47 protein-coding genes and 2 tRNA genes (2 of these 49 cut by a window edge) are annotated in these 57,671 nt (G+C 64.5%); 21 read left to right on the forward strand and 28 right to left on the reverse strand.

Features of this window, described 5'->3' with window-relative positions:
• Positions 1-1,640, reverse strand: the 5' end (the start) of a protein-coding gene (locus RDU24_RS00520; protein WP_308733764.1) for a PocR ligand-binding domain-containing protein. The gene continues 1,753 nt to the left of window position 1, outside the view; only the first 1,640 of its 3,393 coding nucleotides appear in the window; the start codon lies at positions 1,638-1,640; its stop codon lies off the left edge, out of view.
• A 48-nt stretch (positions 1,641-1,688) separates the two neighbouring features.
• Positions 1,689-4,427 (reverse strand): PAS domain S-box protein, encoded by a 2,739-nt coding sequence (locus RDU24_RS00525; protein WP_308733765.1) that lies wholly within the window; start codon positions 4,425-4,427, stop codon positions 1,689-1,691.
• Between the two features lie 317 nt (positions 4,428-4,744).
• Here RDU24_RS00525 and RDU24_RS00530 point away from each other — a divergent pair, with 317 nt between their 5' ends.
• From RDU24_RS00530 to RDU24_RS00540, 3 genes are all read left to right on the forward strand, one after another.
• Positions 4,745-5,218 (forward strand): hypothetical protein, encoded by a 474-nt coding sequence (locus RDU24_RS00530; RefSeq protein WP_308733766.1) that lies wholly within the window; start codon positions 4,745-4,747, stop codon positions 5,216-5,218.
• Between the two features lie 99 nt (positions 5,219-5,317).
• The gene (locus RDU24_RS00535) at positions 5,318-5,542 is read left to right on the forward strand and encodes a TraR/DksA C4-type zinc finger protein (protein WP_308733767.1); all 225 of its coding nucleotides are present in this window, start codon (positions 5,318-5,320) and stop codon (positions 5,540-5,542) included.
• Positions 5,543-6,101: 559 nt separating this feature from the next.
• The gene (locus RDU24_RS00540; RefSeq protein WP_308733768.1) at positions 6,102-11,180 is read left to right on the forward strand and encodes a FecR domain-containing protein; all 5,079 of its coding nucleotides are present in this window, start codon (positions 6,102-6,104) and stop codon (positions 11,178-11,180) included.
• Between the two features lie 121 nt (positions 11,181-11,301).
• Here RDU24_RS00540 and RDU24_RS00545 read toward each other — a convergent pair whose 3' ends face one another.
• From RDU24_RS00545 to RDU24_RS00605, 13 genes are all read right to left on the reverse strand, one after another.
• A complete protein-coding gene (locus RDU24_RS00545; protein WP_308733769.1) occupies positions 11,302-13,467 on the reverse strand; it encodes a malate synthase G in 2,166 nt (721 codons plus the stop codon).
• A 127-nt stretch (positions 13,468-13,594) separates the two neighbouring features.
• On the reverse strand, positions 13,595-14,524 hold the full coding sequence (gene garR / locus RDU24_RS00550) for a 2-hydroxy-3-oxopropionate reductase (protein WP_374989733.1): 930 nt from the start codon (positions 14,522-14,524) through the stop codon (positions 13,595-13,597).
• Positions 14,525-14,537: 13 nt separating this feature from the next.
• Complete coding sequence (hyi, locus tag RDU24_RS00555) at positions 14,538-15,323, reverse strand: hydroxypyruvate isomerase (RefSeq protein WP_308733771.1); 786 nt, start codon at positions 15,321-15,323, stop codon at positions 14,538-14,540.
• A 16-nt stretch (positions 15,324-15,339) separates the two neighbouring features.
• The gene (locus tag RDU24_RS00560) at positions 15,340-16,044 is read right to left on the reverse strand and encodes a GntR family transcriptional regulator (RefSeq protein ID WP_308733772.1); all 705 of its coding nucleotides are present in this window, start codon (positions 16,042-16,044) and stop codon (positions 15,340-15,342) included.
• Between the two features lie 321 nt (positions 16,045-16,365).
• Positions 16,366-16,459, reverse strand: a tRNA-Ser gene (locus tag RDU24_RS00565).
• A 73-nt stretch (positions 16,460-16,532) separates the two neighbouring features.
• Positions 16,533-18,041 carry a ribosome biogenesis GTPase Der gene (der, locus tag RDU24_RS00570; protein ID WP_308733773.1) on the reverse strand — a complete coding sequence of 503 codons (1,509 nt, stop codon included), beginning with the start codon at positions 18,039-18,041 and terminating at the stop codon, positions 16,533-16,535.
• A gap of 77 nt (positions 18,042-18,118) precedes the next feature.
• Positions 18,119-18,904, reverse strand: coding sequence for a sulfide-dependent adenosine diphosphate thiazole synthase (locus tag RDU24_RS00575; protein ID WP_308733774.1), 786 nt, complete (start codon positions 18,902-18,904; stop codon positions 18,119-18,121).
• 209 nt (positions 18,905-19,113) lie between these two features.
• Positions 19,114-20,148, reverse strand: coding sequence for an S-methyl-5-thioribose-1-phosphate isomerase (gene mtnA, locus RDU24_RS00580; RefSeq protein ID WP_308733775.1), 1,035 nt, complete (start codon positions 20,146-20,148; stop codon positions 19,114-19,116).
• A gap of 44 nt (positions 20,149-20,192) precedes the next feature.
• Positions 20,193-21,623 (reverse strand): Asp-tRNA(Asn)/Glu-tRNA(Gln) amidotransferase subunit GatB, encoded by a 1,431-nt coding sequence (gatB, locus tag RDU24_RS00585; protein ID WP_308733776.1) that lies wholly within the window; start codon positions 21,621-21,623, stop codon positions 20,193-20,195.
• Between the two features lie 19 nt (positions 21,624-21,642).
• Positions 21,643-22,299, reverse strand: coding sequence for a DUF4254 domain-containing protein (locus RDU24_RS00590; RefSeq protein WP_308733777.1), 657 nt, complete (start codon positions 22,297-22,299; stop codon positions 21,643-21,645).
• A 14-nt stretch (positions 22,300-22,313) separates the two neighbouring features.
• The gene (locus RDU24_RS00595; protein WP_308733778.1) at positions 22,314-23,588 is read right to left on the reverse strand and encodes an MltA domain-containing protein; all 1,275 of its coding nucleotides are present in this window, start codon (positions 23,586-23,588) and stop codon (positions 22,314-22,316) included.
• Positions 23,589-23,611: 23 nt separating this feature from the next.
• Positions 23,612-25,363: an ARMT1-like domain-containing protein gene (locus tag RDU24_RS00600; RefSeq protein WP_308733779.1), complete on the reverse strand. Its 1,752-nt coding sequence runs from the start codon at positions 25,361-25,363 to the stop codon at positions 23,612-23,614.
• Between the two features lie 3 nt (positions 25,364-25,366).
• Positions 25,367-26,218 carry an NAD(+)/NADH kinase gene (locus RDU24_RS00605; protein WP_308733780.1) on the reverse strand — a complete coding sequence of 284 codons (852 nt, stop codon included), beginning with the start codon at positions 26,216-26,218 and terminating at the stop codon, positions 25,367-25,369.
• Positions 26,219-26,361: 143 nt separating this feature from the next.
• Here RDU24_RS00605 and RDU24_RS00610 point away from each other — a divergent pair, with 143 nt between their 5' ends.
• Together RDU24_RS00610 and flgM are read left to right on the forward strand one after the other, a co-directional pair.
• Positions 26,362-26,778 carry a DVU0524 family FlgM-associated protein gene (locus RDU24_RS00610; protein ID WP_308733781.1) on the forward strand — a complete coding sequence of 139 codons (417 nt, stop codon included), beginning with the start codon at positions 26,362-26,364 and terminating at the stop codon, positions 26,776-26,778.
• Positions 26,779-26,806: 28 nt separating this feature from the next.
• Positions 26,807-27,124: a flagellar biosynthesis anti-sigma factor FlgM gene (gene flgM, locus RDU24_RS00615; protein ID WP_308733782.1), complete on the forward strand. Its 318-nt coding sequence runs from the start codon at positions 26,807-26,809 to the stop codon at positions 27,122-27,124.
• Between the two features lie 111 nt (positions 27,125-27,235).
• Here the strand turns inward: flgM and fliW are convergent, their stop codons facing one another.
• The 11 genes from fliW to flgF form a co-directional block, all read right to left on the reverse strand.
• Positions 27,236-27,712: a flagellar assembly protein FliW gene (fliW, locus tag RDU24_RS00620; RefSeq protein WP_308733783.1), complete on the reverse strand. Its 477-nt coding sequence runs from the start codon at positions 27,710-27,712 to the stop codon at positions 27,236-27,238.
• Positions 27,688-27,927, reverse strand: coding sequence for a carbon storage regulator CsrA (gene csrA, locus RDU24_RS00625; RefSeq protein ID WP_308733784.1), 240 nt, complete (start codon positions 27,925-27,927; stop codon positions 27,688-27,690). Before csrA ends, fliW begins: the two co-directional genes overlap by 25 nt.
• A 105-nt stretch (positions 27,928-28,032) precedes the next feature.
• Positions 28,033-29,685: a flagellar hook-associated protein FlgL gene (gene flgL / locus RDU24_RS00630; RefSeq protein ID WP_308733785.1), complete on the reverse strand. Its 1,653-nt coding sequence runs from the start codon at positions 29,683-29,685 to the stop codon at positions 28,033-28,035.
• A gap of 14 nt (positions 29,686-29,699) precedes the next feature.
• Positions 29,700-31,829, reverse strand: a complete 2,130-nt coding sequence (gene flgK, locus RDU24_RS00635; protein WP_308733786.1) for a flagellar hook-associated protein FlgK — start codon at positions 31,827-31,829, stop codon at positions 29,700-29,702.
• On the reverse strand, positions 31,830-32,312 hold the full coding sequence (gene flgN, locus RDU24_RS00640) for a flagellar export chaperone FlgN (RefSeq protein ID WP_308733787.1): 483 nt from the start codon (positions 32,310-32,312) through the stop codon (positions 31,830-31,832). It abuts the gene before it with no gap.
• 87 nt (positions 32,313-32,399) lie between these two features.
• Positions 32,400-33,056, reverse strand: coding sequence for a rod-binding protein (locus RDU24_RS00645; RefSeq protein WP_308733788.1), 657 nt, complete (start codon positions 33,054-33,056; stop codon positions 32,400-32,402).
• Between the two features lies 1 nt (position 33,057).
• A complete protein-coding gene (locus tag RDU24_RS00650; RefSeq protein ID WP_308733789.1) occupies positions 33,058-34,203 on the reverse strand; it encodes a flagellar basal body P-ring protein FlgI in 1,146 nt (381 codons plus the stop codon).
• Positions 34,204-34,227: 24 nt separating this feature from the next.
• Complete coding sequence (locus tag RDU24_RS00655; RefSeq protein ID WP_308733790.1) at positions 34,228-34,923, reverse strand: flagellar basal body L-ring protein FlgH; 696 nt, start codon at positions 34,921-34,923, stop codon at positions 34,228-34,230.
• Positions 34,924-34,954: 31 nt separating this feature from the next.
• Positions 34,955-35,986 carry a flagellar basal body P-ring formation chaperone FlgA gene (gene flgA / locus RDU24_RS00660; RefSeq protein ID WP_308733791.1) on the reverse strand — a complete coding sequence of 344 codons (1,032 nt, stop codon included), beginning with the start codon at positions 35,984-35,986 and terminating at the stop codon, positions 34,955-34,957.
• 23 nt (positions 35,987-36,009) lie between these two features.
• Positions 36,010-36,792: a flagellar basal-body rod protein FlgG gene (flgG, locus tag RDU24_RS00665; RefSeq protein ID WP_308733792.1), complete on the reverse strand. Its 783-nt coding sequence runs from the start codon at positions 36,790-36,792 to the stop codon at positions 36,010-36,012.
• Positions 36,793-36,821: 29 nt separating this feature from the next.
• On the reverse strand, positions 36,822-37,601 hold the full coding sequence (flgF, locus tag RDU24_RS00670) for a flagellar basal-body rod protein FlgF (protein ID WP_308733793.1): 780 nt from the start codon (positions 37,599-37,601) through the stop codon (positions 36,822-36,824).
• Positions 37,602-37,792: 191 nt separating this feature from the next.
• Here flgF and RDU24_RS00675 point away from each other — a divergent pair.
• From RDU24_RS00675 to pnp, 11 genes are all read left to right on the forward strand, one after another.
• Positions 37,793-37,867 (forward strand) — tRNA-Gly (locus tag RDU24_RS00675).
• 105 nt (positions 37,868-37,972) lie between these two features.
• The gene (gene rimP / locus RDU24_RS00680) at positions 37,973-38,527 is read left to right on the forward strand and encodes a ribosome maturation factor RimP (protein WP_308733794.1); all 555 of its coding nucleotides are present in this window, start codon (positions 37,973-37,975) and stop codon (positions 38,525-38,527) included.
• A 148-nt stretch (positions 38,528-38,675) separates the two neighbouring features.
• Entirely contained in the window at positions 38,676-39,950 is a 1,275-nt protein-coding gene (nusA, locus tag RDU24_RS00685; RefSeq protein WP_308733795.1) for a transcription termination factor NusA, read from the forward strand.
• Positions 39,951-40,004: 54 nt separating this feature from the next.
• Positions 40,005-40,211 (forward strand): YlxR family protein, encoded by a 207-nt coding sequence (locus RDU24_RS00690; protein WP_308733939.1) that lies wholly within the window; start codon positions 40,005-40,007, stop codon positions 40,209-40,211.
• Between the two features lie 14 nt (positions 40,212-40,225).
• Positions 40,226-43,459: a translation initiation factor IF-2 gene (gene infB / locus RDU24_RS00695; RefSeq protein ID WP_308733796.1), complete on the forward strand. Its 3,234-nt coding sequence runs from the start codon at positions 40,226-40,228 to the stop codon at positions 43,457-43,459.
• Positions 43,460-43,495: 36 nt separating this feature from the next.
• Positions 43,496-43,795: a DUF503 domain-containing protein gene (locus RDU24_RS00700; protein WP_308733797.1), complete on the forward strand. Its 300-nt coding sequence runs from the start codon at positions 43,496-43,498 to the stop codon at positions 43,793-43,795.
• Positions 43,796-44,140, forward strand: a complete 345-nt coding sequence (gene rbfA, locus RDU24_RS00705; protein ID WP_308733798.1) for a 30S ribosome-binding factor RbfA — start codon at positions 43,796-43,798, stop codon at positions 44,138-44,140.
• Positions 44,112-45,080, forward strand: a complete 969-nt coding sequence (locus RDU24_RS00710; protein WP_308733799.1) for a DHH family phosphoesterase — start codon at positions 44,112-44,114, stop codon at positions 45,078-45,080. Before rbfA ends, RDU24_RS00710 begins: the two co-directional genes overlap by 29 nt.
• Before the next feature lie 3 nt (positions 45,081-45,083).
• Positions 45,084-46,037, forward strand: a complete 954-nt coding sequence (truB, locus tag RDU24_RS00715) for a tRNA pseudouridine(55) synthase TruB (protein WP_308733800.1) — start codon at positions 45,084-45,086, stop codon at positions 46,035-46,037.
• Positions 46,038-46,103: 66 nt separating this feature from the next.
• A complete protein-coding gene (gene rpsO / locus RDU24_RS00720) occupies positions 46,104-46,373 on the forward strand; it encodes a 30S ribosomal protein S15 (RefSeq protein WP_308733801.1) in 270 nt (89 codons plus the stop codon).
• Positions 46,374-46,634: 261 nt separating this feature from the next.
• Positions 46,635-48,878, forward strand: a complete 2,244-nt coding sequence (pnp, locus tag RDU24_RS00725) for a polyribonucleotide nucleotidyltransferase (RefSeq protein ID WP_308733802.1) — start codon at positions 46,635-46,637, stop codon at positions 48,876-48,878.
• Between the two features lie 108 nt (positions 48,879-48,986).
• Here pnp and RDU24_RS00730 read toward each other — a convergent pair whose 3' ends face one another.
• A complete protein-coding gene (locus tag RDU24_RS00730; protein ID WP_308733803.1) occupies positions 48,987-49,424 on the reverse strand; it encodes a winged helix-turn-helix domain-containing protein in 438 nt (145 codons plus the stop codon).
• A 172-nt stretch (positions 49,425-49,596) separates the two neighbouring features.
• Here RDU24_RS00730 and RDU24_RS00735 point away from each other — a divergent pair, with 172 nt between their 5' ends.
• From RDU24_RS00735 to RDU24_RS00750, 4 genes are read left to right on the forward strand one after another with little or no spacing between them, the layout of a single operon-like run.
• Positions 49,597-50,973: an MATE family efflux transporter gene (locus RDU24_RS00735; protein WP_308733804.1), complete on the forward strand. Its 1,377-nt coding sequence runs from the start codon at positions 49,597-49,599 to the stop codon at positions 50,971-50,973.
• Entirely contained in the window at positions 50,970-51,848 is an 879-nt protein-coding gene (locus RDU24_RS00740) for a DUF2156 domain-containing protein (RefSeq protein ID WP_308733805.1), read from the forward strand. Before RDU24_RS00735 ends, RDU24_RS00740 begins: the two co-directional genes overlap by 4 nt.
• Positions 51,849-51,896: 48 nt before the next feature.
• Positions 51,897-53,204 (forward strand): alkaline phosphatase family protein, encoded by a 1,308-nt coding sequence (locus RDU24_RS00745; RefSeq protein WP_308733806.1) that lies wholly within the window; start codon positions 51,897-51,899, stop codon positions 53,202-53,204.
• Complete coding sequence (locus RDU24_RS00750) at positions 53,201-55,432, forward strand: ATP-dependent helicase (protein WP_308733807.1); 2,232 nt, start codon at positions 53,201-53,203, stop codon at positions 55,430-55,432. Before RDU24_RS00745 ends, RDU24_RS00750 begins: the two co-directional genes overlap by 4 nt.
• 12 nt (positions 55,433-55,444) lie before the next feature.
• Here RDU24_RS00750 and RDU24_RS00755 read toward each other — a convergent pair whose 3' ends face one another.
• The gene (locus tag RDU24_RS00755) at positions 55,445-57,181 is read right to left on the reverse strand and encodes an HD domain-containing phosphohydrolase (RefSeq protein ID WP_308733808.1); all 1,737 of its coding nucleotides are present in this window, start codon (positions 57,179-57,181) and stop codon (positions 55,445-55,447) included.
• A 172-nt stretch (positions 57,182-57,353) separates the two neighbouring features.
• On the opposite strand from RDU24_RS00755, the gene RDU24_RS00760 reads away from it, so the two are divergent.
• Positions 57,354-57,671, forward strand: partial view of a phosphatidate cytidylyltransferase gene (locus tag RDU24_RS00760; protein WP_308733809.1) — the 5' portion only. It continues 507 nt past the right edge of the window; only the first 318 of its 825 coding nucleotides appear in the window; the start codon lies at positions 57,354-57,356; its stop codon lies beyond the right edge, outside the window.

Here is a 57,671-nt window from a genome sequence, read left to right on the forward strand (position 1 = left end):
AAAGTGCGCTTGCCATCCGTGGTGGTGACGTTCTCCTCGTATGTGCGCACCACCCCGCCCTCCATGACCGCCCGATCCTGGGCCATGACCAGCCGCGCCTCCTCCTCGGGGAACAGGGCGGTGTCATCGCGGCCCAGAATCTTGTCGACACTCAGGCCCGTGGTGCGGGCCACCTCGGCATTGGCCCGCAGGTAGCGGCCCTCAAGATTCTTCAGGTACACGGCGTCGCTTGTGCCCTCGATAAGGTTTGTAAGCATTCGGCGCTCGTTGGCCAGGGCCTGCTCCGACCGCTTGCGCACGGCGATGTCTATGCCGACGCCCGTGAAGTAGGTCCGCCCGTCGATCTCAAGGCGCACCGCCGTGAAATAGAAAGGGATCCTCTCGCCATGCTTGGTCTGGAGCTCGGCCTCGACAGCGGCGTAGCCATCACGCCAGACTTGCTCAATGGCCTGGCTGATGCGTTTCAGGCTCTCCGGGTCACCCTTGTACCAGTCAAGCAGGCGCATCCTGGAAAGCTCTTCGGCGCTGTAGCCGGTGATGGCCTCATGCCGCTTGTTCCATCGGATGAGCCGCCCGTTGTCATCATAAAGGTAAAGCAGGCCCGGCACGCTGTCGATGACGGCGTCGGTGAACCGGCGCTCCCGCGCCACGGCCTCTTCCGCATTGCGGCGCTGGGTGATGTCCTCGTAAATGCCCATGACGCCGACGATGCGCCCGTCGTCATCGCTCATGGGCAGCTTGCTTGTCTCAACCCAGCGTTGCTTGCCGTCGCTCTGCAACTGCGTTTCCAAGTAGCGGTGCTTGCCCCGGCCACTGGCTATGATGAGCTTGTCGTCCGCACGATAGGATTCGGACTCTTTCCGTTGCCAAGGCAGGTCGAAGTCGGTCTTGCCCACGATCATGGCGGTGTCGCTCAAGCCCGCAGCCGTGGCGAAGGCCTTGTTGCAGCCCTGGTAAACGCTCTCCGTGTCCTTCCAGAAGATGGACTGCGGCACGGTGTTCATGACGGATTCAAGGACGCGGCGGTTCTTGGCCAAGGCGAGCACAGCCTCCTCCCGCTCGCGGACGGTCTTGACCAGTTGCTGATTCTGGTAAGCCTTCTCGGATATTTCATTGGCCAGAACAAAGAGCGCCTCGGCCACGTTCTGGAACTGCTCCGCGCTCATGAAAGGCACCTCGGACAGGGCCTGCATGAACTCGTCCTTGTCCGCGCCGATTTCCTCGGCGTAGGCGAGCATGCGGGCATCGTCCTGGCGCTCGTTGCGCACCTGGCCGATGAGCCAGTTGGCGATGTGGCGGCCACCAACGGTGATGCTGGCTCCGGCATCCCAGAGCCCGCCGGAGAGACAGGGCTGGATGGTGGGGCCGGCGGGGTTGTATCTCCCAAGCGAGGCGTCGGACTTGTAGCAGTTCTGGCGACCAGTTTCCGTGTTGCGGATGACCTCAATGCACAGGCGGCAGAAATTGCTCGGGCGGGTCAGCGGGGTGCCATCCGTACGCGTGATGATGGACGCAACGCCAGTTGCCTTGGCAAAGGCATCTTGAATTGTCTGGATGTATTCCAGGTCGAAGATGTCCCGGAAGTCAACCACAGCGTCAACCGCAGCGTCCGTTCCGGCATCATGTTCGTGCTTCTGCACTTGCTGCTCCTCATTTCAGACGGCCACACGGTCTACCCGCAGGCCAACTCACACTGCTTTCAGACTCTTGGTGCCGATCAAATGCAAAATCTTCTTCAACTGTTCCAGTTCCACAGGCTTGGGCACATGCCCGTCAAGCCCAGCGGCCAGGAACTTTTCGCGATCGCCACTCATGGCATACGCCGTGATCGCTATGATCGGGATGTGCGCCTTGTGCGAAAGCACGGGCAATGTCCGGATGAGGCGCGTGGCTTCCACGCCGTCCATGTCAGGCATCTGGATGTCCATGAGGATGCAGTCGAAGTCCTCCGCCTGCAAGGCAGCCACCGCCTGGCGCCCTGTTTCCACAGTGTCGACGTGATGCCCCATTTTCCCCAGCATGACCCGCATGGCCAACTGGCTGGTGATGTCATCCTCGGCCAACAGGATGCGTAAAGGCAGTATCTGCTCGTCCTGGGAATCGCTTGCGGCGGGTTGCGCCGACTCGGGCTGTTGGCGCATTGTATCCAGCAGCACATGCAGGTGCATGGTGGTGCCGTGGCCCACCTCGCTTTCAACGGAAATCCCTCCCTGCATGAGCGTTACGATGCGCTTGACGATGGCCAGACCCAGCCCGGCGCCCTCATATTCTCGCGTGAATGTTCCGTCATTCTGGGTGAACCTGCCGAAAACATACGATATCTTGTCGTCCGGGATGCCGATCCCGCTGTCGGTCACAGACAGGTAGAGCCGCACTTTCCCTGGCCCGTGCTTCAGGCTTGGCTTGGTCCAAGCCTCCACCCGAACGCTACCGGAGTTGGTGAACTTTACGGCGTTGCCGACGAGATTGAACAGGATCTGCCGCAACCGCGCTTCGTCGCCAACGAGAGTGGACGGAACGCCGGGGTGCAGAACGCAGGACAAAACCAGCCTTTTGGCCGCGCAAGAGGCGTGGAAGATGGACGTGACGGAATCAAACAGCTCGGACATGCTGAAAGGCGCCGAGCGCAGCGAAACATGGCCAGCGTTCATTCTGGAAAAGTCGAGCACGTCGTTCAGCAGCGACAGCAGCCGGTGCCCTGCCCGCACGGCCATGGTGACATAGTTGTTGTCATCCTTGCCGCCGATCTCAAGTTGCAGCAGCTGAAGCATGCCGAGCATTCCGTTCAGTGGGGTGCGGATCTCGTGGCTCATATTGGCCAGGAACTCGCTCTTGGCCTTGTCGGCTGCCTCTGCGCGGCTCAAGGCCTGCACAAGGTCCTCTTCCATCTTCTTGCGCTCGGTGATGTCCGAGAACAGGCCCACAGCGCCCGAGCAGCTGCCGTCCTCCTCGAAAAGGGGCGTATCGTTCATGATGACCCAGCAACGGGTGCCGTCTGGGCGGGTCAAGTGCACGTCTCGCGAGGATCTGCGCGGTCCATCGGGCGACTGACAGGCACCCGCGATGGTCGAAGGGATGTCGAACTCCTCTGTGCCGTGCCCCACTACCCGTTCTTGCGGCAGCCCCAACAGCTCGCACATGCGCGCGTTGACGAAGGAGATTCGCCCCTCTGCGTCCACCAGCATGACCCCCTCGGAAGCGGTCTCAACCAGCATGCGCAGGCGGTTCTCGCCAGCCCGGCGTGCCTGCTCGGCGCGCTTGAGCTCCGTGATGTCCTTGGTGGAGGAGTAAAGAAGCTCGCGCCCGCCGATGACGAGCCTGCGCCCGGAGAGAAGGCAATGCCGCAGGGAGCCATCCTTTCGCCTCACGGTCAGGGCGTAGTTGTGCACCGCGCCATGCGCCGACATCAACTCTCGCATTTCGTTTCGATTGCCGAGGTCGGTCCACAAGCCAAGCTGCGTTGCGTTCTTGCCGAGGATTTCCTCGCGAGGGTAGCCGGTCAGCTCAACGAAGGCGTCGTTGACTTCCACAAATGTTCCATTCAGCTCGGCCAGGCCCACCGGATCCACGCCATCATGCATCAGGGTGCGGAAGAACTCCTCGCTCCTGCGCAAGGCGTCCTCAACCTCCATGAGCTTGCTGATGTCCTTGGTGACGGTGAGCACCATGGCCACGCCGCCGACGATGGTGATGCGCGCGGAAAGCATGCAACGGCGAACACGCCCGTTGCGATCGACCATGTCGGCCTCAAAGGCGCGCACCGCCCCGTGCACCGACAGTACGCCCATGAAGGAGTCGCGTTGATGGCCGTAGAGCCACAGGCCCAGGTCATGGGCCGTTCGGCCCAGCGCTTCGTCGCGGCTGAAGCCGCTCTGCTCGCAGAAGGCCTCGTTGACCTCCACGAACTCGCCATCGGTCTTGGAAAGCGTGATGGGATCGAGGCTCGCCTGGAAGGCGCCGCGCAGCAACTCTTCGCTTTTGCGCAGCGCTTCCTGGGCGGCGGACATCTCGCTGACGTTGCGGATTGAGCTCAGGACCAGGATTTCGCCATCAACCGCTATGAGGGAAGCCGAGACGATCGCGGCGAATTCACCAAGTTTTCGCGTGCGCAAACGCACCTCGAACTCGCGTACCTGCCCGTGCTCCTTCAGCTGGGCGAAGAGTTGGTCGCGCTGGCGGATGTCGACATAGAAATTGAAGTCACGAATGTTCCGCCCGACAAGCTCTTCTCGAGCATATCCAGATTCCTCACAATAACAACGGCTTACAGCGCGAATAACGCCACTGGGGTCGGTGATCTGCATTGGCTCGGGGCAGTCGTCGAGAAAGACTTGATAGGCTGCGATGGTCTTGGACGCAGATGCCGAGGAGGAGGAGCAGCCATCCACCGCGTGCAAGTCCTCAAGGTCTAGCCGTGAAGGAGCCATCACTTCCTCGCCAATTCAGACCATTTATGACCACAATAGACCATTGGAGTATACTTTCTCAATTACACCATCCATAACGAAGATGTCCAGATGCAAACGATGTTTTTAGGCCTGAATGGAAAGATCAAATCCATAAGGAGCTCTAGCGTTCGCCCACCGGTGGCGCAAACAGGTCCGGCTCAGCGATGCCACAGCTGGCCAGAGGTCCAACAGACGGTATACGGTCACGGCCTTCGCCCCCAGGACGCATTGACATGCTGGCCGAGGCGTGGCTACTAAACCCGCGCATAGAAACCTGTACCGGAGCTCGCCCGACCATGCGCACCATCGTCTTACTGCTCGCAGTCTGCCTGCTGCTCTCCACCCTGCCCGCCCAGGCTGCCGAGTCCGCCTCCGGGCCACAGCTTTCTGCCGCCACGACCGACGCGCCGGAGCACATGGACAGAGAACTGGCCCGCGAGCACCAGCGTTTCACCCAGTTCGCCCGCCAGCAGGTGGAGCGCATGAACGCCAACATCATCGGCGGCAAGCACAGCATGCAGATCCGCAAGGCCTCCGACGGCCTGTACCACGCCAGTTACAAGGCCATCGACCTGGGCGAGGTCGTCTTCCGGGTGCACCGCGCCAAGCACGATCCCCGCTATTTCGTGGGCGACATCGTGTACAAGGAGCTTGTCATGGAAAGCGTGGGCCAAAGCGCCGAAGCCTGCCGCAAAGGCTCCTTCGAGCCCGTGGCCGAGAAGTCCAATCGCATCATCTACTCCTCCAAACGCGGCGGCGGCTGGAAATAGCAGCTGCCCGAAGCTGCCACATTGCGCGCCTGACGCCAGGCTCCGCGCCCGCGGTGGAATCCTCCTGCGCGTCCACACACAATGCACCGAGGTTTGGCCATGAGCGATGCCATCGATGAAGCACAGCGGCTCCAGGCCGCTTTTCTGGAGAATTCCCTGGCCAACTGGCAGGACGCCGGACCGGAAGAGCCCCAACTGGTCATTGACGGGGTCGTGCACTGCGTGGACTGCGAGGAACCCATAGCCCCCGCGAGGCTGGACAAGCTCCCGAAGGCGACGCGCTGCGTCGGATGCCAGGAAGAAGCCGACGTACAGCCCAACTAGCCTGCTTTTTTTTGATATTCTAGGCCATCCGCAGCGTCTGCCGACGCCTCTCAAGCGACACGTTCCACCCCACGCCAGGGGACCTGGGACGCTCCGTCGGCTCCTCTCCCGCCTCGCAGCAACCCACATGCCCGCAATCTTTGGCATCGCCCATAATCCGCCATTATTCCGACCAACATCGCGCTCGCTGACATATCAAGACAAAATTAAACCTGAAGCTCCTGTATCTACAAAAGAAAATTATTTCAAAAATCCTTGCATAACCTGTACGAGGTGATTATATACTTAAGACAACTCTACTCGGCATGTAAAAGTACATTGGCTGAGGTGGAGTGTTCATGGTTTTAGTTACTTTTAACAATAGGACAGGCGCCTAGAAACAACAATATGGCTGTCCCTGAATTTATTGCTAGTTTCACCAGGTGGGTCCTCACGCTCGTCCTCGACCTGAATCTCTTCGCCGCTCCACTCGCCCCACTCCTCGCTCCCTCGCACCGCACGCTCTGATCTTCGCCCCCCGCCTTACCCCCATGTGCCAAGCATGTGAGGAGGTTGCGAGATGGCTCAAGAGATCGGCATCGCAAAGGTCGTTCAAGGGCATATGACCGCCACCGGGGCCGAGGGAAGCCGCGGCCTGCATCAGGGAAGCCCTGTGTTCAAGGGCGACACGGTGGTCACGGCCAAGGGCTCTGCAGGGTCCATCCAGTTTCAGGACAACACCGTCCTGAATGTCGGCGAGGGCTCTAAGGTCAACCTTGACCAGTATGTCTTTGATGCCGGGAAGGGCACCGGGCATGCGCTGTTCAAGATGGCTCAGGGAACATTCCGTGCGGTCACCGGCGAAATCGTCAAGCACAGCCCCGAGAGCTTCAAGATTCAAAGCCCGCTTGCCACGATCGGCATCCGCGGCACCGAAACCGCGCACTCCATCCCGCCGCAGGGCCAGGGCCAGGAGAACCACCTGGTCATGGTCTTCGACGGCAAGCCCGTCGTTGTGCAGCCTTTGGGAGGCGGTGCGTTCCAGGTCATCAGCCAGTCCGGCATGAAGGTCGAGGTCTCGGCGAGCGGAGTCGGCCCCGTCCTGCTCATGACTCCTCAAGAATACAAGTACTTCCAAGCTCTTACGGAAGCAGGCCTGCAACAGGGCGTCCCCACGGATACCATCACCACGGGACAGAATGCCGTTCAGAGCCAGTCCAATGACGCCCAGGCCGCTGCAACGGCTGCGCAAGCCAACGCCAAGGCCGCTGCCGAGGCGGCCGCCAAGGCCGCGGCCGAGGCAGCCAACTCCGGCGACCCTGCCGCCAAGGCCGCTGCCGAAGCAGCCGCCGAACTGGCCGCCAAGGCCGCGCTGGAAGCCAAGGCCGCTGCCGAGGCAGCCGTGAAGGCCGCCGCAGAAGCCGCCGCCGCGCTCCAGGCCCAGGCCTTGGCCCAGGCGGCCGCCGACATGGCCGCACAGCAGGCCCAGCAAGGATTGAAGGGAACCCATCTCATCCTCTCCGAAGGCCAGGTCTTCACCCTGAGCGACCTCGCACGTGCTTCCGGTCAGGAGATGAACTCCGGCAACATCAGCCAAAGCACGGCGCTTTTGTATTCCCAGGGCGTTGCGGAGTCCTTCCTCTCCGCCGTGTCGACGACCACGACCCTCAATGACACCCTGGTCACCACGCCCTTGCCCTCGGTGCTCCCCACCCTGGACTATTCCGCCAGCGCCTCGCCGCAGTCCATCATCGTGCCCATCGGCATTTCGACGCTGATGCTGAGCAACTTCGGCGATACCGTCTCCGTGCCCGTGGCTGCCATGAGCGTGTCCATTACCGGCGGCGCGGGCGACGACACCATGATCTACGCCGCGCCCAGCGGCAGCACGCCGACGGTAGTCACCGGCAGCATCGACGGCGGCGACGGGGAAAACAACAGCCTCGTCCTCGCGGGGAATATCGACTTCACCAGCTCCCCGAGCATCACCAACATCCAGACCGTCTCCCTTGGGGCCGGAACCACGGCGGCCTTCAACGCCAACCAGATCGACGGCGATGCCCGCATGCCCGGGCACGCCCTTGTGGAGCACATCTACGGCCACGCCGAAAGCGGCACCACCGAGACCATCAACGTCCACCCCTACATCGCCCCGGGCTATGGCTACTGGCACTATGACTTCTCCGGCATCCAGTTCCTCGACTGGAACCTTGGCGAAGACATCCTGAACATCACCGGCAGCAACTCTGACGACTGGTTCATCATGGGCGTGAACATGAACAGCTCGGTGCACATCGACGCCAAGGGCGGCACCGTCGAGTTCATGCCGAACAGCGACGACCCCACGCCGCTTGAGAATGTCGTCAACGCGGGCGCGGTGGTGCTCGACGACCCCACCACCAACGTGAGCCTGACCCTGCCCACCGACCTCGCCAGCGGCTCCACCCTTGGCTTTGACGCCAGCGCCCTGACCCACGGCCTAACGCTGGACGCCAGCGCCCTTGCAGCGGGCATCGACTTCACAGCCGGTTCGGGCAGCGACGCCATCACCGGCACGGAGCAGGACGACACCTTCCGCTACGGGCAGAACCTGAACGGCGACACCATCACCGGCGGCGGCGGCGCCGACACCCTGCACTACACCGACAGCAGCGAGGTCGGGAACCAGCTCGCCAACGTGGCCGACGTCGCCAACATCATTTTCGACAACACCGACTCCAACGTCTATGAGCGGGTAGACGCCGCCCTGTTCCCGTCCGCCGGGCTGCATGTCGACGCCTCCGCCTTGGACGCCAGCCACACCCTGACCTTCGACGCCAGCGGCGTGGGGCACCAGTACCTGTACCTCAACCTCGACATCACGGGCGGCGATGGCGCGGACACCATCCTTGGCGGTGGCGGCCATGACACCATCATCGGCGGCGCGGGCGACGACAGCCTCACCGGCGGCGAGGGCAACGACGCCTTCTACGGCGGCCTGGGCAACGACACCTTCGTCTTCAACCCGGGCGATGTCACCGGCGTGGAAATCGTCAACGACACCGGCGGCGACACCATCATCAAGACCACCGGGAGCATGGACCTCTCCTCGGTCGACTTCAGCGGCATCACGACGGGCGAGCTGTCCGGCAATCTCACCCTCGAGCTCTCGCCCTGGGCCAACGTCACCATGCCCGGCAGCGTCCTCAGCCTGGCGAGCAGCCTCGTCGATGCAGGTAATCAGGTGCTCCTCGTCGGCAGTGACCAATCTGCGGAGACCCTAACCCTCAACGGCACCGAGGGCGCGGACACGCTGGATGCCAGCTTCCTGACGCTCAGCACGGGTTGGGGCGATGAAGGTGACTCCATCGTCCTGAACGGCCTGGCCGGCAATGACACCCTCATCGGCGGCAGCGGCAACGACTCTCTGTACGGCGGCGACGGTGACGACAGCCTCAACCCCGGCCTCGGCAATGACAGCATCGAGGGCGGCGGCGGCACGGACACCCTGGACTACTCCTTCCTGGCCGTGGATGAGCCGTTGCAGCTCGTCGGCGATGAGGACGGCGCGGGCACCGTCTCGTACGTGGACAGCCAGGACACCTCCTACAGTGCGGAATTCAGCGGCATCGAGGCCATCAAGGCCGGTGCCGGTGACGACAGCATCCAGCTGACCGGCTGGACCAGCGGGGCCGAGATCTTCGGCCTTGGCGGCGGCGACACCATCGAGGGCGGGGCCGGAGCAGACCACATCAGCGGCGGTGATGGCAACGACTACATCCTGGGTGGCACGGGCGACGACACCCTCGACGGCGGTGACGGCGATGACACCGTCGAGGGCGGCGGCGGCAGCGACGTCCTGACCGGCGGAGACGGCTTCGACACCGTGTCCTTCGCGCACGCGGCCTCGGCCATCACGGCCAGCCTTGCCGACGGCGTTTCCAGCGGCGGCGATGGAACCGACACCTTCTCGGGCTTTGAGGGCATCCTGGGCAGCGGCTACAGCGACACCCTGACCGGCGACGCGGCAGCCAACGCCATCGACGGCGGCCTGGGCAACGACTCCATCCAGGGCGGGCTTGGCAACGACTCCATCCAGGGCGGCGTAGGCAACGACTCCATCGACGGCGGCGCGGGCAACGACGTCCTCACGGGCGGCGCAGGCGACGACATCCTCTTTGGCGGCGCAGGCGCTGACAACCTGACCGGCGGCGACAGCGCAGACTACTTCGCCTTCCGGACCGTGTCCGAGGCGGCCGACGCCATCACCGACTTCACCAGCGGCGTTGACAAGCTGGCCTTCTTCGCCACGTCGGCAGGCGGCGATTTCGGGTACGAAAACACCGAGGACGCGCAGGAACACTTCTTCGCCACCCTGGATGACTTCAACGCGTCCGCCGGGGAGGCCGCCAGCTGGTACCTGGACACCGACAGCCACACCCTCATGTACGACTCCGACGGCACCCTCGACGGCGACCTGGGTACCGCCATCGCCACCGGCATCAACGCGCTGAGCGCGACTGACCTCATCGTCATCGACGCCAACAGCCAGATCGTCAGCGATGGCGAGAGCGGCGGAGGCACAACCTTCACCGGAACCGCTGGCGCAGACACCTTCATCGGCACCGACGGCGACGACACCTTCAACATGGGCGTGTATCTCACCAGCGCCGACCACCTGGACGGCGGCGCAGGCATCGACACCCTGACCTTTGCACCCGCCGTCGGCACACCCGGCGCCATGGACAACGTCACAAACATCGAAACGGTGGTCCTTGAGAACCCCACCGCAGCCATCAGCCTGATCCTGCCCGAGAACATCCTGGGCGACGCCGACACCCTGACCGTCGACGCCAGCCTGCTGACCCAGGACCTGAGCCTTGACGCTTCGGCCCTGAACGGCGCCCTGGACTTCACGGCAGGGACCGGCCGGGACAGCATCACCGGCTCCGCCCAGGACGACACCTTCCGCTTCGGCGCGAACCTGACCGGCACTGACAATGTCGAAGGCGGCGATGGTTCGGACGTGCTGCAGCTGACCGACATCAACCAGAACCCCACCAACCTGAACGGGGTCAGCGGGATTGAGACCATCGAACTGTTCGGTTCGGCCCTCAACATCTCCGTCACCTCGTCCACCGCGGAATCCCTGTTCAGCGGCATTGACAACCTCACCATCGATGGCTCGGCCCTCAGCACCGGCCTCACCTTCAACGCCTCGCACGTGTCCTCCGACTACTCCTTCAACATCATCGGTGGCGCGGGCAACGACACTCTCGCTGGCGGCGCTGGCAGCGACACCCTGACCGGCGGCAGCGGAGCCGACCGTCTCAGCGGCGGCCGCGGCGATGACATCTTCATCTACCAGCATGTGGCCGATGGCGGCGACACCATCACCGACTTCAACGCGGGAGATGACACCATCGCCTTCTTGAGTACAAGGGCTGGCGGCGACTTCGATTGGTTCGACACGGATGCCGCGCAGGCGCGCTTCTTCGACAGCCAGGAGGATGTCGTCGGAACCACCGCCGCCCTGTATGTCGCGGGCACCTCGCTGTACTACGACAGCAACGGCGTTGATGCCGGTGGCGCCACGCTCATCGCGCAGAACGTCGACAACGTCAACGCGGGCAACATCAGCGTGATCGGCGCGCAGCAGCTGGACAACGGCGTGTTTTAGACTTGAGACACAGACGAAGGTTGCTGCACCCGGCATGCAACACGCACGATCTGAAACGGATGATCCCGACCCTCACACGAGAGCCGGGATCATCTGCTTGAACGGGCATGCCAGGCCGGGGCTACCCCCTGGCTTTCGCCTTGCGCCGGTAGGCGTGCAGAATGGGCTCCGTGTAGCCGCTCGGCTGGACACGGCCCAGGAAGATCAGGTCCTTCGCCGCGGCAAAGGCAAGGCTCTGGTCGAACGCCGGGGCCATGGGCCGGTAGTCTGCGTCACCCGCGTTCTGCCGGTCCACCACGGCGGCCATGCGCTTCAGCGTCTCCAGCACCTGCTCACTGCCCACAAGCCCATGGCACAGCCAGTTGGCGATGTGCTGGCTTGAGATGCGCAACGTCGCCCGATCCTCCATGAGCCCCACGTCGGTGATGTCCGGCACCTTGGAGCAGCCTATCCCGGCGTCCACCCAGCGCACCACGTAACCCAGGATGCTCTGGATGTTGTTGTCCAATTCCTGCTGGATGTCCGCGTCCGCCGGGCGGTTCTTGAGCAGGCCCACGGTGAGCAGGTCCTCCAACCGGGCCTTGCGCTGGCCCGCCAGCTCCCTCTGCCGCGCGAACACGTCCACCTGGTGGTAGTGCATGGCGTGCAGCGTTGCCGCCGTGGGCGATGGCACCCAGGCGCAGTTGGCTCCGGCCAGTGGGTGGCCGCCCTTGACCTCCACCATCTCGGCCAGGCAGTCCGGCTTAGCCCACATGCCCTTGCCGATCTGGGCCTTGCCCGAGAGGCCGCAGGCCAGCCCCACCTCCACGTTCCAGTCCTCATAAGCCGCGATCCAGGGCTCGGCCTTCATGGCGTTCTTACGCACCATGGACCCTGCCTCCATGTTGGTGTGGATCTCGTCGCCGGTGCGGTCCAGGAAGCCGGTGTTGATGAAGACCACGCGCTCGCTCGCCGCGCGGATGCACTCCTTCAGGTTCACCGTGGTCCGGCGCTCCTCGTCCATGATGCCGATCTTGATGGTGTTCCTGGCAAGGCCGAGGGCATCCTCCACGCGGCCGAACAGTTCGCAGCTGAAAGCCACTTCCTCCGGCCCGTGCATCTTGGGCTTGACGATGTAGATGCTGCCCGCGCGGCTGTTGGCGGATTTATTCGCGCCTTTCAACTCGTGCAGACCAATAAAGCCCGTGGCCAGGGCGTCGAGCATGCCCTCGGGGATCTCGCGGCCCTGGGCGTCCAGCACAGCGTCCGTGGTCATGAGCAGGCCCACGTTGCGGATGAACAGCAGGCTGCGCCCCGGCAGGACGAGCGGCTTGCCGTCCGGGGCGGTGTAGGCGCGGTCTGCGGCCAGGCGACGGGTAAGCTGCTTGCCGCCCTTTTCAAAGGTCTCGGTGAGGTCGCCCTTCATGAGCCCCAGCCAGTTGCGGTAGGCGAGAGCCTTGTCCTCGGCGTCCACTGTCGCCACCGAGTCCTCACAGTCCTGGATGGTGGTGAGCGCCGCCTCAAGGATCAGATCCTTGACCCCGGCCGGGTGCTCCTTGCCGATGGGGTGAGCGCGGTCGATGGCGATTTCCAGATGCAGGCCGTGGTTCTTGAGCAGCACAGCGGAAAGCTCGGGCGAGCCAGTGGAGCCTGCGAACTGCGCGGGATCCTTCAGCCCGGTGGAGGTTCCGTCCGTCAGCTCGACAACCAGCGAGCTGCCCTTCAGAAAATAACGCTTGGCCTGGGCGTGACTTCCGCTGGCCAACGGAGCGGCCTGGTCCAGAAAGGCGGCGGCATAGGCCACGACCTTGGCCCCGCGCACCGGGTTGTAGCCCCGGCCGCGCTCCGCCCCGTCGGTCTCGGGCAGCACATTGCTGCCGTAGAGCGCGTCATAGAGGCTGCCCCAGCGGGCATTGGCCGCGTTCAGGGCGTAGCGGGCGTTGGTCAGGGGCACCACCAGCTGCGGCCCGGCCACCAGCGCGATCTCCGGGTCGACATTGTCGGTGGTGATGGAAAAGTCCGGGCCTTCCGGCAGCAGGTACCCGATGCTTGTGAGGTACTCGCGGGTGGCCGTCGGATCCTGCGGTTTGCCCGAACGCTCAAGCCACCAGGCGTCGATGTCGTCCTGAAAGTCCTGACGCCGAGCCAGCAAGGCGGCGTTCCTCGGCCCCAGATCGGCCACGAGGGACTCCAGGGCGGTCCAGAAGACTGCGGGAGCCAGGCCGGTGCCCGGGGCCGCCTCGCCCTCGATGAAGTCGTAAAGCGCCTTGTCCACGGACAGGGTGCCGCTCTTGACGCGTTCGCTCATGGGATTCTCCTTTCCGTTCTGCCGCGACATGAAACACTTGAGGTAAAAGAGGGGGCACGGCTGGCGTATGTTCGAGCTAAGTTCTTATCCCCTTCGCTTTCCCACCTGCAAGCCTTGACCGAGTGACCTAGCGCCTGACCTCGACCTTGGCCAGCTTCTCCCAGTGGCGGACCAGCGCGCCGTGGTCGGCGTCGCCCAAGCCATCAGCCTTGAGGGCCTGCATGATCTCCATCACTTGAGCCGTGAGCGGCAGGCTCACGTTAAGCTCATGCGAGGTCTCAAGCACATTGGCCAAGTCCTTTGCGTGCAGGTTGATGCGGAAGCCCGGCGTGAATTTGCCGTCCATGATCAACGGCGCCTTGGCATCGAGAACAGTGCTGCCGGCCAGCCCGCCCCGTATGGCCTGGTAGACGAGGTCCGGCTCGACGCCTGCCTTGGTTGCCAGCACCAGGGCCTCGGAGACTGCGCAGATATTGAGGGCCACAACGACCTGGTTGGCCAGCTTGGCGACATTTCCGGCGCCGATCTCGCCCACGCGCACCACAGAGGCCGCCATGGCCTTGAACACGGGCAGGCAGTCGTCAAAGTCGCCTTGGGCGCCGCCCACCATCACGGAGAGGGTGCCGTCAATGGCCTTGGGCTCTCCGCCGCTGACCGGGGCGTCCAGCATGCGAATGCCTTTGGCGGCCAGTTCCGTGGCGATTTCCCTGCTCGCCAGCGGAGCGATGGAGCTCATGTCTGCGTAGAGGAGCCCCGGCCTGCCGCCCTCGGCCACACCATTTTCGCCCAGAACCACCGAGCGCACTTCCGGCGAATTCGGCAGCATGGTGATGACCATGTCCGCCTGCTCCGCCACGGCCTTGGGCGAGTCCGCGGCCTTGGCCCCGGCGGCGACGATGGGGGCGACATTGGCCGCCGAGCGGCTCATGACGGTCAGCTCGAATCCGGTCTTGAGAAGATTGATGCACATGGGCTTGCCCATGACGCCGAGCCCGATGAATCCGATGCGCTTCATTGCGTTCTCCTTTTCCCGTTGTGCTGATGCTGTGGGAGCCATTCTTTCCGTGGCGCTAGGGCTTCAGCCCGAACTGCCCCATCCAGGCCAGGGAGGCGCGGGTGTCCGGGGTCGGCACGTATTCCAGGCCGATGTGCCCCTGATAGCCCAGGCGGTCGATTTCGCTGAACACGAACGGGAAGTTGATCTCGCCGGTTCCCGGCTGGTGGCGTCCCGGGTTGTCGGCAATCTGGATATGCCCGATGCGCGAGATGTTTGTCCGCAGGGTGGCCACCAGTTCGCCTTCGCTGCGCTGGGCGTGGTACACGTCGTACTGCATCGCAATATTCGGAGCGCCGATGGTGTCGAGGAGCCGCAAGGTCTGCCTGGTCCCGTGCAGGAAGAAACCCGGGATGTCGTAAAGGTTGATGAACTCCACCAACAAGACGCGGTTCGCCCGCGCAAGCTCACCCGCCGCATAGCCCAGATTGCTCTTGAGCGTGTCCCAGGCGTCCTTCTCCCGCACGTTCTCGGGGCGCTTGCCCGCAAGGCAGTTCAGGCGGGGGATGTTCAGCTTCTTTGCGTAGGCGATGGCCTTGGCCACACCCGCCTTGAACTCGCCCACGCGGGCTGGATCGCAGGCGATGCCCCGGTCACCAGCGGCCCAGTCGCCTGCGGGCAGGTTGCAGAGCACCTGCTCCAGCCCGTTCTCATCGAGCAGGCTCTTCAGCGTCGCCGCGTCGTAGTCGTAGGGAAAGAGATACTCAACGGCGGAGAAGCCCGCCTCCCTGGCAGCGGCGAAGCGCTCCAAAAACGGCAGCTCCGTAAAGAGCATGCTCAGGTTGGCTGAGAATTTCGGCATGGCAAACCTCTTCGCATTATTTGGATGGCGCCAAGCGGTGCTGCCCGGCTTCAACTCGCAACATTTCAAGCGAATTCGAGATGTGACGACGCATGGCCGCGCCGCTTTCGACCGGATCGTTGCGGGACAACGCTTCGATTATCGCCAGATGATCGGGCACAGTCTCTTCCCAGGGCCGTGGATTGCCTTGAAGATACAAGGATGCCAGCATGTTGACCGGGGCCAGGGCGGCCTGGAGGTAGGGGTTTGCCCCCAGTTCGGCCAGCCGCCAGTGGAAGCGCCGGTCCATCTCGATGAACTGCGCGTGGGCTTCCGGGGTGTCCGCCAGATCGCTCATGGCCAGCCACTTGGTGCGCATTTGGGCCGCCTCGTTCGGATCGATGCGAGAAGCCGCCAGCTCCGCCGCCATGGGTTCAAGTCGCTCGCGCAATTCGTACAAGTGAACGAGCTCTTCTGGATCAAGGGACCGCACATAGATGCCCCTTCTGGGCACCCATTCGAGCAGACCTTCCTGCGCCAAGCGCTTGAGGGCGTTGACCAGCGGCGTGCGACTGATGCCCAGCATTTCGGCCAGGTCTTCCTGAATGACGCGCTGGCCCGGCATGAGCGTGCCCTTGGCGATCATGTCCCGGATGCGCAGGCAGACCTTGTCGTCGAGGTTGCTGTGCTGGATCATGTCCGCGCTTGCCTGCGCCAACTTCGCTTTGGAGGTGTTGCTCATGTTCATGTCCAGACTGTAATGAATTTTGAATTCAAAATCCACATCATAATCATGATTGCATTTAAACATGTTATTACAATGAAATAAGGAATGCTTTCGCCCTAAACACTCGCGCGTCATGACCATTCAATGAGACATGGCATCGGCCTACTCACTCGAACAATGACGCTGCTGACAATCCTTACGCGGGGGCTTCGAAGAGAGTAACCATGCCTTCCCTGCACAGCGCAACGTCGCTCGCACGAAAAGGAAGTAACGGGCGGAGCGGGTCGCGGAAACGAAAAATCCCGGCCCCATTGCTGGGACCGGGAAGTACCGTTCTGGCGGAGAGGGAGGGATTTGAACCCTCGATGGGCTTTTAAGGCCCATACCCGCTTAGCAGGCGAGCGCCTTCGGCCGACTCGGCCACCTCTCCTTGAGAGCGCGCCATATTGGCGCGGATGAACCCTCTACCCCCTGGCGGCCTCTGCTGTCAAGGTGTTTACGCTTCAGCCTTTCTTGCGCGATGCGGAGGCCTTGCCAGACTTCGCGCCGGGCTTGTCGCCGGGCTTGGAGGGCGTGTCGACCCAGTGCTTCTTGCCTTGGGCGGTCTTGGCGTCCATGGCCTTGCGCGACTTGCCCAGCCTGGGGGCGCGGGTCTTGAGCACGCGCTCGGGCTCCTTCTTCTCGTGGCTGGAGCGGAACACGGCCTGCAACGGCGCCATGCGGATGCCCAGGAGCTTGCGCAGCTGGCTCTCCAGGTAGCGTGCGTAGGCAGGCTTCACCAGCTCCGCGTCGTTGACGAAGAACACGAAGGTGGGCGGCGTGTCGTCGGCCTGGGTCATGTAGAAGAACTTGGCGCGGCGGCGGTTGATGACCGGGGGCATGTGCCTTGTGGTGGCCTCGGTCATGGCCCGGTTGAGCTGGCCCGTGCCGATGCGGATGGTGCATTCGGCGCGGATGTCCTCGGCCAGGGGCAGGACCTTCTGCAGGTTCGAGCCCGTCAGGGCCGAGACATACAGCGTGGGCACGTACGGGGCGATGCGCAAGGCGTTCTCGTAGGTCTCGCGCAGGGCCTTCAGGTGCTCTTTCGGCACCAGGTCGATCTTGTTCACGGCCACGAAGAACGGAGTGCGCTGGAGCGCCAGGTAGTCGATGAGCCGCTTGTCCTGGCGGGAGAGTCCCTCCATGGCGTCGAGCACGAGGATGGTCACGTCGGCGCGCTTGCTGCTGGTGAGCGCACGGTATACGGAGAGTTTCTCCAGGTGATCCTGGATGTTGGCCTTGCGGCGCACCCCGGCGGTATCCACAAAGACGTAGCGCTTGCCGCCGATGTCGTAGGTGATCTGCACGGAGTCGCGCGTGGTGCCCGCCACTTCGCTGACGATCTGGCGGCCCTGGCCCACAAGGGCGTTGACCATGGACGACTTGCCCGCGTTGGGGCGGCCGAGCATGCAGATCTTGAGCCCGCGCTCAGGCGCGTCTTCGTCATCCGCCGCCTGCTCGATGAACGGCTGCGCCAGCTCGGCGATGCGCGCGCGCAGGGTGTTCAGGCCGAAGCCGTGGGCCGCGGAAACCGGCGCGATCTCAAGCCCAAGGGAGTGAAAGTCGGCAGTGGCCTTGGCCTCCTGCTCCGGCCCGTCGATCTTGTTGACCACAAGCAGGATGGGCTTGCCCGAGGCGCGAACCTTCTCGCTCACGGCTTCGTCAAGCCCGGTGATGCCCTCGCGCCCGTCCACCACGAAGAGCAGCACGTCAGCTTCTTCCATGGCCTCGGTAGCCTGCTCGAAGACGCTCTTGTCGATGCCGTAGTTGTCGTCATCGAGAGAGTCCGGCAGCATGCCGCCGGTGTCGACCACCGCAAGGCGCACACCGTCCTCGTCCATCTCGCCGTAGATGCGGTCGCGGGTGACGCCGGGCATGTCATGGGTGATGGCCTGGTTCTTGCGGATCAGGCGATTGAACAGACTGCTCTTGCCAACGTTGGGGCGGCCTAGGAGTGCGATGATGGGCAACATGTCGTTTTCCAGATGCCTGGCCGACCCCCTTAAGGGATCATGGGAGCCGACCAGGCGTGTTTTATCTCTCTACAGGGTTATAAACGGGCGAGAATGTCCTCCGCGACCTTGACGCCGGAGAGGAGCATGCCGCCGAAAATCGGCCCCATGCGGTAGGAGCCGTAGGTGGCGTTGGCGGCCATGCCGGCCACCCAAACGCCGGGGAACACCTCGCGGGTGTGGCGCACGGTGTTGGCCTCGGCAACGTCAGCCCACATGGACTGCTCGCCCTCGATGCCGCCGGACGGCGTGTTCAGCTTCACACCGTTCTTGCGCACCAGGGTCTTCAGCATTTCCACATCGTGTCCTGTGCATTCTATGGCATGTTTGCAGTGAAGCACAAGCGGGTCGACATGCAACCGCGCAATCTCCACAGGGCTTGAGTTCACCACCAGGCCCATGACGCGCTTGACGCCGTCCACCTCGCGCAGCACGACGTCTTCCACGCTCATGCAGTTGAACACGTTGGCGCCGGCCTTGGTGGCCTGGTAGGCCAGCGCGGCGGTGGCCGCCACGGAGTCGGCCAGGAAGTAGCCGGGCTTGTACTCGCTCATGGCGCAGCCAGCTTCCTCCAGAATGCCCTTGGCCTCCTCCTGCACCACGATGTAGTTCCAGGTCATGCCGCCGCCCCACATGCCGCCGCCCACCGAGAGCTTGCGCTCGAAAAGGGCGACCTTGCGGCCCGCCTTCGCCAGCTTCCAGGCGGCGGTCAGGCCGGAAGGCCCGCCACCCACGATGGCCACGTCGAGGTCCAGGCAGTTCTTGAACTTCTCAAAGTAGGCGCTGGCAATGGCCTCGGTCACGATCCTTTCGTCAATGATCATCTCATCCTCCTGCAACGTTAGCGGTTTTCCATAAACTCGCCTCAAACGAAAAGCCGTCCCAAGAAGGGACGGCACCTCGTTGTGTTGCAGTTTCCCTTCGTCGGCATTACCCGGACAGGTTCAACGGTCAACCCCACAGCCAATGGCAAGGGGTCCTCTCAGCCCGGTTTTTCCGAGCTCCCGCAGGACGGCTTGTTCCTAAAACGGAACTATTTAAAGAGCTTTGCGATGGCCTCCGTGTACGGAGCGGTCAAAACCCCGCGCTCGGTGATGATGCCATGAATGAGCCGGTTCGGGGTCACATCGAAGGCGTAGTTGAACACGCCCACGCCGTCCGGCGTGATCTGGGTGCTGCCCACGTGGGTCACCTCGCGCGGGGTGCGGTCCTCGATGGGGATCAGCGAGCCGTCGGCGGTCTCGGGGTCGATGGTGGACACCGGGGCGGCCACGTAAAACGGAATGCCGAACTCCTTGGCCAGGAGCGCCACGCCGAAGGTGCCGATCTTGTTGGCCGCGTCGCCGTTGGCGGCGATGCGGTCCGCGCCGACGATGACCTTCTGCACCAGCCCGCGCTGCATCAGGAGCGCGCAGGCGTTGTCGCAGGCGACCTTCACCGGGATGCCGTCCTTGTGCAGCTCGTAGGCCGTCAGCCGCGCACCCTGCAGGAAGGGGCGGGTCTCGTTGGCGATGACAGTGATCTTCTTGCCCTGCGCAACAGCCGCGCGGATGGGCGCCAGCGCCGTGCCGTAGCCCGCCGTGGCCAGCGCGCCCGCGTTGCAGTGGGTCATGACCGTGTCGCCGTCGGCCAGCAGACCAGCGCCGGAAGCGCCGATGGCCTTGCAGGTCTCAATGTCCTCGGCGTGAACGATCTTGGCCTTGGCCAGCCAGAAGGCCGAGAGCTCGTCGAGGCTGAACTCGGGATGCTTGGACCACTCGGCCTGCATGAGGCGCACGGCCCAGCGCAGGTTCACCGCCGTGGGCCGGGCCGAGGCGATCTGCTCCAGCTTGGCGGCCAGCGCGGGCTTCCAGTCGGCTACGCCTGCCACCTCACGGGCGGCAAGATAGCAGCCATAGGCCGCGGTGACGCCGATGGCGGGCGCGCCGCGCACCACCATGACCACCAAGGCCTCGCAAATGTCATTGACGGTCTTGCAGACGTACCATTCCTCGCGGGTGGGGAGGTAGCGCTGGTCAAGGAGGACGAGGGCGTCCTTTTCCGGGGAGTACTGGATGTGCTCGGTCATGCGGTGGTGTCCTTGAAAGGTTTGGGAGGCTGATGTTCGGGGGATTACTTCAGCTTCTCGGCGAGGAGCTGGTTCACGACGGCGGGGTTGGCCTGGCCCTTGGTGCGGCGCATGATCTGGCCCACGAAGAAGCCCATGAGCTTGGTCTTGCCCGCGCGATAGTCGGCCAGTTCCTTGGGGTTCTCGGCCAGAACGGCGTCCACGTCGGCCTCCAGGGCCGAGGTGTCGGAGATCTGGACCAGGCCCTTGGCCTTGACCAGCGCCTCCGGCTCGGCGCCGGTTTCCAGCAGCTCGGGCAGGATGTCCTTGGCGCTCTTGGCGCTTATGGCTCCCTGTTCAACCAGGCGCACCAGGGTGGCCAGGTTTTGTGGGGTGAGCTTCAGGTCCGCAGCGCGTCCGCCGGTCTGGTTCAGTTCGCGCAGGATGTCGGTCATGAGCCAGTTGGCGATCTTTTTGGGCTCGTTGAACGCGGCAACGGCCGCTTCGAAGTATTCCGCCATGTCGCGCTCGCTGGTGAGCACTTCGCTGGCGTCGGCGGAGAGGCCGTACTGGCTGATGAAGCGCTGCTCGCGCGCCTTGGGCAGTTCGGGCAGTTCGGACTTCCACTGATCCAGCCAGGCCTCCTCCAGCACCAGGGGCACCAGGTCCGGGCAGGGGAAATAGCGGTAGTCGTGGGCCTCCTCCTTGCCGCGCATGGAGTGCGTGGTGCCCTTGTTGGCGTCGTACAGGCGGGTCTCCTGCACCACGGCCTCGCCGTCCTCCACAAGGTCGATCTGGCGCTCCACCTCGTAGTCAATGGCCTTCTGCACATGCTTGAAGGAATTGAGGTTCTTGAGTTCCGCGCGGGTGCCAAAGGCCTCCTGCCCAAAGGGCCGGACGCTCACGTTGGCGTCGCAGCGGAAACTGCCCTCCTCCATGTTGCCGTCGCAGATGTCGAGGTAGACCAGGATGCTGCGGATGGCCTTGAGGTAGGCCACGGCCTCCTCGGCGCTGCGCATGTCCGGCTCGCTCACGATCTCGATAAGCGGCACGCAGGCGCGGTTCAGGTCCACAAAGCTCGCGTTGTCGTGGGCGGAGTGGATGTTCTTGCCGGCGTCCTCCTCCATGTGGATGCGGGTGACGCCAATGCGCTTGGGGCCTTTCCCGGTCACGATGTCCACGTGCCCGTGCTCGCAGATGGGCAGCTCGAACTGGGAGGTCTGGTAGCCCTTGGGAAGGTCCGGATAGAAATAATTCTTGCGCGCGAACACGCTCTTGCGGTTGATCTCGCAATCGATGGCCAAGCCCATCTTGGCGGCGTATTCCACCACCTTGCGGTTCAGCACGGGCAGCACGCCCGGCATGCCGGAGCACACCGGACAAACGTTCTCGTTGGGGTCCGCGCCGAACTGGGTGGAGCAGGCGCAGAAGATCTTGGACTTGGTCTTGAGCTGGGCGTGCACCTCAAGGCCGATGACGGTTTCATACCTTGTCATGAGCCCTCCGCGTGCGCCTCTAGGCCCCGGCCTTGCGGCTGTAGAGTTCCGGGTTCAGGCGCGGATCATTGTACATCTTGAACTGGTAGTAGACCTTGGGGCGCTTGCGGCCTGAGGCGTAGTCGTCCACGAGGTCCATGACGGACTGCTCCAGGTCGGCGCGCTGCTCTTTCAGCACCTCAAGCTTGCGGCGGCACTCGCTCACTAGGTCGTCGCCCGCGCCCTGGCGCTCCACCTGCTCCTGCATGTGGAAAATCTTGAGCGCAAGGATGGATCCGCGGTCCAGGGCCACGCCCAGGGACTCGGTGTTGTAGCGCGGGCGCGCTCCCTCGGCCTGGGGCGGCAGCAGCGGATCCATGGCGCGCACCAGGAACATGTCCAGGCGCTCGATCTGGTCGTTGCGCTCCTGGTTCAGCTTGTCGATGGCGTACTTGCAGTCGGCGATGAGCTCAGGTCCGGCGTCCTTGCGGCGCGCGCGGTCCTCCACGTGCCACAGGCAGAAGTTGGCCCAGTGCTGGCGCAGCACAAGCTCGGCAAAGCCCTCGGCATCCGCGGCGGCGCTGATGTCCGAAGGAAACGCGGGCTCCTGGCGGTGCCAAGGGGCGACGGCCTGGTCCTGATCCACAAAGGCGCGCGCGAGAATGGCGCGGATGTCGTCAAACGTGCAATGGGTCATTGAGCTCTCTTGGTTCATGGTCTTGCCCGCAGCGCGCTCTTGCTCACAAGCAGGTGCAGCGTGGCGTGCGTTCGCAAATTCGCTTCCAGGCGTTCGGCGCGTTCGCCGCTGCCCAGGTACAGGTCAATCCTTGCGCCCCGCATGTCCGCGCCGACGTCCTGGGCCAAAACGATGCCGCGCAGGGCGCCCGCCCCGTCCTTTGCGGACAGCGGAGCCTGAAGCACCGCCACCGCGCCAAGCGGTAGGAGACTTGGGTCTGTAGCCAGACTAACCAGCGGCGTCAACGGTTTTCCGAGCGAGCCCTCGCTCGCGGCGGTGGTGAAGCGGAAGAAGATATAGCTCCTGTTCTCGGCCATAAGCTCCAAGGCCCGGGCGGGGTTGGCCGCGCACCAGGCCCGGATGTCCTCGCGATTCAGCCGCTCCTTGGGCAGGGCTCCGGCGTCCAGAAGAATCTTTCCCAGCCCCTTGAAGGGCAGCCCGTTTGTGCCCGCGAAGTGCACCCCGCGCAGCGAGCCGTCGGGCAGCCGCAGGGCGCCGCCGCCCTCGGTCTGCAGCAAGAACACGTCCGCCGGGTTCCGGAGCCAGGCCAGCTCCAGCCCGCGCCCCTGCAGCACCCGGCCCGAATCCACCGCCCGGCGCGAGTACTCTCCCTGCCTCGCGGCAAGGTCCGTCGGGGGGGCATAGAGCGGATACTCGTAACCGGGCTGACGCTCCAGGCTCGCCTCCATGACCGGCGAGTAGTAGCCTGTGAGCAGCGGGTCCGGCGCCAGCTCGTACCAGACGAAGCGCTCGGAGAGCAGCCCGGGTTCGGCGTCCAGGCGCGGCAACAGGGCGCGCAGCTCTTCAACGCTCTGCCGCAGCTGGCCGTAGGAGAGCGAGCCGCCGGGCTGCACCAGGGCGGGCGCGCCCGCGTTCATGCGCGAGAGGTATTCCAGGCTGTGGCGCAGCGGCGCGTCCAGGTCGGCGAAAGAGGCCAGTGACTGGGAGGACGCGGACAAGCGCCCGGCCAAAAGCGCGGCCTCGGCCCCCCTGAGGGCGCTCCACTCCGCCGGGGCCGGAGAGAGCCTGTACTCGGGCGGAGAGGACGGCGCCGGAATGCTGGGACGCCGCGCGGGGGCCGGACGGCCACCGCCCGTGGAGCCGGGCCAGGGGACGTAGTCACCGATGCCGCAGCCCGCGAGCACAAGCACAATGGCCGCGGCGACGAGGGAGGCGCTGGCGCGGCGGAAGCTCAAGCCCAAGGCCCTGCCCGCCGAAGCGGCCATCACGCTCGATGAATTCTTTTGCACCGCCCTGCCCCGCCCGCCTGGCCCTAACCGCATTGCTCGATGGAGGCGTCGCAATACTTGCCCACCCCGTACTCCCGGCGCCGCAGGAACTTCTCCGGGCTGGGGCCGATGATCTGCAGCTCCGGCTGGCGCTTCTGCACCGACAAGGCGATGCTCATCTCCTTGGTGCAGCCGGTGGAATAGGTGGAATCCTTTCCTGCCCAAACGGGCGGGACCTTCTTGCCCATGAGCTCGAAGCTCTTCTCGATGTCCGCGTCGGTCTGGAAGCGCCAGACGTTCAGGAAGCCGCTGCGCTGCACGCGTTCCCACATGAACATGAGGTCGTCGGCGTCCATGCCCTCCTCAAAATACTCGCCGGGATTGATGATGAAGGTGCCCTCCAGGCGCGAACGCAGGTGCGCCACAAAGGTGTTCAGCACCTCGATGGCCAGCTTCACCTGGCCGGGGATGCTGCCCACGATGGCGCTGTAGAACATGACCGTCTTGCCCGCGGCGCGCGCCCTGCGCATCTGGCTGATGATGCCGTCGGCCTTGGCCAGGATGGCCTCCTCGCTGAACTTGTGCACGCTCTCCGGCTTGGGCTTGAAGTACATGCGGAACTTGCCCTGGGAATCGGTGAAGAAGACCAGCACATCGCGAGTGAACTCATGGCTGGTGTTGATGAAGCGGCGGTAATAGGCCTCGCCCTTGGCCAGCACCAGATCGGATTCCTTCCAGGCGCGGGCGAAGGTGACGGAGGTGCGGTAGGGGTTGAAGCGCTCGCGGGTGCCGTCGGAGATGACCACAAGCTGGTGCTCGCGGGTGGCCTGCAACAATTCGTTCTTGGTGACGCGGTTGTTCTGGATGAAGAAGGCGTCCTTGAACTCCGCGGCCAGGATGGGGTCGCTTTCCAGGTCCCAGACCGTGGGGCTGTCGAAGTAGAAGCCGTCCTTCAGGGCCAGGATGACGCGGTGCCCCTGCCGCAGGAGCGCGCGCACCACCTTGAGGTCGAGGATGATGCCGCCGCTCGCCCTTGGAAGATAGAGGATGCGCAACGGCCCGCGCGCGGGGTCGAAGATGCCGCGCAGAGGGGAGAAGTCGACCGCGTCAAGGGTCTTGCGCAGGCCCTCCGCGTCCAGCCCCGAAGTCGGGTTGTCCTCGGTCCAGAAGCGCTTGCAGGTGGAGAACATCAGCAGCCGCTCCATCTCCAGCAGGTCCAGCTCGAAGCGCAGCTGGGTGATGCTTGCGCAGGACAGCCTCTCCTCCGGGCAGACGTTCACCAGGCGCGAGTAGAAATCGCTGTCCACAAAATTGCGCGCGCGCCGGTTCATCTGGCGCTTGACCGTCCGGAAGGGGTCGTCCAGGCCGCTCTGGGTCAGGAAAATGGTCAGCATGCGCTTGAGCAGGCGCGAGGGAATGAGGATGGGGGCGTTCAGCGTCATGCGGAACTTATGGCGGCACAGGTGCAGTATGCGCTTGCGCAAGGCGGGCTCGCGCACGTGGTCGCGTATGAGCCGCACCAGCAGCCGCCACTGCTGGCCGTATTCCGCGGCCAGGTCCTTGCCGAGCTTCGACTTGAGTAGGAAGTGCAGCATCCAGTCGCCGCAGGGCGCGTAGAAGCTGTCCTCGGCGAGAGCCACCATGAAGCGTATCTGCTCCGGCGAAGCGTTCTTCACCGGGTCGATGGAGTGCTCCAGGTTGTTCTCGGTCATGAAGTGCAAAAGCAGCGCGTCAAGGACCGGGTCCGCGCCGTACTTGAGCTCAAGGGCGCTCTCAAAGGTGAAGTTCAGTGGCAAGGGTCACCTCTCGGTAAAGAAGCCTTTGCTCGCCAGCTTGGCGAAATACGACGTCCCGTCCGTCTCGGCCAGGAGCAGGTCGTCCGGGGCGCGGCGCACGCGCAGCACATCCCCCGACTCCAGGGCGAACGAGCGCTGCCCGTCCACCGACAGGCGCACCTCGCCCGCCTGGTCCTCCACGACCACGCTGATCTCGCCCGTGGCCTGCAGCACCACCGGGCGGAAGTTGTTCAAGAACGGACACACCGGGGTCAGGCAGACCGCCTCCATCTCCGGATGAACCAGCGGGCCGCCAGCGGAAAACCCATAGGCCGTGGAGCCCGTGGGCGTCGAGATGATGAGGCCGTCGGAACGCATGGCCCCCACCCGCTCGCCGTCGCGCAGCACAAGCAGGCGGATGAGCCGCGCAAGCGCGCCCCGGCTGACTACCAGGTCGTTGATGGCCCGGCCGGCGTAGACGCTCTCGCCCCGGCGTTCGACATCGAAAGCCAGGCACACCCGACGCGACAAGACGTACTCGCCGGCCATCAAGGCCTCAAGGCTGCGCGCCCAGGCGTCGGCTGGCTCGGCCAGAAAGCCCACCCGGCCGAGGTTCAGCCCCAGAAGCGGCATCCCGCGCCCCAGGCCCATGCGCGCCACGCCGATGAAAGTGCCGTCGCCCCCCAGGACCAGCACGGCGTCCCATTCGCCCTCCGGCAACTGGCAGGCAGAGGCGCCACGGGTGGAACGATGTTCGTGCAAAGTGGCCTGTCCGCCATGGGCCTCAAGCCAGGTTGCGATCTCCAGCCCCAGGGCCGAAGCCGCGGCGTCGCCGGAGCGCGTCATCACGAGGAAAGTCTTGAGCTGCCTGTTCATGGCGCGACAGTAGTCAAATCCGCGAAAACATACAACACGCAGGCGGGCCGAGAAATTTTATGAAAGATGCACTTTTTTCGTTTTTACCCCTAAAGTATTTCCCCGGAGTTGACGATAAAGGAATCAAGCTAGGAGTACATGAGATGGTTGTTCACCCGGTTAACGTTCGACTGATGCTGCGCACCTACGGGAAGCAGCTCACAAGCGCCAAGCGGCTCGCCCGTTTCAAGAGGGCGCTTGTTCTTTCGGGCGCGCAGGACCAGCTGACCATCTCCCGGGAAGCCAAGCGCAAGGAGCTTGTGGAACGCATCAGCCAGGAAGTCATCGAAAACCTGCTGGTCAACGGCCAGGAGAATCCGGTGGTCAACGGGGTGCTTGAGGACCTGGAACACGATTTGGGCGAAAAGGTGCTGTTCGACTACCCCCTGGACGGCGGCGAGGTGCAGATTCTTCGCCAGACCGAGCAGGGACCAATGGAGATCACCCCGGAGGAGAAGATGCGCATCCTGCGCAGGCTCTGGGAAATAACCCTGGACAGGGTCGACGGCACCATGCTTTGATACCCCTGAAGACGGGGGGGGAGGCTTTATGGATATAAAGAAGGTCTACGGCGGGCTGGACCCCTATGCAACCCAGCGGTTGCAGGAAAACCAGCGGGCTCAGCAAAGCCAGGAAGTGAACCGGCAAAACACCGCCTCGGCGAGCCAGCAGCTCGGCGACAAGGTTGCCCTTTCACCCGAGGCAAGGCTGCTTGGCGCGACCATGAACGCTGCCAACGCGGCGCCGGACGAACGCGCCGAAAAGGTCCGCAACCTGAAGGAACAGGTGCAGAGCGGCACCTACAAGCCTGACATCAAGAAGGCTGCCGCCAACCTGATCCGCGACGACCTGAACCTCATCAGATAGCCTGCCGCGTGCCGGGATGTCCCGGTGCGCGAAGGGCATGTGAAGGCTCCCCCGGCAGAAGGCTGCCAGGGGGAATTTTGTGCTTTGTGTGCGGAGGCTGGACGAAAGGGGCTACTCGGCGGGAGCGGCCTTCTGGGCGCGCTGGGCGTCCACCAGACGAAAATGCGTGGGGTGCTTGCCGTCCATCTGCGGAACCTGAAGGCCAAGGCGTGCCTTGGTGTTCAGGATGATCGGGCCGGAGAGGTTCAGGGTGGTCTGCTCCGGGTTGTCCTTGGGGATGGTCACGGTGACGAGCACTGCGATCTGGCGGATGTTCTCCACGCGCAGGATCTTCTTCTCCGGGCCTTCGAGCTTGACGTTGTAGTCTGGCAGGAAGGGGTACGGGTCCGCCACGAGAAGCCCCAGGCCCGCGTCAGTGACGCACTGCAAGAGCAGGAACGGCGAGTTCTCTCGCACCTGGATCAGGACAAACTCGCGCTTGTCGTCCAGGCCGATGAGCCCGTGCGGGAAGTAGATGATGCTGTCACGCGCGACTTCCCGCTCGCCCAGCTTCGTGCGGATGCTTATTTTTTTGCTTCTTCCTGCCATAACGACGCCGCCGCGAGCAGATCCTGCTGACTGGCCTCAAGGGCCAGGCTGTTCTGCTCTTTGATCTTGAGGTACACTTCTTCCCTATACACCGTCATGTCTTCTGGCACATCAAGCCCGAGCTTGATCTGCTTTCCCTGGATGCTCAGCACCTTGAGCTTTATGTTGTCGCCCAGATAGAGTGTTTCTCCGGGCCGCCGTGTGAGGATGAGCATGTTTCCTCGAGTCTGCTACGTGTCGTTTCAAAACGCCGCGCCAACAGGCGCAAGCTTTATTCAAGCTATCCGAGCGCAGAGGGAAAGTCCAGCCCGGAACGCGCCTTATATGTACTGCATCAGATTCATCTGCATGATCATGGACGAGGACTTGAGCACGGCTTGGTACACTGTCTGCTGCTGGGTCAGCTTGGTCATGAGCTCGCCGATGTCGATGTCCTCTTCGGCGCTCAAGCGCTCGTTCTCGTTCAGGGTCAGGTTGGCCAGGATGTTCGAGGTGATGTTCAGCCTGTTCTCGCGGCCGCCCACGCTGGCGACGCTCGTCAGCACCTGCTGCTGAGAGGCCTTCAGGCTCTCCAGGCACTGCTGCACGCCGGTCTGGGTGTTGGTTTCCAAAAAGGCCACCAGGTTGCCCATGGTTTCGAACAGGTTCTTGGTGATCACCCCGCCGTTGCTGGTGATGAAGTTCGTCGAATTTGCGTTGAACACCGCCGAGGCGTTGCTGCTGGTCAGCGAAAGTCGAGCGCCGCCGTTTGACGCCACCATGGCCGGGTTCTGATAGATGCCGCCAAAAATGTCCTTGCCCACGTCGTTGATGCGCACGGTTTCGCTGACGTTCACCTGCAGGGTGATGGCGGCCTGGTGCGGCTTGATCAGGAACTGCGCGCCGGCGTTGAGCACGTTCGAGCCGTTGGAGTTGAGCGTGAGCACGCCGCCACCGGCCACGTTGAGCATGGCGTTGCTGGCGACGGTGTCCGCGGACACGGTATTGCCGGTGACCCAGGACAGCCCGTTGTCCATGCTGTAGGAATAGTTGATGGGCCCGCTCAGGGTCGTGTCGCCGTCGATGCGCACCAGGGCGTTGCCCGGAAACGCCCCGGAGGCGACGCCACGGATGGACTGGGTTCCGGTGCCCATGGAGCTGACGGTGATGGAGTCGGCGTCGTCGCCCTGGTACACGGCGGAAGGCCGCAGCCAGAGCCAGGAGCCGTTGGCGTCGTTGGTGTTGGCGGTGCTGGTCACGCGGACCTGGGCATTGTGGTCGAAGGTCACAGAGGCCCCGCTCTGCGGCAGGGTCAGGATCATGTGGCCGCTGGCGTCCTGGGTGATGCTGCCGTCGTTCAGGAAGGTGCGGCCGCCGTCGATGCTGTAGCGCACGCGGGCATTCGCATCATTCATATTGATCGACCCGCCGGACGCGGTCGCGCCGGTGGCGTCGGTGAACTGCACCAGCGTGGTCTGCCTGGAGAAACCATCGATCTTGAAGCTGTTGGACGAGGTCAGCGAGGAATCGTTGGTGGTCATCCAGAGCACTTCGCGGAAGGCGTTGGTGTCGGTCTTGTGCCCGGCGTAGATGCTCTTGTCCTCATACTTCATGTTGCCGAGCTCGAGCAGCTGGTTGAACAGCTGGCGCGCCTCGTAGCTGACCTGCTGACGGTTGTCGGCCGACATGGTGCCGGTGGCGGCCTGCTCGGCCAGCTCCTTGGCGCGGGTGATGATGGTGGACACCTGCGTGAGGGTGGAATCGCTCATGCCGAGCCAGCCCTTGGCGGTGTCGAGATTCGTGTTGAACTGCTCGTAGGCGTGCAGGGTGTCGCGGTGGTCCAGAATGCGCGCCGTGGCCGTCGGATCGTCCGAGGGCTTGTTCACGCGCTTCTGGGTCTGCGCCTGCAGGTTCAGCTCCACAAGGCTGCTGAGCGAGCCGTTCATGCCGTTCAGGTACTGGGTGTACAGCTGGTTTTGCGAGATGCGGAACATGTCGTTCTCCTGACCTAGCTCTTGAGAGAGAGCAGGGTTTGCAGCATCTGGTCCGCCGTGGTGATGAGCTTTGCCGCCGCGGTGTAGGCGTGCTGGTACTTGATGAGCGCCGCCATTTCTTCGTCCAGGTTGACGCCGGAAATGGACTGCTGGCGGTCGTTGAGGTCGCCGGCGAGGGTCTTCTTGTACTCGTAGCTGAACTTCACCGTCGCGGTGTCCGCGCCGACAGTCGCCACCAGGCTGTCGTAGTACTTCACGACGCTCTGGCTTCTGGTGCCGTTGCGCACGGTGGTGATGTCGACATTGGTGGTGCGCAGGTCCGCGATGGCCTTGGCTATTGTGGCGTCGCCCTGGTTGGCCTCGCCCGCGCCGTTCACCTGCCCTGCACAGAGGTTGTCCTGATTGGTGGTGATCTTGGTGTTCACCTGCAGGTCGCGGCTGTTGGAACCGTCGAAGAAGGTGTTCAGGCCCAGGGCCGCCACCAGTCCCGTGGTGTCCGTGCCGAAGGCGAAATTATAGCCGCTGCTGGCCGAGATGGACAGCTTATGGTTGACCACCGTGGCAGTAAGGCTGCCTGCGAAGGTCCTGTTGATGGCGTCGCGCACGTCGTTGATCGTTGTGGTGGCGGGATCGAAGTTCTGCTGGCCCGCCAGGGTTCCGCTGAAGTCGAGCGCCGCGCCGGACACGAGTAGGCCGGTGCTGGTGCTGTAAATGTAGATGTTGGCGCTGCCGCTGGTGAGCTTGCTGCCGAAGACCAGGCCCGAGGAGCCGCTGGCCAGGGCGCGGGTGTCGTCGACCACCGAATAGGTGCCCTGCACGTCCGTCAGCTTGTCCAGGCCCACGCCCTGGCTGTGGCGGCGGTTGAGCTCCCAGGTCAGGCTCTCGGCGATGGCGTCCAGGTTCTCGCGGTACTTGCCCACGTAGTCGTCGCGGAAGTTGAACAGGCCGGCCAGGGTGCCGCCGGTGAGGCGGTTGGCGTCGTCCACGCCCGTCAGGCTGGTGATGGGCGTGATGTTTTCCTTGGTGGAGGTGTTCTGGTTCCAGTACAGCGCCTTCTTCGGCACGATGGTGAAGCGGTCGCCCTGGGTGAAGGCGGTCGTGGGCGCGGTGGAGGAGTCGGTCGTCTGGCCGAACCACACCTTGATGTTGCCCACGTCGACCATGTTGTCCTCGCCGCGGGCGTAGTAATACTTGTCGGTGCCGTCGGCGTTCTTGAGCCAGGTGTTGCCGCCGTCCACGGAGACGCGGAACTGCGCCGCGGCCCCGGTGTTGCTGACCATGGCGCCGGTGCTGCTGACGACTTCCAGGGTGTATTCCAGGTTGTCGCTGCCCTGGAAGTACACGTCGCCATCGAAATTCGACTCGGCCATGAGCGCCTTGGTCGACTGGGCGTTGTCGTAGGAGATGCTGAAGTACTGCGAGTTGTCCAGCAGGGTCTGCCCGGCCTTGGTGGTGATGGTGATGTTGTCGTCACCCTTGTCGATGTAGTTGATATCCATGTAATGGGCCAGGTCGCGCACGAGCATGCCGCGCTGGTCCAGAAGCTGGTTGGCGTTGTTGGAGCCGGGCACGTTATGGATCTTGATCTGCTGGTTCAGGTCGGCGATCTGCTTGAGCAGGGCGTTGACGTTGGCGACGTCCTGGGTGATGGCAGTGTCGGCCTTCTGCTGCATGAGCACGAGGTCGGAGTCGGCCTGGTGCAGCGTGGAAACCAGGGTCTGTGCGCTCTCGATGACCTGGGTGCGGCTGCCCGAGTCCTCAGGACGCTCGGTCATGTTCTCCCACTTGTCGAAGAACGACGAGAGGCTGGAGCTCAGGCCGTAGCCCTGGGACTCGTTGAACAGGCTCTCGGCGCCCTGAAGCTGAGTGTAGAGCGTGTCCCAGCGGTCGCGCATGGTGGCCTGGTCGTAGTACTGGGTCTCCACGTACTGGTCGAAGTGGCGCTGGATTTCTCCGGCCCAGACGCCCGTGCCCACCTGGCCGGGCATGAAGTCGATGTTGTAGGCCTCGTCGAAGCGGACGGTGCGGCGGCTGTATCCCTCGGTGCTGACGTTGGCGATGTTCTCGCCCGTCACCGAAATGGCGGCCTGCGCAGCGAAGAGGCCGCTACGCCCGATGTCGAGGATGGAGTTGGCGCCGAACATTTACAGCCTCCCGCTGAAGAAGCTTGCCTGGCCCTGCGGAGGCTTGGTGAAGCGCCCGCGCTTGCCGTACACGTCGGAACGCTGGGGCTGGATAGCCTTGTGCAGGTGCGTCAGGAGCTGCATGCTCTGGTCGTAGAGGCCCAGGGCCAGCTGGCGGTTCTTGTCGGCCTGCATGGCGCAGAGCTGTTCCGTCCTGTCCAGGTCGGCCAAATCGGTGGTGATCTGCTCCGCGACTTCGGCCGGAAGCTGGGCCATCACGTCGCGCAGGCGCTCCATGCCGGGGTAGCCCGCGGCGATGAAGCGGCGAAGCTGCAGGCGTTCAGCGATGAGCTGCCGCATCAGGTCCTGCACCGCGAGCTCAAGAACGCTCACTTCCTGCGGCGCGCGCCCCATGAGAGCGGCAAATTCTTCATCCAACAAGGAGGACAAAAGTTCCAGCGCGCGAACCTGACGGGACAAATTTGCCTGGATAAGTTGCAGCATGCCGGCCTCCTCCCTGTACAAAATCTACTGTGATTTTAGTGGTTACAATGTTTTTCCGCATCCTGACCAAGGGAAGCGGAAGGGCTTCTAGCCAATGACTGCAAGTCTGCTGCCAGTTGCGGCGCCATAGGCGTTCGCACCGCCGGCGTTCTGCGCCCGGCGGTCGTAGGCGTCTTCAATGCGCTTGGCCAGGGCCTCGACATCAGGCATGACTTCGCCCGATACCGAGGCTGGCCGAACCGGCGCCGATGCCTGGGGGCGCTGCGGCAGCGGATTGAGCTGCTTTGCCGCGGCAAGACCTGCGGACGCGGCCTGGGACTCACCGGCAGCGGCCTGGGGCGCCACCGCCTTGCCGGGCAGCACAGAGGCGGCGCCATCGGCCTGGATGCCCTTGGTGGAGTTGTTGAGCTTGCCCTTCAGCTGGCCGTAGAGCATGTCGCCCAGGCCGATGCCGCCATCCTTGGCCAGCTTTTCGCTGAAGTCGCGGTCGAACATGGAGCGGTACATCTCCGACTGCTGCGATTCCAGATATCCGCCCTTCGGCACGGTGGCGCGCATCTGCTCCCAGAGCTTGCCGATGAACACGGCCTCAAAGTTCGTGCAGGCCTCGCGAAGCTTCTTGTCCTTCGACTTGCCAGGAGTCAGGTCGCCGCGCAGGCGGTCCACCTGGGTCTTGAGCTGGACGAGTTCGCTGTCCTGAGCCTTCTTCGCCGCCAGCGCGGCGTCCATTGTTCCGACATCCATGCTAGAGTACCTCCAGGTCCGCGTGCAGCGAGCCAGCAGTCTTGAGACTGCGCAGCACGGAGATCAGGTCGCGCGGGGTCGCGCCCACTGAGTTCAGGCCGTCCACCAATTCCTGCAGGGTCGCGCCCTCCATGAGCAGCAGGCGGTTGTTCTGCTCCTTGATCTTCACGTCGGAGTTCGGAGTCACCTGGGTGGTGCCGCCGGAGAAGGCACCGGGCTGGCTCACGTTGGGGCTCTCGGCAACCACGATCTGCAGGTTGCCGTGGGCCACGGCGACCCTGGTGAGGCGCACGTTGCCGCCAAGGACCACGGTGCCGGTCTTTTCGTCCACCACCACCTTGGCGCGGGAATCAGGCGAGATATCCAGGTTTTCGAGCGACGCCATGAGCGGCACAAGGTTGTTCTGGAACCTCGGGGGGATGGTCAGCTGAATGGTGGCGCCGTCCATGGCCTTGGCCATGTTTCCGCCCACGGAGGCGTTGATGCGGTTCACCACCTGCATGACCGTGCCGAAGTCCGGCGTGCCGCCCAAATTGATGGTCAGCCCTTCCTGCTTGTTGAACTGGAAGGCCACTTCGCGCTCCACGGTGGCGCCGTTGGGGATGTGGCCCACGGTGGTGATGTTCTTCTGGCTGGTTGCGGCCTGGCCTTCCGCCGAATAGCCGCCAAGGGTCATGGAGCCCTGGGCCACGGCGTAGACGCGGCCGTCGAGCCCGCGCAGGGGCGTGATGAGCAGCACACCTCCCAAAAGGCTCTTGGCGTCGCCCACGGAGGACACGGTGACGTCGATGGGCGAGCCGGGCCGCGCAGAGGTGGGCATCTTGGCCGTGACCATGACCGCTGCGGTGTTCTTGGGCTTCAGGTTGGCCGGGTTCACGCTGACGCCCATCTTCTCAAGCATGTTGGTCATGGAGCGGATGGTGAACTCGTTCGAAGTGCCGTCGCCCGTGCCGGAGAGGCCCACCACGAGGCCGTAGCCCACCAGCTCGTTGTTGCGCATGCCGGAGAAGCTGGCGATGTCCTTCAGGCGCACGGCGCGGGCCGGGGCCGCCCCGGCGATGATGAGCACCGCCAGGCAGAGCAGGATCAGGGCCAGGTTCCGGGCCAGTTCCTTGCGGCTGTTGTGAGTGCGTGCGTCGTAAATCATGTTCGTCTCCCGTTGATGCCTGGGCTAGAAAGGCCAGACGTTGTCGAGCAATCTGGACAGCCAGCCCGCGCGCTGCTTGTCGGTGAGCATGCCCTGCCCGTAGACCTCGATCTTGGCGTCGGCCAGGGCCGAGGACAGCACGGTGTTCTTGGAGTCGATGTCGCGCTGGCGCACAAGACCGCGAACGACCAGGATCTGGGTCTCCGCGTTGATGCGGATCTGGCGCGCGCCCTCGACCTGCATCACCTTGCCGGGCAGCATCCGTATGACGCGTGCGGCCACGGTGGTGGTCAGCGAGGTTTCCTGCTTGGTTTCGCCGCTGCTGACGAAATTGCTCACGCTGCTGGCGCCCACCTGCGGGCTGCCCACGCCGGTCACGCCGGGCACGACCTTGTTCAGCGTGCCGTAGATGCCGGTGTTTGGCAGCGCAGTGATGCCGTACGTGTTGGTGTTCGACTTCTGTGCCGTGGTGTCGGACTTGTTCTTGCCGTTGGTGGTCTCCGTCACGAGGACCATGACGATGTCGCCCACCTTGTTGGCCCGGTTGTCATCGAAGAGAAAATCCGACTGCCCGGCCTCGAAGAGCGAACCCGGGTTGTTCACCGGCTCAGCCTCAACAGAGTTGGGGTTCGTCAGGATGGGCTCCGGCATGGGCCTGTTCTGGGTGGCGCAGCCAAACAGAACCGTCGCCAAGGCCAGGGTGGGGATGAGCTTCTTCATGGTCGTATCCTTATAGTAAGGAGGGAACGGGCTAGCGGACCACCACGGTCTCGGCGTCCAGCACTGTTCCAGTGATCTTTCTGTTGCTTTGCACATTGCGTACCTGAAGCTTCTGACCGATACCCGCGTCGGCCAGGGCCTCGGCCTTCACCGACAGCCGGATGTTGTTGCCTTCGTAGACAAGGTTCACCTTTTCGCCCCGGGCGATGACCGGCACGGGCTCGATGCTCTCGACCGTGATGACCTGGTTCGTGCCGACGCTGCGGGCCACGCGCCAGGGGCCGCCCGTGCCGTCCCAGGCGTTCTGGTAATAGGCCATGTTCTTGCGCTGGAAGGTCACCATGTCCGGAGTCACAAGCTCCAGTCGGTTGATGGGCTTGGTGGCGCAGGCCACGGCCCGCCAGACGTTCACGAAGGCCGATGCGGCAAAGCGGCGAGTGCTCTTGCCCTCGCCGGACACGACCTCGTAGAGCAGGTTGTTGCGTCCGGGGCGCACGGCCTCGTTCATGAGCAGGTTCAGGTGATCGCCCGCGTGCGGAAGAAACACATAGTCGGGGGCGCGCAGGTCGGTGATTTCGATCTCGCCGCGCAGGCCGGAGGCGCGCTGCGTCAAAAAATCAACGCCCATGCGCTGCAAGGTCGCGCCGTCAACCGCCCTGCCCCCGCGCTGCACAACGAGTTGCGCGGGCAGCACAAGCTTGGGCGCGGCATCGCCAAGATAGTGGCGGAGCATGGCCGCAAGGCGCTCGCGGGAGAGAGCGGTCTGGTGCCCGGCTCGTTCCGGCGAGGCCCACAGCGGCTTCATGGCGAGTTCTTTCCAGAGCGCTGCGGGGGCGTCCGGGGTGGCATCGGCTATCTCGCCCAGGTGCACGGTGGGGCCTGCGACACAGGCGGCGTTGCGTACCTGGATGCGCCAAGCCGCGCCATTTTCCGCACTGGCGGCGCTGGCGTAGAGAAGCAGCATGGCAAACGCCACGACCGCCAGGACTACCGCCCCTGCGCGCGCCGAACGGCAACGGTTGGCTCGTCCGTCCAGCCGGTGGTGCTCTTGTGCGCAGTACATGATCCGCCCTCCCCTCATCAGTCCTAGCGCTTCACGTTGATGGCGGTCTGGAGCATGGTGTCCGAGGTGGTCAGGGCCTTGGAGTTCACTTCATAGGCGCGCTGACCGGTGATGAGTCCGACCATTTCGTCGATCATCTCGACGTTTGAGCCTTCAAGGAAGCCCTGGGCCAAGGTGCCGAAGTTGGTGTCGCCGGGGATGCCGGAGGTTGCCGCGCCGCTGCCGTCGGTCTCTGTGTAGAGGTTGCGGCCCTGGGCGTTCAGTCCGGCGGGGTTGGCGAAGTTGTAGATGGTGATGTCCGCCCCGGCCAATTCGGTTCCGGCCTTGTCCATGGCCGAGATGTGGCCCTTTTCAGTGATGACGAGAGTGGCCGTGCCGGTGGGGACGGTGAATTCCGGCTGCAGGGGGTAGCCGTTGGCGTTGACGATGCGCCCGTTCTCGTCGAGCTTGAAGTTGCCCGCGCGGGTGTAAACGTCGTTGCCGTTCTGGTTGAGCTTGAAGAACCCCTGCCCCTCAATGGAGATGTCCAGCTGGTTGCCGGTGTTCTGGAAGGCGCCCTGCGAGAAGAACTTGTGCACCGTCACCGGGCGCACGCCCATGCCGACCTGGAAGCCGGTGGGCAGGCGGTTGCCGCCCTCGTTCAGGGTTCCGGCGATGCTCATGGTCTGGTACATGAGATCCTCGAACTCGGCCCGGCTTTTCTTGAAGCCCGTGGTGTTCACGTTGGCCAGGTTGTTCGAGAGCACGTCGATGTGGGTCTGCTGGGCGACCATTCCCGTGGCGGCGGTCCAAAGTGAGCGCATCATAATCTTATTCCTCCTGAGACGTCTGCGTTCTAGCCGACGTTGCCGACCTTGTTGATGACGAGGGATTCCATGCTGTCGGTGGTGGTCATGAGCTTCTGGTTGATCTCAAAGGCCCTCTGGGCCTCCATCATGTTCACCATCTCGCCCACGATCTCCACGTTCGATTTCTCCAGGTACCCCTGCTGCACCTGCACGTTTTCCGCAGGCGTTTCCGTAGCCCTGCTGCCCTTGCGGATGCGGTAGAGGTTCTGTCCATACTTCTCCAACCCCTTGGGATCGGACACGTTCACCAGGTCGAGCACAGCCACTTGGTTGCCGTCGGCGCGGATGATGCCGTTGGCGTCGACCTGGATGTTGTTGTCGCGCGGGAGGGTGACAGAGCTGCCGCCACTCAGGACCTCAAAGCCCTGCTCGGTGATGAGGCGACCGTCGGCTGAAAGCTGAAAGCTTCCGTTTCGCGTCATAAAGTCGCCATCCGGGGTGCGCACCTTGAAGAAGCCTTCGCCCGTCAGTGCCATGTCCAGCGGGTTTCCCGTCACCTGGATGCTGCCCTGGGCCATGTCGGAATACTGTCCGCCCATTCTGGTGCGGGCCTGGATGTAGGGCTTGGGCCAGAAGTCCGGGGCGCGCACGTAGGGCTTGGCGTCAACAAGGTAATCGTGGGCGAAGCGCTGGAACGTGTCCTGGAAGGCGTAGTTGTCCTTCTTGTACCCGTTGGTGCTCACGTTCGCCAGATTGTTGGCGATTACATCAAGCCGATGCTCGTTTGTCATGGCTCCGAAGAGAGCGCTGTACATGCTTTCGCGCATGGTTTCCTCCTGTGCTGCCAGCATTCATGCAAAGAGCGGGCCACCATTCACGCCGACACCCCCTCCGCAAGACGTCCGGCAGGTGGCGCTGGCGTGGAAAAATGAGCGCCCGTCGCGGTTCGAAGAAATACTTGCCAGGAGATGCTTTTCCGTTGACAATGGCATAACGCCCGACTAGATAGGCCGTGCGGGCGGGTGTAGCTCAACGGTAGAGTACGAGCTTCCCAAGCTCGGTGTTGCGAGTTCGATCCTCGTCACCCGCTCCATGGCCTCAAGGATTTGACCGCCTGAACCTCGTCGGTTCCTCGAGAGATGGTGGGCCTTTTGGTCCACTTTTTTGTTTTCAGGAACCGGGAACGGAGACACGCGGCATGACAAAGACACCCCTTGCAGAACGGCTCACCGGGATCATCGGACCGGCGGTGCGCACCCTTGGGGTCGAGCTCTGGGGCGTTGAATTCGCCTCGGCGGGCAGCCGCATGGTGGTCCGCGTCTACATTGACGCCCCCGCGACGACCGGCCCTGCCGAGCCGCCAATGCAGACCGAAGGCGAAGGCGAGGCCGGGCTGGATGGGCAGGAGCAGCGCACCGGCGTGACCATCGCCATGTGCGCCAAGGTGAGCCGCCACCTAGGCACCGTGCTTGAAGCCGAGGACGCCGTTCCCGGCGCCTACGTGCTGGAGGTTTCCTCCCCCGGGCTTGAGCGCCGCTTCTTCAACACGGAGCAGCTTGAGGCCTACATCGGCCACACGGTGGACGTGCGCCTGCACCAGCCCCAGGACGGACGCCGCCACCTTCGCGGCATCCTCGCCGAGGTCGGGGCCGACGCCTTTGTGGTGGACGAAAACGACGTGCGCATCCGCATCATGTGGCCGCACGTGAAGATCGCACATCTCGTGCATGAATTTCCAGGCGCCGCCGCGTAAAGGCTGGCGCCCAAAACGTGTTTCATCCCCCGCCAGCCCGGCGCGGCCCGGAATGGGCCTTCGCAGGCGGCGGAAGCAGACGACAGAATCTCACGCCCAGGCCACCGGCTCTTGAAGCCGGACAAAGGGCCGCAACGGAGGGAGCGCCATGAGCTCGGAACTGAAAAAGACCATTGACCAGATCAGCAAGGATCGCGGCATCGACCGCGACCTGCTCATCGACACCCTGGAAGAAGCCGTCCGGTCCTCCGTGGCCCGCAAATACGGCGACCAGATGGACATCGAAGTGACCTTCAACGAGGAACTGGGCGAAATCCAGGTCTACCAGTTCAAGGTCGTGGTCAGCAAAATCAACGACCCCATCAGCGAGATCACCCTTGAGGAAGCGCGGGAGCACGATCCCAACATCAATCTCGACGACGAGATGGGCTTCCGGGTCAAGATCGAGGATCTGGGCCGCATCGCCGCGCAGAGCGCCAAGCAGGTCATCATCCAGCGCATGCGCGACGCCGAGCAGGAAATCATTTACGAGGAATACCGCGAGCGCAAGGGCGAGATCGTCTCCGGCATCGTCCAGCGCCGCGACCGCACCGGCTGGATCATCAACCTCGGCCGCACCGAGGCGCTCCTGCCCAAGGACGAACAGATCCCGCGCGAACGCTACAAGCGCGGCGACCGCATCCAGGCCTACATCATCGAAGTCCAGAAGGAGTCGCGCGGACCGCAGATCGTGGTCTCCCGCTCGCACCCCGACTACATGGGCGCGCTCTTCGCCCGCGAAGTGCCCGAGGTCTTCGACTCCACCGTCAAGATCATGGGCGTGGCACGCGACCCCGGCCTGCGCGCCAAGGTCGCCGTCAGCTCCCGCGACCGCGACGTGGATCCCGTGGGCGCCTGCGTCGGCATCCGCGGCTCGCGCATCCAGAATATCGTGCAGGAGCTCAAGGGCGAGCGCATCGACATCGTGGTCTGGAGCCCGGACATCGCCATGTACGCGCAGAACGCCCTGTCTCCCGCCGTCATCAGCCGCATCATGGTCGACGACGAGGAAAAGACCCTCGAGGTCGTGGTGCCCGACGACCAGCTGACCCTGGCCATCGGCCGCAAGGGCCAGAACGTGAAGCTGGCCGCGCAGCTCCTTGGCTGGAAGATCGACATCTTCACCGAGAGCCGCTACGGCGAACTCAATGCCGACAAGAAGGGCATGGATCAGCTTGCCAGCGTGGCCGAGGTGCCCATGGAGGCCTTCTTCGCCGCCGGCATCGAGACCACCGCGCAGCTGGTTTCCGCCAGCGAAGAGCTGCTGCTCACCGTGGCGGGCATGACCCCGGAGAGGATCCGCGACATGCGCGCGGCCATCAACATCCTGGGCCTTGCGCCCGCGGATGAGCAAAAGGCGCCGGAAGAACCCGGAGCCGAATAGGCGGGGCCCATGTCCGCCAGCGGGCAGGACAAGGACGCCTGCGGGCCGGTGCGCATGTGCTGCATCTGCAGACAGCGCCTGCCGCAAGACCAGCTGCTCCGGCATGTCCGGGCGGTTAAGGCCTCAGAGGAACAGGAAGCGGGGAACGGGTTTGTGCCCGATCCCCGGCGCAGGATGCCCGGAAGAGGGCTGTACGTTTGCGACAGACCAGAGTGCCGCGAGAGATTTCTCCGCCGAGGCGACGGGCGGAAGAAGCGTTAACAAGGGGAACATGAATGGTGACAAAGCTCAAGGTGAAGGACCTGGCGGCCGAACTTGGCATCGGCCACAAGGAGATCCTGCAGAATCTGCGGGACATGGACATCCAGGTCAAAAGCTTCATGAGCACCCTGGAGGACGACGAGGCGGAACGCCTCCGTCAATCTTTGCGCGGCCAGCCAGCCGTCAAGACCGAGGTTGTGCGCCGCGAAGTGGGCGACGTCATCGTGCGCAGCCGCAAATCGAGGCCGGGCGCCCAGGCGTCCAAAGCCCCGGCGGCGAAGCCCCTGGCGGACGCCGATGCTTCCGCGAAGGAAGAAGCGGTCAAGCCTGCTGCGAAGCCCTCCGAAGCACCTGCCAAGGACGAGGCTCCGGCCATTTCGGCGCAGGCCGCTGAGCCGGCCCAGGAAGCCCTGAAAGCCCGCCGCGTTGCCGAGGCTGCCGAGAAGCCCGAGGACAAGCCCGCGCGCATCATCAGCCGCAAGGTCTCCCCTGCCGAAGAGGCGCAGGCCAAAGCCAAGGCCGAGCCCGCTCCTGAAGCCGCCGCCGTGGTTCCGGAACCAAAGGCCGAGCCCCAGGGCGCCAGAATCGTGTCCAAGCCTCAGCCCGAGCCTGTGGTGGAAGTCGTCGAAGCGCCTGTGGCGGAATCCGCTCCCGTTGTCGCGGAGGCCAAGGCTGAACAGCCCGCCGAGAAGACCGAGGCAGAGGCTAAGCCCGAAGCCAAGGCCGCCAAGTCCGACGAGGCTCCCGCGTCCACGACCGAGCCGGTTCAGGCCGACAAGGCCGAGGCTCCCGCCGCCGAGGCCCCGGCTGAAGCCGAGGCATCCCAGGCCGACGAGCTCGACGAGGACGGCAAGAAGAAACGCAAGCCCAAGCGCGAGGTCATTGTGCCCGCCGCGCCTCAGGTGCGCATCATTTCCAGGCCCGAGCCCGGCAGCGTTCCGCCGTCGCAGGCTCAGCCCCAGTCTCCCTCGAGGCGCCCAGAATTCTCCGCCGGACACGACGGCGGCGCCCGCCCCTACACCCCGCATCCCGGTGGAGCGCGTCCGCAGCAGGACGGCCCCCGTGGCGGAGGCTACGGCGGCGCTGGCGGCGGCGGAGCTCCCGGTGGGCAGCGTCCTGCCGGACCTGGCGGCTATGCCCCGCGCCCCGGTGGCGGCGGCTACGCCCCTCGCCCCAGCAGCAGCGCCCCCGGCAGCAGCTATGGCCGTCCTCCGGTCGGCGCTGGCGGCCCCGGCATCGCGCCCGTGGCTCCTCCCAAGGAAGGTGACGAGCGCTCCCGCAGAAAGCCGCACCGCGTGGTGGAATTCTCCTCCGGCGGCAGCGAGGAGGATCGCCGCAAGGCCGCTGGCGCGGCAGCAAAAAAGAAGCCCAGCTTCGCCCCTGCGCCGGTTGTCTCCGAGGACGGCGAGTCGCCCATGCGCCTCAAGTCTTCGCGCCGTGGCAAGAAGCACCGCGGCGGACAGGAGCAGCGCGAGGAGATCAAGCCCGTCGGAAAGCGCAAGATCCGCATCGACGAGCACATTCGCCTCTCCGACCTGGCGCACCAGATGGGCATCAAGGCCCAGGCCATCATCAAGGCCCTGTTCTCCATGGGCGTCATGGCCACCATAAACCAGGCCCTGGACATGGACACCGCCACCCTGCTCGCCAGCGAGTTCGGGCATGAGGTGGAGAACGTCTCCTTCGACGAGCAGGAATTCCTGGCCGCCGGAGCCCCGGACACGCTCGAGGACTTGAAGCCGCGCCCGCCCGTGGTCACCATCATGGGCCACGTCGACCACGGCAAGACCTCGCTGCTTGACGCCATCCGCATGACCAGCATCGCCTCCGGCGAAGCGGGCGGCATCACCCAGCACATCGGCGCGTACCACGTCACCACCAACCGCGGCGAGGTCGTGTTCCTCGACACGCCCGGCCACGAAGCCTTCACCACAATGCGCGCTCGCGGCGCCCAGGTCACGGACATCGTCGTGCTCGTGGTCGCCGCGGACGACGGCGTCATGGACCAGACCCGCGAAGCCGTGAACCACGCCAAGGCCGCAGGCGTGCCCATCGTCGTCGCCGTGAACAAGATCGACAAGGAAGGCGCCAACCCCGACCGCGTGAAGCGCGAGCTGGCCGAGTTCGACCTCGTGCCGGAAGACTGGGGCGGCACCACCATCTTCGCCAACGTGTCCGCCAAGCAGCGCATCGGCCTGGACGAGCTGCTGGAAATGATCCTGCTGCAGGCCGAAGTCATGGAGCTCAAGGCCAACCCGAGCAAGCCCGCGCGCGGCCACATCGTCGAGGCCAAGCTCGACAAGGGCCGCGGCCCCCTGGGCACCATGCTCATTCAGGAAGGCACCCTCAAGACCGGCGACGCCTTTGTCTGCGGCACCGTGCACGGCAAGGTCCGCGCCATGTTCAATGACCAGGGCCGCAAGATCAAGCAGGCCGGTCCCGCCATCCCGGTGGAGATCCAGGGCTTTGACGTCGTGCCCGAGGCCGGCGACGAGTTCGTGGTCGTGGCCGACGACAAGGTCGCCCGCAAGATCGCCGAGACCCGCATGGCCAAGCAGCGCGAGAAGGACCTCGTGGGCAAGAGCAAGGTGACCCTCGAGTCCTTCCTGCTGTCCAAGCCCGCCAACGAGGCCAAGAACCTGAACCTCGTGCTCAAGGCCGACGTGCAGGGCTCCCTTGAGGCCATCACCGAGGCGCTGAACAAGCTCTCCACCGAAGAGGTCAAGATCCAGGTGGTGCACGGCGCCACCGGCGGTCTCACCGAATCCGACATCCTGCTGGCCTCGGCCTCCCAGGCCATCATCATCGGCTTCAACGTGCGCCCGACGGCCAAGGTCAAGGACATGGCCGACAGCGAGCACGTGGAGATCCGCTTCTACGACATCATCTACAAGCTCGTGGGCGAGATCAAGGACGCCATGAGCGGCATGCTCACCCCGGACATCCAGGAAGTGTACCTGGGCCAGGCCGAGGTGCGCGAGACCTTCAGCGTGCCCAAGGTCGGCATGGTCGCCGGCTGCGGCGTTGTGGACGGCAAGCTCACCCGCTCGGCCAAGGTCCGCCTGCTGCGCGACGGCGTGGTCATCTACACCGGCAGCTTAAGCTCGCTCAAGCGCTTCAAGGACGACGCCAAGGAAGTGGCCAAGGGCTACGAATGCGGTGTCGGCCTGGAGAACTTCAACGACATCAAGATCGGCGACGTCATCGAGGCCTTTGAGACCAAGGAAGTCGCCAGAACCCTCGACTAGGGGGCGCGGCGGGGCTATGACTGAGTGCAGGCGGGCATGATCATCGGCGTGATGACCCTTGAGTTTCGCCTGCACGGCAACGACTCGCTGAAAGGCAAGCGCCAGGTGGCCCAGAGCCTGAAGCAGAAGCTGCGCAACACCTTCAATGTGGCGGTGAGCGAAGTCGAGGCGCAGGAGGCCCACCAGAAGCTGGTGCTGGCCGTGGTCACGGTGTCCGGAGAGACGGCCCGGGTGGAGAGCAGCCTGGCAAAGGCCCTGGCCATGGTCGAGGCCATCTCGCCGGTGGAACTTGTGCGTTGCGACACCGAAGTGTTCAGCAGCAGCGGGGAGGCATAGATGAAGAGCGCAGGCAGCAGACGGTCCATCCGGCTGGCCGACCTCATCCTGCGGGAGCTGGCCAACATGCTCCTGGAGGAAGTCTCCGACCCGCGCCTGGAACTTGTCAGCCTCACCGGCGTCAAGCTGAACGCCGACCTGAAGATCGCCCTGGTGACCTTCACTGTCGGCGGCGGCGAGGAACGCCGCAAACAGGCCCTCGATGGACTGCAGAAGGCCAAGGGCTTCCTGCGTTCCGGGCTTGCCAGGCGGCTGGACATGCGCTCCCTGCCGGACCTTCGTTTCGCCCACGACGACTTCCTTGAGGACATGGTGTATGCAAAGCCCGGTCTCCAAGATAGCTGACCTCATCCGCAGATCGGACCGCTTCCTGGTTTCGTCGCACGCGAACCCGGACGGCGACGCCATCGGCTCCACCGTCGCCCTCGGACACATCCTTGCGCACATGGGCAAGGAGGTCGTCCTGTACAACCGTTCCGGCATGCCGAAGCAGTTCGACTGGCTGGATATGCCCGGCCCCATCCACAATTCCCTTGTCGGCTGCGAGGCCAACTGGATTTTCGTGCTCGACTGCGGCACCCAGCATCGCGTGGGCGAGGAGCTCTTCCGCATCATGGGCACGCGGCCCATGGCCAACGTGGACCATCACCTGGGCAACCCCATGTTCGGGCAGTTCAACTGGGTGGACGAGACCTATCCCGCCGTGGCGGCCATGATCGCCGACCTGGCCGACGAACTCGAAGTGCCCCTTGTGGGCCCCCTGGCCGAGGCCATCTACCTCGGCATCGTCACGGACACCGGCTTCTTCACCTTTGACAGCACCACGCCCAGCGTCATGGAGCTTGCCGCGCGGCTCATCCGCCTGGGACTCAACCCCGGCCTGGTCAACGCAAAGATCCGCAACCAGTGGAGCATCAACCGCTTCCGGCTGTGGGGCGAGTCCTTCGCCACCACCGAACTGTATTTTGGCGGGCAGGTCGCCGTGGGCTTCGTCACCCGGGCCATGATGTCGCGCACGGACACCACCCCCGCAGACTGCGAAGAGATCGTCAACTTCCTGCGCCGCCTGCGTGGCGCGCGGGCCGCGGTCATCCTGCGCGAGGAGCCGGACGGCTCCTACAAGTTCAGCATCCGCTCCACCGGAAAGGACAACGTCCAGGTCGTCGCCGCGCTGTTTGACGGCGGCGGACACAGGAACGCCGCTGGCGGCACCATCTCCGCCGACATCCAGACCGCCAAGGAACGCCTCATCGAGGCACTTGGCGAAAGCCTGGGCCTGGTGTAGAGCATGGGCAGACGCCGCAAGCGCAGCGAGAACCAGCTGGACGGCCTGCTGGTGCTCTACAAGCCCAGCGGCCCGACCTCGGCCGGATGCCTGAACAGCATCAAGCACGGGTTGGGGCAGGGCAAAATCGGCCACGCCGGCACCCTGGACCCCCTTGCGGAGGGCGTCCTCCTGGTGCTATTGGGCCGGGGCACCAAGATGGCCGGGTACCTGACCAGCGGCAACAAGGTCTACTCCGGGCAGATGCGACTGGGCGTGACCACCGACACCTATGATATGGAAGGGGCGGTGGTGGCCGAGGCGCCGCTCGACAATGTTTCGCAAGAAGATGTGCGCAAGGCGATCCTGTCCTGGAAGGACCTCACGGAACAGGAAGTGCCCGCGTACTCTGCGGCCAAGCATCAGGGCAAGCCCCTGTACGAACTCGCCCGCAAGGGTGAGGAAGTGCCGGTCAAAGAGAAAAGCATCGAGATACACGAGGTCGAACCGCTGGAAATTGAGTTTCCCACAGCAAGGTTCAGGGTGCGTTGCCAGGCAGGCACGTACATTCGATCCCTGGTCCACAGCTTGGGGATACGGCTAGGTTGCGGTGCAGCCCTGGCCCAGCTCACGCGGGAAGCCTGCGAGCCCTTCGGACTCGCGGACGCCCACAGCCTGGATGCGGTTCTTGGCGAGCCGGAGCGCTTGAGCGAGCGGGTCATACCGCTTGGCAAGATGCTCCCGCACTGGCGCACCATCGCGCTCTCCCCCACCCTGGCGGCACTCGTGAAAAACGGGGCCTGGCTTCCGGTGGGCGGACCAAGCGGCGACGATCTCCTCGGCGATCCCGATGAGCACGTCATGCTGGTCGACGAGAGCGGCGATCCTGTTGCGCTGGCGCAGGCGGTACCCAAGGACGGCATGCTGCGCTGGATGATACTGCGTGGACTGTGGCAAGACGACACCGCAACGGCCTGAACTGGGAAGCTCCCGGCACAACCCGGATTCCGCAAAGATCGGCATCCGGCAGAGGAGGATACGGCTGTGGTTATGACGCCTGATGGAAAGACCAAAGTCATTGAGGATTACAAGACCCACGATGGCGACACGGGCTCCCCGGAGGTCCAGGTTGCGCTTTTGACCGAGCGCATCACCTACCTCACCGAGCACTTCAAGGTGCACAAGAAGGACTTCCACTCCAAGACCGGCCTGCTGCGCATGGTCGGCCAGCGCAGGAAGCTTCTGAAGTACCTGAAGGGCAAAGACATCCAGCGCTACCGCGATCTCATCGATCGCCTGGGTCTTCGCAAGTAGGACCGAGAAAACGACCCGTCCGGGCGGGGGCCTTGCGCCTCCGCCCTGGCGGACCAACAGCTACGGGCGCGAACGTCGCGTCCGCCTAAACTCGCCCATGACGCAGGACTCAATCCCCGCCCCCCTTTTAGTTGGCTGCGGAAAGCGTTTTTGCGGGTACCCGGTCGCCAGACCGGGACAATACGCGCAACAGCCCTTCCCCAAGCCGGCTAATTTTCCGGGCATGAGCAGCGTCAGGGCGGCAACACAGTAGGAGTTTCAATGCTATTACCCTTTGCCCCCACACGCCTTACCACCAAGTGCGGCAACCTTGAGATCATCATGGAGACCGGCAAGATGGCCAAACAGGCCAGCGGCGCGGTCTGGGTCCAGTGCGGCGGCACCGTCGTGCACGTCACGGCCGTGAACCAGCACCTGGAAGTCGACCGCGGCTTCTTCCCGCTGACCGTCAACTACCAGGAGATGTCCTACGCCGCAGGCCGCATCCCCGGCAGCTACTTCCGCCGCGAGATCGGCCGCCCGAGCGAGCGCGAGACCCTCGTCTCCCGCCTCATCGACCGCCCCATCCGCCCCATGTTCAAGAAGGGCTTCCGCGACGAGGTGCAGATCATCGCCACGGTGCTCTCCGCCGATGACACCATCAACCCGGACGTGCTCGCCATCACCGGCGCCTCGGCCGCGCTGCACCTCTCGCCCATGCCCTTCGAAGGCCCCATCTGCGGCGCCCGCGTGGGCTACGTGAACGGCGAGTTCGTGCTGTTCCCGAGCTACAAGCAGATCGCCAACGAGAGCAAGCTGAACCTCATCTTCGCCGCCACCCGCGAGGCCATCGTCATGGTCGAGGGCGGCGCCGAGTTCGTGAGCGAAGAGCTGGTGGTCGACGCTCTGGAATGGGCTCACAAGCAGCTCACCCCCATGTTCGACATCCAGGACGAGCTGCGCAACATGGTGGGCAAGCCCAAGATCGAAGTGGTGGCCCCCGTTGTCGACGAAGCCGTGCAGGCCGTCGTCGAGGAGATTGCCACCCCGGGCCTCAAGGCCGCCTTCGCCATGATCGAGAAGGGGCCGCGCCGCGAAGCCAAGGCCAAGGCCAAGGATCTGGCCATGGAAGCCGTGGCCGCCAAGTTCCCCGATGACTCCGAGGCTCTGCGCCAGGCCGGCAACATCGTCGGCACCCTGGAAAAGAAGATCGTGCGCGAGCGCGTGCGGGCCGAAAAGATCCGCATCGACGGCCGCGACACCACCACCGTGCGCCCCCTGTCCATTGAGGCGGGCACCCTGCCCATGACCCACGGCTCGGCCCTGTTCACCCGCGGCGAGACCACGGCCCTGGCCGTCGTCACCCTGGGCAGCTCCCGCGACGAGCAGCGCATCGAGACCCTGGTCGGCGAGGACACCAAGCGCTTCATGCTGCACTACAACTTCCCGCCCTACTGCGTGGGCGAAGTGCGCATCCTGCGCGGCCCCAGCCGCCGCGACATCGGCCACGGCGCCCTGGCCGAGCGCTCCATGCTGCCGGTCCTGCCGAACCCCGACGACTTCCCCTTCACCCTGCGCGTGGTCTCTGAGGTCATGGACTCCAACGGTTCCTCCTCCATGGCCACCATCTGCGGCGCGAGCCTCGCGCTCATGGACGCGGGCGTGCCCATCACCGAGCCCGTGGCCGGCATCGCCATGGGCCTCATGAAGGAAGGCGACGAGTACATCGTCCTGACCGACATTCTCGGAGACGAGGACGCCCTGGGCGACATGGACTTCAAGGTGGCCGGAAGCGCCCGCGGCATCACCGGCATCCAGATGGACATCAAGATCATGAGCGGCATCCCCTACGACGTGCTGCGCCGCGCCCTGGCCCAGAGCCGCGACGCCCGCAAGCACATTCTGGAGCACATGGCCATGTGCCTCGACGCTCCGCGCCCGCAACTCTCCGAGCTGGCCCCGCAGATGGAGGTCGTGTTCATCAACCCCGAGAAGATCCGCAGCGTCATCGGACCCGGCGGCAAGAACATCAAGGCCATCACCGCCGAGACCGGCGCGTCCATCGACATCGAGGACTCCGGCAAGGTGGCCATCTTCGCCCCCACCAGCGAGAGCCTGAAGAAGGCCAAGGCCATGGTCATGTACTACGACCAGACCCCGGAGCCGGGCCGCAACTACCTTGGCACCGTGCGCAAGATCCTGGAAGTCGGCGCCCTGGTGGAGATCCTCCCCGGAGCCGAAGGCATGCTGCACGTGTCCCAGATGGACGTGGAGCGCGTGGAACGCGTGGAAGACCTGCTGCAGCTTGGCCAGGAAGTCTGGGTCAAGGTCATCGAGCTTGAGGCCAACGGCCGCATCCGCCTGTCGCGCAAGGCCTGGCTCATGGAGCAGGCCGGCCAGGAGGTCAACCTCGACGAGTTCCGCCGTCCGCCCTCCCGCGAGGGCGACCGTGGCGGACGTGGCGGCGACCGTGACCGCGGACGTGGCGGCGACCGTGGCGGCCGTGACCGTGGCCCGCGCCGTTAGACCATAGCAACACAACGGGGCTGCCCCTGGCGTCAAAGGCATAACGCCGGACGCCGGAGGCAGCCCCTTTTGTTTTTTTTGCGACGTGGCCCGACTCGGCGGGGAGGCTTAGCGGTCAGGCTCCTTGGGCGCGTCCACGGCTTGGCCGGTGGGCTGGAGGGAAAAGCCCTTGATGTCCCAGGGCAGACGCCGACGGACGCACTTGAGGGCGAATTCCTCGACCTCGCTGTGCCAGGCGGCGAACTCGCGCACCAGGTCGCTGGCCAGCGGAGTCAGTTCATAGCCCTTGCGGCCGCTAGCCTGAACCAGCAGCTTTTCGCCCAGGGCCTCCTCGGTGCGCTTGATGCGCCCCCATGCCGCTCGGTAGCTCATGCCCAGGGCCTTGGCGGCCTGGTTCAACGATCCGAGCAGGGCCACCATTTCAAGCAGTTGCGCACGCCCCATGCCGAAGAGCATGCCGTCTTCGGACTCCAGCCAGAGGTGGACGCGCAGCATGGGCTTGCCTGGGCGCTTCGATTGCTCTGCGGGCGGGGTCTTGCGCTTCATTGTCTCCCTCCGGGCCTAGTGTGCGCGGGTACGATGTTTGTTGTACCAAATAGAGCATAACTCCATGGTCAGGTAAAGAAATTTCCACAAGCCCCTTGGCAGCGGGCGATTCGTGCCTACAATAGCTCTTCGCGCTTTGCCCAGCGCCGCCACTTCAAACAAGCCGGAACCCATGCAGCTCGACACCAGCACAAGCAGCACCCGCCTCATCTGGACGTTGTCCTGGCCCCAGGTGCTGATGATGGTCTTCCACTTCCTCATCGGCTTTGTGGACGTCTGGGTTGCCGGGCAGATCGACCACCGCCTCCAGGCCGCGCTTGGCATCATCACCCAGTCCCTGTTCTTCTTCCTCGTCATCGCCACGGCAGTGGCAAGCGGCGGCGTGGCGGCCATCAGCCAATCCCTTGGCGCGGGCAAGTTACTCCGCGCCGAGCGCTACATCGGCCTATGCCTGCTGGTGGCAGCGGTCTTCGGGCTCATTTTCCCCCTGCTGGGCCTGCCCGCGAAAGGACTGTTCGTGCGCCTGCTCCAAGTGCCGCAGGACATCGCGCCGCTCACGGAATACGTGCTGGAAGTGTTTCTCTTCGCCCTGCCGCCCTACTACATGCTCATCGTGCAGAACGCCGTGTTCCGCTCGCGCCAGAAGGTCATGGTGCCGCTCTACGCCATGATCCTCGTCACCGCGGTGAACACCCTGTGCGACCTTGGCTTTGGCCTGGGCTGGTTCGGCCTGCCGCGCCTGGGGGTCAAGGGCGTGGTCTGGGCCACCTTCTGGTCCATCAGCATGGGCGCGATCTTCGGGCTGTACATGCTGCGCCGCGACGGCACCCTGCGTCGGCAGATCTTTGCGCCCTGGCGCTGGGTGAAATGCGCCTACCCCTATCTCTTCAAGGTGGCCTGGCCCGCCGGACTCATGCAAATCGTCTGGCATTCCGGATACCTGGTGCTGTTCGCCATCACCGCCAGCCTGCCGGAGGGCAGCGTCATGGCCTTGGCCGGCATGGCCGCGGGCGCGCGCATCGAGGCCTTGCTGTTCCTGCCCGCCTTTGCCCTGAACCTGACGGCCAGCATCCTTGTGGGGCATTTCCTGGGCGCGGGCAGGCCGGATGAGGCGCGCCGCGTGGGGTTGCGCATCCTGGGCATCGGGCTCGTGGGCATCGGCGCCATCACTCTGCTGCTCTGGACAGTGCTGGAGCCCGTGACCGGGTTTCTGGCTCCAAACGCCGAGGTCAAGGCCCAGGCGCTCGATTACCTGACCTGGAACATGCTGGCGATCCCCTTCACGCTGACCACAATGATTCTGGCCGGAGCACTTGGCGGGGCCGGAGCCACGTTGTACAATCTCCTCGGCATGGGCACCGGCACCTGGCTTATCCGCCTGCCCCTGGCCTTTGTGCTCGGGCACCTGGTGCTGGGCCGGGCCACTGGCGTGTGGATGTCCATGCTGGCCTCCCAGGCTGTCCAGGCCGGACTCCTCTTCTACATCTTCACCCGCTGGGACTGGCAGCGCTTCGCCATGAACAGCAAACGCAACGGGAACAGTAAATGAGCACCTGCGGACAATTCGAAGCAATCTGCCTGAAACACCAGGACGCCTACAAGGCCGCGCTGTGCGCCTGCCCTCAGGTGACCTCGGACTACGCCTTCGCCAACCTCTACGGCTGGGCCGAACACTACGGGCTCCAGTGGCGCCAGGAAGGCGGCCTTGTGTGGATCAGGCAGACTCTGCCGCAGACAATCGACTGGGCTCCGGTGGGCGATTGGGCCAACGTGGACTGGGCCAACCTGACCTGCCTGAACGGCCCCCAGCGCTTCACCCGCGTGTCGGAGACCCTTCTTGGAATCTGGCAACAGGCATTCGGCCAGCGGCTGCGCGCCGTCGAAGCGCGTGACCATTTCGACTACGTCTATTCCGTTCCTGAGATGGTCGAACTGAAAGGCAACAAATTCCACAAGAAAAAGAACCTGCTGAACCAGTTCGAGAAGTCAAACATCTTCGAGTACACGCCCATGCAGGCCGAGTGCGTGGAGGAGGTTCTGGACATGCAGGCCGAGTGGCACGGCTGGCAGGAGATGCCCTCCGAGGCCTTGGTGGCCGAGAACCAGGCCATCTCCCGTGTACTCAAGAATTTCGACCGCCTGGGCAACCTCATTGGGGGCACCATCCGCGTGAGCGGGAAGGTCATCGCCTACACCGTGGGCGAGTGCCTGGACAAGGAAACCATCGTCATCCACTTTGAGAAGGGCGACACGCGCTTCAAGGGCGTGTACCAGGCCATCAACAAGCATTTCCTGGCCTCCCAGGAGGACCGCTTCAGCCTAGTGAACCGCGAGCAGGACCTGGGCGACGAAGGCCTGCGCAAAGCCAAGATGTCCTACAACCCAGTGACGCTGATGAAAAAATTCGAAGTGGAGCTGGTCTAGCGTGGGGCGAAGCATAGAGAATGGCCCTCCGGGGGCCAGAGGCTCTCTATGACCGCGACCCGACCGCGCCTGGTGGTCCTCGGCCTGGACGGCCTGCCCCTCGGCCTGGCCAAAGCCCTCGCGGGGCGGCTGCCGAACCTGGCGCGGCTCATGCCTTTCGCTTCCAGCATGGAGGCCGAGCTGCCGGAGCTCTCGCCCGTCAACTGGACCAGCTTCTTCACCGGGGCCGGGCCGGGCGAGCACGGCGTCTTCGGCTTCACCATCCTTGATCCGGTGCTCTACTCACTGCGTCTGGCCACCTCCCGCGACGTGCGCTGCCCGACCATCTTCGACCGCCTGGGCGAGCGCGGGCTGGTGTCGCGAGTGCTGAACCTGCCAAACATGGCTCCGGCCAAACCTCTGCGCGGCATGCTCGTGGCCGGGTTCGTGGCCGACAATCTCGCTGCCGCCGTGTACCCGCCGTTTCTGCTTGGCCCGCTCAGCGCCGCCCGCTACCAGGTGGAGGCCGACACCACGCGCGGCGCCACCGAGCCTGAGTATCTCCTCGCCCAATTGCGCCTGTCCCTTGCCGGTCGCCGCGCGGCCCTGGACCTGCTCTGGCCGGACCTGGCCTGGGACCTGTTCGTGTGCGTGCTGACCGAGACCGACCGGCTGTTCCACTTCCTGTTCCCGGCGGTGGAGCGCGCCGACCATCCGCTGCACGAGGCCTGTCTGAGCTTTCTGCGCGAATGGGACGCGCTCATCGGCGAGGTGCTGGACCGCTACGACGCCCTGCCGGAGCCCAAGCGCCTGCTGCTGCTGGCCGACCACGGCTTCTGCACCCTGGAGCTGGAGGTGGACCTGAACCGCGTGCTGGTGGAGGCCGGACTGCTGCGCCTCGCGCGGCTTGGGGTCGACGAATGGGACGCCGGGGCCATCGGGGAGGACACCCGCGTGTTCGCCCTTGACCCGGGCCGCATCTACCTGCATTGGCAGCACCGCTTCACGCGCGGGCACGTGACAAAGGCCGACGCCCAGCCCCTGCTGCGGGACGTGAAAGCACTGCTCCAGGGATTGACCTTCCAGGGCCGCCGAGTCATGAACAGGGTGCTTGAGGGCCAGGAGCTGTACGAGGGACAGGCGGTTGGCGATGCCCCGGACCTCGTCTGCGTGCCGGAGCCCGGCTTCGACCTCAAGGCCAAGTTCAACCGCACGAAGGTTCTTGGCCATTTCGGACGCTTCGGCGCGCACCGCCCCGAGGACGCCATCTTCGGCGACAGCGCTGGAACCGGCAAGCCCCAACGCGTGCGCGACGTGGGACGGCTGGTCCTCGAACATTTCGGCATCGACAAACCTGCGGGCGGGATCATCACATGACCATCGATTATGAGCGCGAGCTGAATCCGGCCCAGTTGGAGGCGGTCATGCACGTGCATGGCCCCATGCTCTGCATCGCGGGCGCGGGCAGCGGCAAGACGCGCACCATCGTCTACCGCCTGGCCCGGCTGGTCCAGGAACACGTCTCGCCGGAAAACATCCTGCTCTTGACCTTCACCCGGCGCGCCTCCCAGGAGATGCTGCACCGGGCCGGAAGCATCATGGGCCGCCCGCTCACCGGGGCCAGCGGCGGCACGTTCCACTCCTTCGCCTACGGCGTGCTGCGCCGACACGCCCTGGAGGCGGGGTATCCGCAGGGGCTGACCCTCATGGACCGGGGCGACTGCGAAGACCTGCTGGGCGAGCTCAAGGCGCACCTGAACCTGGGCCACGGCGACCGCTCCTACCCCAAGCGCGCCACCCTGGCCGACACCATCACCAAGTCGCGCAACAAGGAGCAGCCCATCGGGACCATTCTGGACCGTGAGGCGTTCCACCTGCTGTCCTACCAGGCCGACATCGAGCTTCTGGCCTCCGAGTACGAAAAGGCCAAGCGCAGCCAAGGCCTCATGGACTACGACGACCTGCTCTTCGGCCTGGAAAGCCTTCTGGTCAACCACCCGGAGATCAAGGACGCGCTTCGCCGCCGCTATCCCTTTGTCATGGTCGACGAGTACCAGGACACCAACCTGGTGCAGGCCCGGCTGGTCCGCCTGCTGGCAGGCAGCGGCGGCAACGTCATGGCCGTGGGCGACGACGCCCAGTCCATCTACGCCTTCCGTGGCGCGGTGGTGGCGAACATCCTGGAGTTCCCGCAGATATTCAAGGGGGCCAAGCTCATCCGCCTGGAGAAGAACTACCGCTCGGTGCAGCCCATCCTGGACTTGACCAACTGCGTGCTCTCCGGGGCCGAGCACAAGTTCGACAAGCACCTTTACGCCGCACGCGCTGGCGGCGCGAAGCCGCGCATCATCCAGACCCTGAGCGACCAGTCCCAGGCCGCGCAGGCCGTGAGCCTCATCGCGGACATGGCCAGCCGCCACCCCCTGCACGAGATCGCCGTGCTCTTCCGCGCCGGGTACCAGTCCTACCCGCTGGAGGTGGCGCTCACCCGCGCGGGCCTGCCCTACCGCAAGTTCGGGGGGGTGCGCTTCCACGAGGCCGCGCACATCAAGGACGTGCTCTGCTACCTGCGCCTGGCCGCCAACTGGTCGGACATGCTGGCCTGGGCGCGCGTGCTGGGCCTGCTCAAAGGCGTGGGCGGCAAGACCGCGGCCAAGATCGCCCAGGCGCTGCTGGCGGGCGAGGGCAAGACCCTGGACAAGCACGCCAAGCGCTTTCCGGACCTGCCCGGCCTGCTGGCGGAGCTCGACGCCCTGCGCCGCCTGAACCACGCCCCCGCGGCAGCGCTGGACCGGGCCATGACGCACTACGCGCCGCTGCTCATCCAGGCCTACCCCGACGACTATCCCAAGCGCCAGGCCGGACTCGAGCAGCTGGCCCAGATCGCGGTGAACTACAAGACCATCGAGGAGTTCCTGGCGGACCTGTGTCTCGACGGATCGCCCACGGAGGACGAGGACGCCCGAGGCGCGGTGGTGCTCTCGACGGTGCACTCGGCCAAGGGGCTGGAATGGCGCGCGGTGATCCTCATCGACCTGGTGGAGGACCGGTTCCCGTCCAAAAAGGCCATGCAGCGCCAGGAGGACATGGAGGAGGAGCGCCGACTCATGTACGTGGCGTGCACCCGCGCCAAGGACGAGCTGGCGCTTCTGGTGCCGGGCACGCTGTTCAACCGCTTCAACAACTGCCGCGAACCGGCCACGCCCAGCCCCTTCGTGCAGGAGCTGCCGGACATGGTGGCCGAGCGACTGGTGGAGACCTTCACCGGGGGGCTTCGGCGCAAGGATGAGCGCCTGCTTTCGGTGCTGGATGCCGGCCCGGACGAGCGGCTCGCTCCGGTGGTGCTGCCCAAGCCGCCCCAGCGCCCGGCCTATGAGCCAGGGGCCAGGCCCATCAGCGCCGCGGCGGCCCCGCACACGGCCTACGCGGCGGCGCCCCCGCCCAAGTCGGCCATGGATGACGCCAGCGGCAAGCTCGGCCTGTGCGAGCACAAGATTTTCGGCCAGGGGAAGATCATCTCCGAGATTCCGCCGGACAAGTACCGGGTGAACTTCCCCGGCTTCGGCCTCAAGGTCATCGTCAAGACCTACCTCAAGCTGCTCTAGCCGGTGCTCCTGCTAGGCCTTGGCCGGTGCGCTCCCGTCTGCGGGAGGCGGCGGCGGGCTGCCCGGCATCTGCACCTCGTCGATCTGCTCGGCGTTCAGGTGCGTCTGCGCATAGTCCTTGTACACCCCGCTTTGCAGGAACAGGGAGAACACGTCCGGGTCCACGTGCTTGTCCTTGCACATGAAGCCAAGAATCTTCACGGCCTGGGACAGCTTCATGGGTTCCTTGTAGGGCCGGTCCTTGGCGGTGAGGGCCTCGAACACGTCGGCCACGGCCAGGATGCGCGCCTGGAGCGAGAGGGACTCGGCCGTCAGGTGGTTGGGATAGCCCGTGCCGTCGAGCTTCTCGTGGTGGCTGCCCGCGAACTCCGGGATGCGCGCCAGGCGCTTGGGGAAAGGCAGGCGGCCCAGCATGTCGAAGGTGACCACGGTGTGGTCCTCGATGATCTTGCGCTCAGCATCGGTGAGGGAGCCTTTGCGGATGCAGAGGTTCAGCACCTCGTTCTCGGAGAGCCAGGGCTTCTGCTCCCCGTTGTCGTCGTAGGTGCGCGCGGCGATTTCCTTCACACGGGCGATGCGGTCGTCGCTCATGAACTCGCCGGGCTTGTTGCAGGACTCGATGAACGCGAGGTCCTCCTCCAGCTCCTGGCGGCGCTTCTCCATTTCCTCGGTGACGGCGACCATCTCCGAGCGCGCTGCGCCGCGTCCGGCCATTTCCAGCAGCCTTTCCAGCAGCTCGGCCTGCAACGCCTTGCCGATGAGCTTGAAGCGCGTGCGAACGAACTCGATGCGGTCGACTATCGCCTCAAGCTTGGTGGACTTGTCCACCACGTGCACGGGCGTGGTGATCTTGCCCACGTCGTGCATCCAGGCCGCGAGCTTGAGCTCTTCCAGCTCATTGGCGTTGAAGTGCACATCGGCGTAGGGGCCTTCGGTCTGGGCGTTGATGGTCTCGGCGATGCGCATGGTCAGGTCCACCACGCGGTCGATGTGGCCCTTGGTGTAGGGGCTCTTGGCGTCGATCGCCGCGGCGATGCTCTGCATGAAGGAGTACAGAAGCTCCTTCAGGCCATTGATGAGCTGGGTGTTGGTGAGGGCCACGGCAGCCTGCGAGGCCAGGGAACGCACGGCCTCCAGGCGCTCCTGGTTGAAGCCCACCACCGCGCCGGTGTCCTTGTCCTTGGCGTTCAAGAGCTGCAGCACGCCGATGATCTCGCTCTCATGGTTGACCATGGGCGTGACGAGCATGGATTGGGAGTGATAGCCGGTGGCCTTGTCGTAGCCGCGCGTGCCGCTGAAGTCGAAGCCCTCGGCGCAGTAGACGTCGTCGATGTTGACGAACTCGCGGGTCAGGGCCACGTGGGAGGAGACGTTGGCGTGGTTGGGCTCGCCGCCTTCCTTGTAGAGATGCACCGGGGGCAGGGTCACGGGGTTGCCGCTGGTGCCGCCCAGGCGCACGTTCATGGTGTCGTTCTGGAGCACCACGAACTCAAGCTTCATGCCAGTGGGATCCACGATGTAGAGGGTGCCGGCGTCGGCGTAGGTGAGGTTGCGCGCCAGCTCCACTATCATTTCAAGCAGGCGGTTGCGGTCCTGCTCGGCCGAGAGAGCCAGGCCGATCTCCGACAGGCTCTGCATCTGCCGGTTCAGCCGGGAAACCTGCTCGCGCAGTTCCTCAACCGTGGCCGACGCGGACTCGGAAGCGGGTCCGGCGCATGCGGCTGCCTGGTCTTTGGGCTCATCGTTCATGCTCACCCCACAAAATCGTATGAAATGAATAACTGTTCGCCAAAGTAGCGCTAAATAATACGTAACACACCCAACCGCCACAAGGAAAGAGGAAAGCCCCAGGTTGCCCGCAGCACCGGAATAGAGTAAGCAAGACTTGCGCTCAGGCGCGCATCCCCCATCAGGAGCACACGTGCAGGCATCCCCCCATCAACAACGCATCCTTACCGCTGGCCTCGCCGTGGCGCTGGTTGCCCTCGCCCTGTGGCTGGGCGGCGTGCTGACCACGCTGCTGCTGCTGGCCTTGTGCGGCCTTGGCCAGTGGGAATTCACGTCCATGTTCCGGCCCGGCCCGGAGCACAAGCACCTGCGCATCTTCGGCGTGGCCCTTGGCGCCTGCCTGGTCCTCACGGCCCAGGCAGGCGGCCCCGTGGCTGCGCTCTGGGCCTTCAGCGCCAGTTTTTGGATTCTTGGCCTGCGCTTCCTCCTGCGCTTCAGCCAGGCGCAGAAA

Origin of the sequence: Humidesulfovibrio sp. (assembly GCF_031082295.1) — a bacterium.
Taxonomy (GTDB): Bacteria; Desulfobacterota; Desulfovibrionia; order Desulfovibrionales; family Desulfovibrionaceae; genus Humidesulfovibrio.

What these genes read in the sequence shown, in the direction of transcription:
- RDU24_RS00525 (WP_308733765.1), bottom strand. Translation starts at nt 4,427, where the DNA reads ATGGCTCCTTCACGGCTAGACCTTGAGGACTTGCACGCGGTGGATGGC.
- RDU24_RS00530 (WP_308733766.1), top strand. Translation starts at nt 4,745, where the DNA reads ATGCGCACCATCGTCTTACTGCTCGCAGTCTGCCTGCTGCTCTCCACC.
- RDU24_RS00535 (WP_308733767.1), top strand. Translation starts at nt 5,318, where the DNA reads ATGAGCGATGCCATCGATGAAGCACAGCGGCTCCAGGCCGCTTTTCTG.
- RDU24_RS00540 (WP_308733768.1), top strand. Translation starts at nt 6,102, where the DNA reads ATGGCTCAAGAGATCGGCATCGCAAAGGTCGTTCAAGGGCATATGACC.
- RDU24_RS00545 (WP_308733769.1), bottom strand. Translation starts at nt 13,467, where the DNA reads ATGAGCGAACGCGTCAAGAGCGGCACCCTGTCCGTGGACAAGGCGCTT.
- garR (WP_374989733.1), bottom strand. Translation starts at nt 14,524, where the DNA reads ATGGCTCCCACAGCATCAGCACAACGGGAAAAGGAGAACGCAATGAAG.
- hyi (WP_308733771.1), bottom strand. Translation starts at nt 15,323, where the DNA reads ATGCCGAAATTCTCAGCCAACCTGAGCATGCTCTTTACGGAGCTGCCG.
- RDU24_RS00560 (WP_308733772.1), bottom strand. Translation starts at nt 16,044, where the DNA reads ATGAGCAACACCTCCAAAGCGAAGTTGGCGCAGGCAAGCGCGGACATG.
- der (WP_308733773.1), bottom strand. Translation starts at nt 18,041, where the DNA reads ATGTTGCCCATCATCGCACTCCTAGGCCGCCCCAACGTTGGCAAGAGC.
- RDU24_RS00575 (WP_308733774.1), bottom strand. Translation starts at nt 18,904, where the DNA reads ATGATCATTGACGAAAGGATCGTGACCGAGGCCATTGCCAGCGCCTAC.
- mtnA (WP_308733775.1), bottom strand. Translation starts at nt 20,148, where the DNA reads ATGACCGAGCACATCCAGTACTCCCCGGAAAAGGACGCCCTCGTCCTC.
- gatB (WP_308733776.1), bottom strand. Translation starts at nt 21,623, where the DNA reads ATGACAAGGTATGAAACCGTCATCGGCCTTGAGGTGCACGCCCAGCTC.
- RDU24_RS00590 (WP_308733777.1), bottom strand. Translation starts at nt 22,299, where the DNA reads ATGACCCATTGCACGTTTGACGACATCCGCGCCATTCTCGCGCGCGCC.
- RDU24_RS00605 (WP_308733780.1), bottom strand. Translation starts at nt 26,218, where the DNA reads ATGAACAGGCAGCTCAAGACTTTCCTCGTGATGACGCGCTCCGGCGAC.
- RDU24_RS00610 (WP_308733781.1), top strand. Translation starts at nt 26,362, where the DNA reads ATGGTTGTTCACCCGGTTAACGTTCGACTGATGCTGCGCACCTACGGG.
- flgM (WP_308733782.1), top strand. Translation starts at nt 26,807, where the DNA reads ATGGATATAAAGAAGGTCTACGGCGGGCTGGACCCCTATGCAACCCAG.
- fliW (WP_308733783.1), bottom strand. Translation starts at nt 27,712, where the DNA reads ATGGCAGGAAGAAGCAAAAAAATAAGCATCCGCACGAAGCTGGGCGAG.
- csrA (WP_308733784.1), bottom strand. Translation starts at nt 27,927, where the DNA reads ATGCTCATCCTCACACGGCGGCCCGGAGAAACACTCTATCTGGGCGAC.
- flgL (WP_308733785.1), bottom strand. Translation starts at nt 29,685, where the DNA reads ATGTTCCGCATCTCGCAAAACCAGCTGTACACCCAGTACCTGAACGGC.
- flgK (WP_308733786.1), bottom strand. Translation starts at nt 31,829, where the DNA reads ATGTTCGGCGCCAACTCCATCCTCGACATCGGGCGTAGCGGCCTCTTC.
- flgN (WP_308733787.1), bottom strand. Translation starts at nt 32,312, where the DNA reads ATGCTGCAACTTATCCAGGCAAATTTGTCCCGTCAGGTTCGCGCGCTG.
- RDU24_RS00645 (WP_308733788.1), bottom strand. Translation starts at nt 33,056, where the DNA reads ATGGATGTCGGAACAATGGACGCCGCGCTGGCGGCGAAGAAGGCTCAG.
- RDU24_RS00650 (WP_308733789.1), bottom strand. Translation starts at nt 34,203, where the DNA reads ATGATTTACGACGCACGCACTCACAACAGCCGCAAGGAACTGGCCCGG.
- RDU24_RS00655 (WP_308733790.1), bottom strand. Translation starts at nt 34,923, where the DNA reads ATGAAGAAGCTCATCCCCACCCTGGCCTTGGCGACGGTTCTGTTTGGC.
- flgA (WP_308733791.1), bottom strand. Translation starts at nt 35,986, where the DNA reads ATGTACTGCGCACAAGAGCACCACCGGCTGGACGGACGAGCCAACCGT.
- flgG (WP_308733792.1), bottom strand. Translation starts at nt 36,792, where the DNA reads ATGATGCGCTCACTTTGGACCGCCGCCACGGGAATGGTCGCCCAGCAG.
- flgF (WP_308733793.1), bottom strand. Translation starts at nt 37,601, where the DNA reads ATGCGCGAAAGCATGTACAGCGCTCTCTTCGGAGCCATGACAAACGAG.
- rimP (WP_308733794.1), top strand. Translation starts at nt 37,973, where the DNA reads ATGACAAAGACACCCCTTGCAGAACGGCTCACCGGGATCATCGGACCG.
- nusA (WP_308733795.1), top strand. Translation starts at nt 38,676, where the DNA reads ATGAGCTCGGAACTGAAAAAGACCATTGACCAGATCAGCAAGGATCGC.
- RDU24_RS00690 (WP_308733939.1), top strand. Translation starts at nt 40,005, where the DNA reads ATGTGCTGCATCTGCAGACAGCGCCTGCCGCAAGACCAGCTGCTCCGG.
- infB (WP_308733796.1), top strand. Translation starts at nt 40,226, where the DNA reads ATGGTGACAAAGCTCAAGGTGAAGGACCTGGCGGCCGAACTTGGCATC.
- RDU24_RS00700 (WP_308733797.1), top strand. Translation starts at nt 43,496, where the DNA reads ATGATCATCGGCGTGATGACCCTTGAGTTTCGCCTGCACGGCAACGAC.
- rbfA (WP_308733798.1), top strand. Translation starts at nt 43,796, where the DNA reads ATGAAGAGCGCAGGCAGCAGACGGTCCATCCGGCTGGCCGACCTCATC.
- RDU24_RS00710 (WP_308733799.1), top strand. Translation starts at nt 44,112, where the DNA reads ATGCAAAGCCCGGTCTCCAAGATAGCTGACCTCATCCGCAGATCGGAC.
- truB (WP_308733800.1), top strand. Translation starts at nt 45,084, where the DNA reads ATGGGCAGACGCCGCAAGCGCAGCGAGAACCAGCTGGACGGCCTGCTG.
- pnp (WP_308733802.1), top strand. Translation starts at nt 46,635, where the DNA reads ATGCTATTACCCTTTGCCCCCACACGCCTTACCACCAAGTGCGGCAAC.
- RDU24_RS00730 (WP_308733803.1), bottom strand. Translation starts at nt 49,424, where the DNA reads ATGAAGCGCAAGACCCCGCCCGCAGAGCAATCGAAGCGCCCAGGCAAG.
- RDU24_RS00735 (WP_308733804.1), top strand. Translation starts at nt 49,597, where the DNA reads ATGCAGCTCGACACCAGCACAAGCAGCACCCGCCTCATCTGGACGTTG.
- RDU24_RS00740 (WP_308733805.1), top strand. Translation starts at nt 50,970, where the DNA reads ATGAGCACCTGCGGACAATTCGAAGCAATCTGCCTGAAACACCAGGAC.
- RDU24_RS00745 (WP_308733806.1), top strand. Translation starts at nt 51,897, where the DNA reads ATGACCGCGACCCGACCGCGCCTGGTGGTCCTCGGCCTGGACGGCCTG.
- RDU24_RS00750 (WP_308733807.1), top strand. Translation starts at nt 53,201, where the DNA reads ATGACCATCGATTATGAGCGCGAGCTGAATCCGGCCCAGTTGGAGGCG.
- RDU24_RS00755 (WP_308733808.1), bottom strand. Translation starts at nt 57,181, where the DNA reads ATGAACGATGAGCCCAAAGACCAGGCAGCCGCATGCGCCGGACCCGCT.